We start from the raw sequence: 57,671 nt of genomic DNA on the forward strand, positions 1-57,671 counted from the left end.
TATCCCAGGTTTTTGCCGCTTTATGGAGCATGATTTATTAGCAGTAGAGGCTGACAACGCACCATATCGTTATTTGTTGCGTAAAAAATCGAGCTAGTTGTTACTAGCTAATTTCTTTTTGTATGTTAATCCCTGCCAAGAGGTAGGGATATTATTGTAGGCTTAATACTTCCTGATAGCTTAACCCAGTAAGTTGGCAGATAAGTTCAATACTTGTACCAAGTTGCAAACCTTTAAGTGCAACTTCATGTTGTTTTTTGTTTGCTCCAATATCAATGCCTCTATTTATGCCAATATCAATTCCCTCTTGTAACCCTTGATTTTTTAATCGTTGCGCGATGTTCATAATAGCCTCTTGGTTATTTTCTAATTGGTATATAAGTTGATTAACCACTGTCTCAAAATGAGGTGAATCCATAGTAATAAATAAATAGTTGAAAATAGTGATGATGTCATCACTATGATGATAATTTTGATTCATCGCTTCAGCTAGTAACTGCGTGACTTTTTCTATGTTATCTCTTAAGTCTCTGTGCTTCATTGCGAGTTCCATGACGGCAACTTTGCGATGATTTACGAGTTCGTTATCATCAATAACAGTAATATCAACGAGCGGAAATGGCTGACTATATAAGTTTGATGCAATTTCTGGCCATGGGAAACAGTGTGTCCATGGTTTAGCATATGGATAAGGCGTTATCTTCCCATGATAAAATAAAACAGGCACAACCAGCGGTAGATCACGATGACCTTGTTGTAAATGTTGGTTCATGGCAAGGAATGCATAATGCATCATTCTCCAACCCATTAGTTTATCGGGTGTTGATTGGTGCTCAACTAACATATAAATATACCCTTCACCTTGCTGTGTCTCGACAGTGTAGAGAACATCTGAAAGACGAGTGCGTAGCTGGTTATCAATGAAAGAAGAGTTTGTTATCGCTAATGTTTTGAAATCACATAATTGCTTAATATGGCCGGGTAAATGGATATCAAAAAAATCACGTGCATTATCAATTTTAGACATAAACCCTTTAAATGCAGCATCATGTGGTGTTGAACTGTGATTTTTTACCATGCCAAGTACCTGCTAAACGTCATGCCGAAATAATCTATTTACAAAACGTATTTTAGCGAAGATTGAGACTGATGGAGAAAAAGTTAGTCCTAATTCTCTAATTAAGGTTGTATTTAACATATTGTAATACAACAAAATATTGGAATGGTTGTAAATAAAAACGCCACTAAGTGTGGCGTTTAAATCAATTGGTATAAATTATTTTTTCACTTGAGGTAACTTGACTCGCAGTAAACGTACAGCGTTCGCAGTGACGAGTGCTGTTGCACCTGAATCAGCAAGTACGGCGACCCAAAGCCCGGTAATTCCCAATAAACTGGTCACCAGAAATATTGCTTTTAGCCCCAAGGCAATCGCTATATTTTCACGAATAATTTTCCGAGTCGCACGAGATAATGCAATAATCTCTGCAAGTCCAGTCAAACGGTTATGGGTTAATGCAGCATCGGCGGTCTCTAATGCCACATCAGTACCACTACCCATGGCAACACCGATACTAGACGCTTTCATTGCAGGGGCATCGTTAATACCATCACCGACCATCATTGTGCTGTGGTTACGATTAAGGGCCATAACTGCCGTCACTTTATCTTCTGGTAATAACCCTGCGCGGTATTCCATGCCTAATTGGTCTGCAATAGCGCTTGCAGCACGAGGGTTATCGCCTGTTAGCATTACAGCATTCACATTGAGCGCTTTCAGCATGCTCATCGTATCTACTGCATCGCTGCGCAATGTATCTTGCAGTGCGGTTAAACCAATTACGCGGTCATTTTCGAGTGTGACAACAACCGTTTTTCCTTCAGCTTCTAATGTTTCGACCTTATTTTGCCATTCACTATCGAGTGGAATATCAAGGCGGTTTGGCGAACTCACTAGTATACGCTTACCATCAAGTACACCCTCAACTCCTTTTCCAGCTAATGCTTTACGATCTTGTGCTTCAACAATGCCTAACGATAACGCCTCTGCTTTATTCACCACCGCTTTTGCCAGAGGATGATGTGAACCCACTTCAACGGAGGCGGTAATTTGGACTAATTCACTTTCGGTCATGCCTTCTACAGGAATAAGGTCAGTGACATGAGGTTTACCTTCCGTGAGTGTGCCTGTTTTATCTAAAGCAATTGTCGTGATAGTGCCCAGTTGTTCAAGTGCCGCACCGCCTTTAATTAATGCACCTCGGCGTGTTGCTGTTGCCAGTGCAGACGTTATCGCTGCAGGGGTTGAAATCACTAATGCACAAGGACAACCGATTAATAACAGTGTTAAACCTCGGTAAATCCAAGTCTCCCATGGTGCACTGAAGAATATTGGTGGAATAATAATCACTAGTGCTGAAATAAGCATAATGATTGGGGTATAAACCCGGCTAAAGCTGTCAATAAAACGTTCTATCGGCGCACGGCGTTCTTCAGCTTCCTCAATTAGCTGTAAAATGCGGTCAATCGCATTTTGACCTTGCTCTGATACCACCTGCATTTGAACGGCTCTATCAATAGATAAGCAGCCTGCAGCCACCTTTTCACCGACATTACGCTCTACAGGAACGGACTCACCTGTTAACGCACTTTCATCAAAGCTGGCAAAACCTGACACTAACACCGCATCGGTAGGTAAACGCCCACCCGGTGCAATCTCAATAATGTCTCCTGGTCGTAATTGCGCAACAGGAATCGTTGTTTTTTGCCCATCTTTGATTAAAACGGCGTCTTCTGGTACCAGTGCCATTAAGGCGCTAACCCCTCGTCGGGCCCTTCCGGCAGAATAGGATTCCAACATTTCGCCTAACATAAACAGTAAGATAACCATTGCGGCTTCTTCTGTTGCTTGAATAAAGATTGCGCCTATTGCGGCAACGGACATCAAAGTTTCGATAGCAAAAGGGGAACCCGTTCTCATTAAGCGCAATGATTTACGTGCGATCGGGTATAACCCAAATAGAGTGGTTAAAATAAAGGCGATATTACCCAACTGTGGATTGATAAACTCAATTCCCCAACTAATCGCCATTAAAATCGCTAATATAATAACGGGCTTAGCTTCATTGAGTAAGCTTTGTGGTGGCGCGATAGTTGCCGCACTGTTGCCACCGACTTCAAGTAATTCATAACCCGCAGCTTCAACGGTAGAACGCACCGCTGTGCTAATATCGGTGTTGGCATCAACCACCAGTTTTTCCGTAGCAAATAACACTTTGGCTTGTTTTACTTCACTTATTTGCCTAACTGCAGTTTCAATTTTGTTTGCACAGCTTGGGCAATCCATACCACGGATGATCCAGCTAAAGCGCTGGCCTGCCGCTTGGGTAGGCTCAACTTCATTGCTGATATTCGCAGTTAACCCGCAGCTATTGCCATGTTTGTGATCATGACCAGAATGGTCATTGGCGGCGTGATTATGAGTTGAATGACACTCACCACTGTGCCGGTGAGTGCCTTCATCGTCGTCAGGATGTTTCTTCACACTGCCATGTTCATGAGTATGTGAGTCATCACTAACTTTTTGGCTATTGCCCGCTACAGTAGATGAACAGCAACTGTTGCTAGAGCAGCAGCTACTTGTGTGATTATGTGTTTCTTTATGGGAATGTGAGTGCATAAGCGCCCCCTTATCAAACAATGTGTTCTATCATTGTGGATAAGTTTACACTCTGGAGTCTACTCCAGAGTCAAACAAAAATAGGGCGGCCAATTGATAAAATTCTCAAATAGCACTTTTTATCAATTGGCATGGTATGACTAAAAGGTGTGATTATAAGTAAATCGCTCGCACAATGAAAAACTGTCCAAGGAAGTATAGTGCTGCAACAACGGCTTTTGAGGCTTTAAAGGGAATACGGAATCGAGCAATTAGCCAAATACAGTTAGAAAGAAATAGCAGTGATGCGCCAATCATGATTGAGAAGTTGTATTCACGACCGAGACCAAAATATTGGTCACCAGCAACCCATGCCATAATCATGCACATTATTAATGATGCAAAAACAATAGCTTGTAGGCCTTCAAGCTTGCCCCAAATGAAAACTAAAGTAACGGCAGCGACAATCAGAGGTGCGGCAAGCCAAGGTAGATAGAGCCCGAAATTAAATTGCATTCCGAAGCTGATGGTATAAATCAAATAACTCAAGAACATCAACGCGACGGAAGCTAGTAAGTGCTCACTTGAAAGCATGCGAGAAAGATCTGCAACGAGAGAAACTAGCAGCCCCGCAAGAATAAGATAATTTTGCAGGTTAAGGTCGTCGGAGCTCCAACCCCAAAGTAATAAAAGTAGCAGTGTGATTGGGCGAAATAACCAACGTTGCCACCCGGGTCCTCGATAGGCGGCATCGACATATAACCAACCGGAAAAGAGTACAGCGAGGAATGGCCAACTAATCATATACACATCCTTATATGTTCAATGAATGACACGGCAGGGATCCGGTAACTTAGAAACGTGTCCTGTTTAGTTAAATAAGATAAACTATCATGACGGACTTTTTAAGCAAAATGCACACATTATGAATAAGCCAATATTACTGATTATCGTTTTAGCGATTATTGCGGTGCTCGCCACTAAGCGTTTTTTTGACCAACGCAAGCAAAATGAACTTAATGATAACGCTTTGCCTGTAAGCTACTTAGTAAAGGTTGATAGCAAAAAAGACTACCCTTATCCTAACATGCGTTCTCGAGAGCGGGATGTTGTTTCACCTGAAACTTTTCGCTATGAGATTCACTTTAAAACGCTATCAAGCGGCGAAATTATTAAAACTATTGTAACGGAAGAACAGTATCAAGGCGTTGAGCTTGGCCATGAAGGCAAGCTCATTATGCAAGGTACTCGGTTTATTCGTTTTGAGCCAGCGTAGAATAAGTTATTCACCTGATTGTTTTTTCTTTGCTTCTTCTAAATCGGCTTTATTTTTTTTCTGCATGGCTAGCATTTCGAATACGCCAAAAAAGAAAATGCGTAATTGAACTAAACCAGAGATTTTCTCTCCTTTTGGCAGCGTTGCTTTTAGGAAAATAGTTTGTAGTGCGTGCATGAAAATCATAAAAACCATTGCAATATCCATAAAATATTTCAATGGTTTAGGAAATGGGTGGACGAGATTAAAGACCATAAAGCCCCAAACGCAAATCATGAGCAGGCGTCCAATATTTATAAACATGTTTTTGTCCCTAAAGTGAAGTTCGAATAAAAAGGCGATATGCGACTTGCCCTGCTATTTTTTCGCGATGAAGTTGCCAATTAGCTGGGATGTCAGTAAGTGGTGACTCCGCTTCTGACTCAACGTATATCCAGCTTTCTTCAGCTAACCATTGGTTTTTTTCTAACAATTGAATGGTTTCATTGAGCAGCCCTTTGCGAAATGGTGGGTCAATGAAAACGACGTCAAAAGGTATACCTGCTTGGCTTAAAAAATTTAGGCTATTGTGATTCACTACGGTTGCGTTATCGGCTTGTAAGCGAGCTTTATTTTCAGCCAGTAATTGTGCGTTTTGTTTATCGAGCTCAATAAAGGTGACCGTTTCTGCAAAACGAGAAAGTGCTTCAAAGCCCAGAGAACCACTGCCTGCGAAGCAATCTAAGCAACGCGCATCCCGAATAATTGGCATCAACCAGTTAAATAATGTTTCTTTAATTCTGTCTGTGGTTGGGCGCAAGCCCTCACTATCACGAACTGGCAGCTTTCTTCCGCGCCATTTCCCACCGATAATACGAATTTGCCCTAAAGAGGGAGATTGTGGTTTTTTTGCCATAATGTTTATTGTTGCTTAACGGGTTTATGTACTTAAATTTGATTGTTACTATTGTATACCTGTCAGGCGATAAGTTGCAGTGTTGTTATCTCTGATTGGCTGTATTTCAATTATAGTGCTTCATTTTCACAGTTTTAACACGAAAATTCAGATTAAATTGGCAGGATTTTTCTTTCAGATATGTGTTGCTGAGCGATGAAATGGTAGACTGCATATAATTTTATTGCGATTTGATTATCGAGTGCCATATTTTTACCGCGAGGAGTGTAGTGGCAAATGGCTAAAGACAAGAAAAAAGGTTTTTTCTCATGGTTGGGGTTTGGGCGTAAAAATGAAGAAGAAACCCAGCAACAAGAAGCTCAACAGAATGATAATGATATAGTCAAGGACGTTGAAAAACAATCAACCCATGAAGCTGCGGTAGATGCCGCAACAGCCGAAGTAGAACGCCAACATCAAGCAGAGCAAGCCGCGATTAAAGCCGCTGAAGACGAAGCTGAACGTCAGTATGAAGCACTGCAAGCTGAGATTGAGGCAGCAACAGAGCAAGCAGAACGTGAGCGAGAAGCGAAACTAGCAGAACTCCAAGCCGCCCAAGAGCAAGCAGAACAAGCGCGTCAGGAAGCCCAAGAGAAAAAACTAGCGGAAGAAAAAGCTGAGCGTGAGCGTCAAGAAGCTGAAGCAATGCGTATTGCTGAAGAAGAAATGGAACGTCAGCGTCAGCTTGAGCTAGCTGCGATTCAAGCGGCAGAGGAGGCCGAAGAGCAACGCCGTCAGGCGGAGTTAGCTGTCATTCAAGCAGCCGAAGAACACGCGGAACGTGAGCGCCAAGCAGCAGAAGTCGCACGTTTAGCCGAAGAACAAGCGGAACGTGAACGCCAAGCAGCAGAAGCGGCACGTTTAGCCGAAGAACAAGCAGAACGCGAACGCCAAGCAGCAGAAGCGGCACGCTTAGCCGAAGAACAGGCTGAGCGCGAGCGCCAAGCAGCAGAAGCGGCACGCTTAGCCGAAGAACAGGCTGAACGCGAGCGCCAAGCAGCAGAAGCGGCACGTTTAGCGGAAGAACAAGCCGAACGCGAGCGCCAAGCAGCAGAAGCAGCACGTTTAGCGGAAGAACAAGCCGAACGCGAACGTCAAGCAGCCGAAGAAGCCCGTTTAGCCGAAGAACAAGCGGAACGTGAGCACCAAGCAGCAGAAGAAGCGAGAATTGCAGAGGAAGAAGCTGAAGCTGAGCGCTTACGTTTAGAAGAAGAAAAAAATAATTCACCAACAGAGCAAGAAAAACCTAAAAAAGAAGGTTTCTTTGCTAGGCTAAAGAAAGGGTTATTAAAAACTCGCCAGAATTTAGGTTCAGGTTTTTTTGGGCTGTTTTCAGGTAAAAAAATTGATGATGACTTATTTGAAGAGCTAGAAGAACAGCTATTGATTGCCGATGTCGGGGTTGATACCACTCGTAAAATCATTGATAACTTAACGGCACATGCAAGCCGTAAAGAACTCAAGGATGCAGAAGCGTTATATGGCAAATTGCGTGAGGAAATGTCTGATATTTTAGCGAAAGTGGATAAACCACTCGTGATTGAAGATAAAAAACCCTATGTTATTCTTATGGTTGGTGTTAATGGGGTCGGGAAAACGACTACAATTGGTAAATTAGCACGTCAATATCAGTCGGAAGGAAAAAGCGTCATGTTAGCCGCGGGGGACACTTTCCGTGCAGCAGCCGTTGAGCAACTTCAAGTATGGGGTGAGCGTAATAAGATCCCTGTGGTAGCCCAACATACTGGTGCAGACCCTGCATCTGTTATTTTTGATGCAATTCAATCAGCACAAGCGAAAGGGGTTGATGTTTTAATTGCAGATACCGCTGGACGTTTACAAAATAAATCGCACTTGATGGAAGAGTTGAAAAAAATTGTTCGGGTAATGAAAAAACTCGATGAAAATGCTCCCCATGAAATTATGTTAACGCTAGATGCAAGTACTGGACAAAATGCGGTAAGTCAGGCAAAACTTTTTGATGATGCGGTCGGTCTAACAGGTATCACATTGACTAAACTCGATGGCACAGCAAAAGGTGGCGTAATTTTCTCTATTGCCGACCAATTTGGTATTCCAATTCGTTATATTGGTATTGGTGAGGGTATTGAAGATTTACGTCCATTTAAAGCAGATGACTTTATCGAGGCTCTATTTGCCCGAGAGGAATAATTTTCGATGATTCGCTTTGAACACGTTAGTAAAGCTTATCGCGGTGGCCGCCAAGCACTCCAAGGGGTTGATTTTCATCTTCAACCTGGAGAAATGGCATTTCTAACAGGCCATTCAGGCGCAGGTAAAAGTACATTACTTAAACTGATTTGTGGTATTGAACGCCCAAGTGCGGGTCATATTTTATTCAATGGTCATGATATCAGCCGCTTGAAAAATCGAGAGATCCCGTTTCTGCGTCGGCAGATCGGGATGATTTTTCAGGATCACCACCTGCTTTTTGATCGAACGGTATATGATAATGTCGCAATGCCGCTAATCATTTCTGGTGCCAGTACCGAAGATATTCGTCGCCGAGTTTCTGCGGCATTAGATAAAGTCGGGTTATTGGACAAAGCTAAAAACTTTCCTATTCAGTTATCTGGTGGGGAGCAACAGCGTGTCGGTATTGCCCGAGCGGTAGTGAATAAGCCAACGATGTTATTAGCGGATGAACCAACAGGTAACCTTGATGGTGAATTGTCAGAAGGGATAATGCGTTTATTCGAAGAGTTCAACCGTGTAGGGGTGACTGTTTTAATGGCAACCCATGATATTGCATTGATTGAGCGCCGTAACTACCGTGTTCTTACATTAAGTGAAGGCCGTATGCTTGGAGGTCAACATGGCTAAGAATGTCCGAAAAAGTAAGCCGGAACGAGCCAAGCAATCGAAAAGTAAAGCATTAAAAGGCGGTTGGAAAGAGCAGTGGCGTTATTCGTGGTTGAATGCGCTCGCTGATATGCTTAGACAGCCTTTAGCCACCTTTTTGACTATCATGGTTATTGCCATTTCACTCACGTTACCGAGCCTTTGCTATATTGTGTGGAAAAATGTTTCGCAAGCCGCGGAGCAATGGTACCCAACACCACAACTCACTGTTTATTTGGATAAGTCTCTTGATGAACAAGGTGGGCAAAATGTGGTAACGCAGTTGCAAGCGCTTGATGGGGTTGACCATGTGAATTATCTTTCACGTGACCAAGCTATGAGTGAGTTTCGCAGTTGGTCTGGTTTTAGTACTGCGCTCGACATGCTAGAGGAGAACCCACTGCCAGCGGTAGCTATAATTACGCCTAAAATTGATTTTGAAGGTTCTGATGTATTAACAACACTGCGTGATAGGGTTAGCCAAGTCGATGGCATTGAAGAAGTTCGCATGGATGATAGCTGGTTTGCACGGTTAGCCGCACTAACAGGTTTGGTGGGGAAAGTTGCTTCTGTCATTGGGATTTTAATGATTGTGTCACTGTTCCTTGTGATAGGAAATAGCGTACGGCTCAATATTTTTGCTCGCCGTGATACAATTAATGTGATGAAGTTAATTGGTGCTACCGATGGGTTTATCATGAGGCCATTTTTAAATGGTGGCCTTGTCTTGGGCGCATTAGGTGCCATTATTTCCTTGATTATGACCTTTTTACTTGTTTGGCAGTTAGCAGACGGTGTTGCAAAAGTAGCCAGTGTGTTTGGTACACAATTTCAGATTGAAGGGTTGTTATGGGAAGAGTCTTTATTGATTCTATTGTTATCCGCTATGGTTGGTTGGATAGCAGCATGGTTGGCAACACTTCAACATTTACGACACTTTACACCTGAGTAACGAGTTGTTTTCTCGTCATTTTTATTAAAGAGTCATGATTTAATTATATCATGACTCTTTGATTCCATTGCAATTTGCGTTAAAAATGAACTTAGTCTGAATTGTTTTGTCCTACATTGACCTATTGTTAACAAATTTTGTATATAATTTATTTAACGCGGTTAAACTGGTAGACTAGAAGTGTTTGCCTCATGGTTAACCAATGCGGTTATCAATACAAACTAATCTGTTTTCTATTATTTTATTGAGGATCTGAATGACCAAAGACATGCAATCATTAGCTCTTGTTCCACAGGGGAGTATTGAAGCCTACGTTCGGGCGGCTAACTCTTACCCGATGCTTACCGCTGAGGAAGAAAAGGAACTTGCTGAACGGCTGCATTACCATGGTGATCTGGATGCTGCAAAGCAACTGATCTTATCGCATTTGCGCTTTGTTATTCATGTTGCTCGTAGTTATGCAGGGTATGGTTTACCGCAAGCTGATTTAATTCAGGAAGGTAATATCGGCCTGATGAAAGCGGTGCGTCGTTTCAATCCTGAAGTTGGCGTTCGCCTTGTTTCCTTTGCGGTTCACTGGATCAAAGCTGAAATTCATGAATACGTTTTACGTAACTGGCGTATTGTGAAAGTCGCGACGACAAAATCGCAGCGTAAGTTATTCTTTAATTTAAGAAAGAATAAAAAACGTCTTGGTTGGTTTAACCAGGACGAAGTCGATATGGTTGCCCAAGAGTTAGGGGTAAGTACTAAAGATGTGCGTGAAATGGAATCACGTATGGCTGCACAAGATATGGCATTTGATATGTCAGATGACGATGACAGCAGTGATTTTGGTGGTCCAGTAGCCCCAGTCTTATACTTACAAGACAAAGCATCAGACTTTGCCGGCTCAATTGAAGATGATAATTGGGAAAGCCATGCAACTGATCGCTTAGCAGATGCACTAGACTCTTTGGACGAGCGCAGTCAGGATATCATCCGAGCTCGTTGGTTAGACGATGACAACAAAACAACGTTGCAAGAACTTGCTGATAAATACGGCGTTTCTGCAGAACGCGTTCGTCAGCTTGAAAAGAACGCCATGAAGAAGTTACGTTTGGCGATGGAAGAAGACGAAGATAGCGAAATGTAATTTATTACTGGCCAATTCGTTGCTCACTAAAATTATCTGCATTTATTGCCTGTTAAGAGGTGGATAAATGCAGATAATCATTTCTATTTTTACATTTTTGATTGTTCAATTAATCACTGTATAACTCTAGTGGTAAGCCATCTGGATCTGTGAAAAATGTGAAACGCTTTTGCGTGTAGGGGTCAACCCGTATTGCTTCACAAGCCACACCTTGTTCAGTTAAATAAGCGACCCATTTATCTAAATCATCGACACCGAAGGCTAAATGACGTAGCCCTGTGGCTTCGGGGTAACTTAGTCTCGCTGGAGGATTAACAAAACTGAATAACTCAATTTGGTAATGCTCACCAAAAGCTAAGTCTGCTTTCCACGAATTATTTGCTGGACGGTAATGTTCTTCAAGTAAATTTAAGCCCAAAATACGGCAATAAAAATCCTTACTGACGTCAAAATTGGATGCGATAATAGCAACATGGTGAATTTTATTTAACTTCATGCTGTTTTTCCCATATATCAGGTTGTGCGGTGGCATTAAAGCCATTTGCTGACAAGAAGAGCTGCATTGCTTCTTTTTCTTGCCGGGCAACCCCACTAATGTCAAATTTCCATAGTGAAATATCAGGGATTGCTTGGCAAATTTCTTCTAATAAATATGAGCCTACACCTCGTCGGCGAGTGACCTCTCGTACGCAAAAATCCTGCAAAGTGGCGGTGTTATGATCCACAGTAATTTTTGCTGCGCCAAGAAGGCGGTCATTAAAGCGAGCTGCATAAAATTGCTCACCTGCTTTACACATTTTGGCTAGCTCAAAAGGGCTCTGGTCAGGCCAGATTTTATGTAAGTCCAGATATTGTTGCTCAGTAGGATTGACCAGCGGGATAATAGTGAGTCTCATGATATTTTGTTTGTTTCCCTGTAAGAGTTGCAGTCACTCATCCTGCCAGAGTGATCTACAACCGATTTTTTGATTTTAGAGAGAAAAATTTGGTGATACTGAATTTTCCGAATTTCACTCGGATTAATTTAAATTTAACCCGAATATAACACTAGTATTTACAAAAAACCTACTTTAACACATCAGTTTTTTATTCTGCTTCTAATGTAAAAACCTGCCATATCCATTTGCTATTTAGCATAATTATCTTGTTTAATGTTATGAAATATATAGCCTTATTCGCTGTATTTTGAAATATCAGGCATTGTACCTGTCAACCATAATAATCTACTACAAATCAAACACAAACACTCAGAACCATGAAGACGGGGACGATAAAATGAAGAATATGAATAAAGCATTATTAGCGGGCTGTATTGCGATGGCATTCAGTTCAGCTGGATGGGCAAAGGAAATTAAAATAGCGGTTGTTGGCGCGATGTCGGGGCCTGTGGCTCAATATGGTGATATGGAATTTACAGGTGCGCGCCAAGCGATTGCAGATATTAATGCTAAAGGTGACATTAATGGAAACACATTAGTGGCAGTCGAATATGATGATGCTTGCGACCCAAAACAAGCGGTTGCGGTAGCAAACAAAGTCATTAACGATGGTATCCGCCATGTTATTGGGCATTTATGTTCCTCTTCAACACAGCCTGCATCCGATATTTATGAAGATGAAGGCGTCATTATGATCACCCCGGCAGCAACCAATGCGGATTTAACCACGCGTGGTTACCAGATGGTGTTGCGTACAACAGGTTTGGATTCAGACCAAGGACCAACAGCCGCTAAATTTATTATGGAAGATATCAAACCAACCCGTATTGCTGTTGTTCACGACAAACAACAATATGGGGAAGGTTTAGCACGCTCTGTACGTGAAAGCCTCAATAAAGCCGGCGTTAAAGAAGTGATGTTTGAAGGGGTAACAGCGGGTGACAAAGACTTCTCTGCTTTAGTCGCAAAATTGAAAAAAGAGAATGTGGATTTTGTTTACTTTGGGGGATATTACCCAGAAATGGGGCAAATCTTACGCCAAGCTAAACAAGCTGGCTTGAATATTCGCTTTATGGGGCCTGAAGGCGTCGGTAACTCTTCATTATCGAATATTGCAGGTGATGCTTCGGAAGGCATGCTGGTAACTTTACCAAAACGCTATGACCAGGTCGCGACTAACCAACCGATTGTTGATGCCATCAAAGCGAAGAAAGAAGACCCAACAGGGCCATTTGTTTGGACAACTTATGCTGCTATCCAAGGTTTAACGACGGCAATGGAGCGTACTGGCAGCATCGAGCCTGAAGATTTAGTGAAAGACTTGAAAGCAAACCCGGTCGAAACGGTCATGGGAACATTAAGCTGGCAGCCAAACGGTGACCTGAAAGGGTTTGAGTTCGGTGTATTTGAGTGGCACAAAGATGGGACATCCACCTCTGTAAAATAGTACTCAGCAGTGTTCCAGCATAGCGAATAAGAACCGGAAGTGAGTAACTTACTTCCGGCTTCTGCTCTCTATATAGGACAAGTAGTTCGAAAGGATAGTCTTATGTCAGATCAAATTCTCTATTTTATTCAGCAACTTCTGAATGGTTTAACCCTTGGCAGTACCTATGCATTGATAGCTATCGGCTATACGATGGTATATGGCATCATTGGGATGATTAACTTTGCCCACGGCGAAGTGTACATGATAGGTAGCTATGTCTCTTTTATTGTGATCGCAGGCTTAATGATGCTTGGGATCGATATCGGCTGGATCTTGGTTGCTGCGGCCTTCATTGCGGCAATCGTGGTCTCTAGCGCCTATGGTTGGAGTATTGAACGCGTTGCTTATCGGCCAGTTCGCCATTCTAAACGCTTGATTGCGTTGATCTCTGCGATCGGGATGTCTATTTTCCTACAAAACTACGTCAGCCTGTCACAAGGTTCCCGTGATTTAGCCTTACCCAGTTTGATCACAGGGCAATGGGTTCTAGGTGAAAGCGATGGTTTTGAAGCCACGGTGACTAAGATGCAATTGACCATCTGGGTGGTTACCGTGCTTGCGATGTTAGCTTTGACGCTATTTATTCGCTATTCAAAGATGGGAAGAGCCTGCCGAGCCTGTGCGGAAGATCTTAAAATGGCCAGCTTATTAGGTATTAATACCGATCGAGTTATTTCATTGACCTTCGTTATCGGTGCGGCAATGGCTGCTGTAGCTGGTGTACTGCTGGGGCAATTTTATGGTGTGATTAACCCATATATTGGTTTTATGGCAGGAATGAAAGCATTTACCGCGGCAGTGCTAGGGGGAATTGGGAGTATTCCGGGTGCTATGTTAGGCGGGTTAATCTTAGGCGTTGCAGAAGCAATGACCTCTGCATATTTAAGTACAGAATATAAAGATGTTGTATCATTTGGTTTATTGATAGGTGTGTTATTAATCATGCCAACCGGCATTCTGGGACGCCCGGAGGTCGAAAAAGTATGAGAAAAGAAAATTGGATTAATGCCGTTGTTGCTTCCTCGACTTTCTTCGTGCTGGCGCTGTTTATGATGGGCTTGCAACTTGCGCTCGATGGCACAAAACTGATCGTGACAGTTGGGGATTCTGTGCGTTGGAACTGGATCATTGCTGGCATTGTGGTGATCTTTGTTTATCAATTGGTTCGCCCAACGTTGAGTAAAGTTTGGCAAGGGGTTCCTAAGAAGGCGTGGGCTATTCCTGATTTTGATGGTTCGACAACCAAGCAAAAAATTCTTGCGGTTATAATTATTATTGCTGCAATTATTTGGCCGTTTATTGTTTCTCGCGGAAGTGTGGATATTGCCACCCTAACATTAATTTATGTGATGCTAGGCTTAGGGCTAAATGTGGTTGTCGGGTTATCAGGATTACTGGTTCTTGGATACGCCGGTTTTTATGCCATCGGAGCTTATACTTTTGGTTTATTAAATCATTATTATGGTTTTGGGTTCTGGGAAAGTTTACCGATTGCAGGTTTAACCGCTGCGTTAGCGGGCTTTTTACTAGGGTTCCCTGTGCTAAGGTTACGTGGTGACTATCTTGCCATAGTGACGCTTGGCTTTGGGGAGATTGTTCGTATTTTATTACTGAATAATACCGAAATCACGGGTGGGCCAAATGGGATCAGCCAATTACCGAAACCGACGTTTTTTGGCTTGGAATTTAGCCGTACCGCGAAAGAGGGTTGGGACACCTTCCATAACTTTTTCGGCTTAGATTACAGCCCAGGTGACCGAATTATCTTCCTGTATTTTGTCGCTTTACTATTAGTGGTTTTAACCTTATTTGTTATCAATCGGTTACTGCGTATGCCATTAGGTCGTGCGTGGGAAGCATTACGCGAAGATGAAATTGCCTGCCGCTCATTAGGGTTAAGTCCAACTCGAATAAAATTAACCGCATTTACTATCAGTGCAGCCTTTGCAGGGTTTGCAGGGACGTTATTTGCCGCACGACAAGGTTTTATTAGTCCAGAGTCTTTTACCTTTGTGGAATCGGCATTTGTGTTAGCCATCGTCGTTTTAGGAGGAATGGGTTCACAAACCTCCGTTATTTTAGCCGCAATTATTTTAGTTGTATCACGGGAAATGATGCGTGACCTTAACCAATACAGCATGCTGCTATTAGGGGCGCTAATGGTGCTGATGATGATCTGGCGACCACAAGGCCTATTACCGATGAAACGCCGTCAAATGCAGGTGAAAAAAGTCCCTGAAGGGGAGGGCGTATGAGTCATATAACCACGCCTTTGTTACAAGTGAATGGCTTAACAATGCGTTTTGGTGGGTTACTTGCCGTCAATAATGTTGAGTTAACTATTAATCAAGGGGAAATCGTCTCACTGATTGGCCCAAATGGGGCGGGTAAAACCACCATTTTTAACTGTTTAACCGGTTTTTATAAGCCGACCAGTGGCACGATTTTATATCGAGAAAAACATCTTGAGGGACTGACCGGGCAGGCGATTGCACGCCTTGGTGTCATCCGAACATTTCAGCATGTGCGGTTGTTTAAAGAAATGACGGTGATTGAAAATTTACTTGTGGCGCAGCATCAACATTTAAAAAGTGGCATTTTTTCTGGGTTATTGAAAACCCCTGCATTTCGTCGAGCAGAGTCTGAAGCGCTTGATAATGCGGTAAAATGGCTTGAGCGTGTTGATTTACTCCCCTTTGCAAATCGCCAAGCGGGTAATTTAGCCTATGGTCAGCAGCGTCGGTTAGAAATTGCTCGCTGTATGGTCACTCGTCCTGAAATTCTAATGCTGGATGAACCTGCGGCAGGTCTTAACCCTAAAGAAACCAATGATTTGGATGACTTAATTGCTGAGTTGCGTACTCATCATAATGTTTCAATTCTATTAATTGAACATGATATGAAATTAGTCATGGGAATTTCAGATCGTATTTATGTCGTGAATCAAGGAACGCCATTGGCGAATGGCACACCGAGTGAGATTCGCCAACATCCAGATGTGATAAAAGCCTATTTGGGGGAAGCTTACTGATGCTAGAGTTTAAAAAAGTTTCTACCCATTATGGAAAAATTCAAGCGTTACGTGAGATTAGCTTGAATATCCAAAAAGGTGAAATTGTGACCTTAATCGGAGCAAATGGCGCTGGGAAAACAACGTTGCTCAGTACCCTTTGTGGCGATCCACGAGCATCGGAAGGCCAAGTCATTTACCGAGGCGTGGATATCACTCAATTGCCCACTTCGAAAATTATGCGTGAAGACATTGCTCTAGTACCAGAAGGGCGGCGTGTATTTTCTCGTATGACTGTGGAAGAAAACCTCGCAATGGGGGGCTTTTTTGCTGATCGCCAACAGTACCAAGAACGTATTGAGCGGGTTTATAAGTTGTTTCCAAGGCTATATGAGCGCCGAAGCCAACGTTCAGGAACGATGTCAGGTGGTGAGCAACAAATGCTAGCGATAGGCCGTGCTTTAATGAGCCAGCCAGAGTTGTTGTTGCTTGATGAGCCATCCCTCGGGCTTGCTCCCATTATCATTATGCAAATTTTCGATACAATCCAACAGCTACGTGAAGAAGGAATGACGATTTTCCTTGTCGAACAAAACGCCAACCAAGCGTTGAAGCTCGCAGACCGTGGTTATGTGTTGGAAAATGGGCATATTGTGTTAGAAGACAGCGGTAAAGCACTTTTAGCCAATGAGGCGGTTAGAAGCGCGTATCTCGGCGGCTAAAATTTTCGTCATACTTCACGCTGTGGCGTTGTTGGCTTCATTCAGCTATTTGGGGCACATACTTGTGTATGCTCCCCGAGATATCCTCATTTTGCCGCCTAGCCACAACGTGAATTATTTATTAAATCATTAAATTGCTATTGGCTATGCTATCGAGTTATAGCTGTGGTGGGTTCGTTTCAATTTTTATTTTTAGCGTTAACTTGTCCTGTTTTTCAGCAATTAACTTATCCTGTTCATCAAATGTAAAATGAGTCGTCGTTTCTGCTATAACCTCTGAATTATTAACTTTTTTTCCAGTTTTTGTATTGATTAAATTAAAGTAACCTTCAGATATTACCTGATAATTATTATTATCTAAAATATTAATCATGATTGATGATTTGCCATGATCTTGAAATAGAAATTCGGATTGGGTTTTTCTTATCATTTCCGAGGCTTTAATAGTGCCTTCTGCCAAATGGGCTTGATTTGCAATATTACAAATATGGCATATATGTGAAGGCGGTAATTTTCCTAGGTATTTATTAATATCAATTATGGATTGTAGTCTAGTTGGATTATTATCTTTATTTTTAACAAAAATATTCATTCTTGGTATATCAAGGCAGATTTGATTTAAGGATGAATATTTTTTTGTTGGTTGACTAGAGGGAATTAAATTATTGTTTACTTTTGTTAATGTCTCACTGTGATTTTTAATTTTTGAATTAAAAAAAGAATTTATATCTTTTTTGATTTTTAATTCAACTCGTTGATTATCTGTTGTTAAATTATTTAGTGAGGTATCACACCCTTTTCTATGTATGAAATTTTCAGGTAAGAAATAATGAGTTTCAGCAAACTGAATAGCCTCTTCTTCGGTATTAATAACTTTAGGTATAGAATTAAATTTTGAAGCAGGAAGTGATAACTGAGTTTTATTTATTTTTGTGATATCAAGGTTTCTCTTGCTGTTAGGGATAAAATAATTTCTTACCCGATTAAAAAAATTAGTAATGTTGATGCTCATAAAATTCTCCGATTTTAAACAGGAGGAAAAATAACCTGTTTTTAGAAGAAATAATTGCAAGAAGCGTGAATGGCTAATAAATAGCGCATCTACTTCTATACATCGTTACAATGTTCTGTGAAGCGACTCTCAATTTTGTTATTTGCTTGTTTCTATATATAAAAACAAATGTATATACAACTTTCTCTCTAGAAACATACAGCTACTTGTTGTTGTATAACATCCCTCGTATTCCAACCTTCACACTTCCTACAAAATTTCAAATTTAAATGTATATACTTTGTGAAGTAAATGTATATATATTTACTTCATCGATAAATGCTCTCAATGAATAGATAATCTCGAGCAAGTTGATAGAAAATTAATTTATTGATTTATAATCAATTAATTAGTTTGAAGACGCAGGTGCATCGCCACTAACTGGGTATCTCGCAGATTATTATAAATAAAGTTGTTAATTTAAAGTTAATTAAAAATGGATGATAGGGGATACAACCATGTTAAATCGTACTGACTCAACTCGAGTGATCCGCGCACCACGTGGCAGTGAGAAAACCTGTAAAAGCTGGCTGACAGAAGCGGTATACCGCATGATCCAAAATAATTTAGACCCAGATGTTGCTGAGCACCCTCAAAGCTTAGTGGTCTATGGCGGTATCGGCCGTGCAGCACGTGATTGGGAATGTTATGACAAAATTTTAGATGTGCTGACCACATTGGAAGATGACCAAACATTACTCGTGCAATCAGGTAAGCCTGTTGGTGTGTTCCCTACCCATCCAGATGCTCCGCGTGTGTTGATCGCGAACTCAAATATTGTTCCTCACTGGGCGAATTGGGATCACTTTAATGAGTTAGATCGCAAAGGCTTAATGATGTATGGCCAAATGACGGCAGGTTCTTGGATCTATATTGGTTCTCAAGGGATCGTTCAAGGCACCTATGAAACCTTTGTTTCGCTTGCTAAACAGCACTTTAATGGCAACGCCGCAGGACGCTGGATCTTAACTGGTGGCCTTGGAGGGATGGGAGGAGCACAGCCATTAGCAGCAACTATGGCAGGTTTTAGCATGATAGCGGTCGAGTGCGATGAAAGCCGTATCGATTTTCGTCTAAGAACCCGTTATGTAGACAAAAAAGCGACTTCTCTTGATGAAGCATTGCAATATATCGACGATGCCAAAGCCAATGGCCAACCCGTTTCTGTTGGGCTATTAGGTAATGCGGCTGATGTTTACAGTGAATTGGTGAAACGCAATATCACCCCTGATTCAGTGACCGACCAAACGAGTGCCCATGACCCAGTACATGGCTACTTACCACAGGGCTGGACACTCGCCCAATGGCGTGAAAAACAACAAACTGCCCCTGCTGAAGTGACCAAAGCTGCGAAAAAAAGCATGGCAGTACAAGTAGATGCGATGCTAACGATGCAAAAACGTGGCTCAGCAGCTTTTGACTACGGCAACAATATTCGCCAAATGGCAAAAGATGAAGGAATTAGTAATGCCTTTGATTTCCCAGGTTTTGTTCCTGCTTATATCCGCCCATTATTTTGTGAAGGTGTTGGACCATTCCGTTGGGTCGCGTTATCCGGTGACCCAGAAGATATCTATAAAACAGACCAAAAAGTAAAAGAATTATTACCAGATGACAAACACTTACATAATTGGCTCGATATGGCACGTGAACGTATCGCATTCCAAGGGCTCCCTGCACGTATTTGTTGGGTCGGTTTAAAAGACAGAGAAAGATTAGGGCGTGCTTTCAACGAAATGGTGAAAAGTGGTGAGTTAAAAGGCCCTATTGTCATCGGTCGTGATCACTTAGATTCAGGCTCTGTTGCGAGTCCACACCGTGAAACGGAATCCATGAAAGATGGATCTGATGCCGTATCAGACTGGCCTTTATTAAACGCACTGTTAAATACCGCAGGTGGGGCAACATGGGTCAGTTTACATCATGGTGGTGGTGTTGGCATGGGCTTCTCGCAGCATTCAGGCGTCGTCATTGTATGTGATGGAACGGACGCTGCTGATAAACGTTTAGCGCGCGTTTTACATAATGACCCTGCAACGGGCGTTATGCGCCATGCAGATGCAGGTTATGACATCGCCATTAACTGTGCGAAAGAGCAAGGCTTGAACTTGCCGATGGTGAAGTAATGTCCTTTGCCAGCTGCTTAATCGGTCGGCAACTTTCTGGAATATAAGGAATTCAGTATGAATGCTGCGTTAACTCAGAAAAGACAAGGGCCACTGGCGGGGATCAAAGTGATCGACTTAAGCCGTGTGTTAGCAGGTCCTTATTGCACCGGTATGATGGCCGATCTTGGTGCTGAAGTGATCAAAATTGAAGTGCCCAACCACGGTGATGACAGCCGCCATTTAGGGCCATTTATTGATGGTGAAAGTGTTTATTACGGTTTGATTAACCGAGGTAAACGCAGTATTGAATTAGACCTTAAAGCGGATGAAGACCGAGCAATTTTATTTCAATTAGTCAAAGAAAGTGATGTGGTGGTTGAAAACTTTCGCCCTGGTGTGACTCAACGACTTGGTATCGATTTTGAGAGCTTAAAGCAGCACAACCCTAAATTAATTTACGCCAGTATTTCAGGATTTGGACAAAACAGCCCACTTGCTAGTTACCCGGCTTATGACATTGTGGCACAAGCGATGTCAGGCCTAATGAGTGTTACGGGGTTCCCAGAAACAGGGCCAACACGTAGCGGTGAGTCAATTGGCGATGTGTGTGCAGGGATGTTTGCGTCATGGGCGATAAGCAGTGCGCTATTTGCGAGAGAGCGTCATGGCGAAGCGGCACAGTATATTGATGTGGCGATGGTAGATGTCTTATTGAGCATGCAGTTAACTGGGCTTTCAAACTTATTTGCAAATGATAAGGCCCCGAGCTTAGTGGGGAACCGCCACCCAGTATCCACGCCATTTGATACCTATCAAGCAAAAGACGGTTTAGTCGTTATCGCGATTGCGAGTGAAAAGCTATTTCAACGCTTTTGCGAATGTATGGAAAAACCGCAGTTATGCCACGACCCGCGCTACGGTGATGACCCAAGCAGAACGCAGTATCAAGCTGAACTTAGAAAAGAAATCGAAAGTTGGACACGCCAAAAAACGGTTGAAGAGGTATGTGACATATTATTAAACGCGGGGGTTCCTGCTTCACCCATTCATAATTTGCACCAAGCCACACAAAGTGAACATGCCGAAGTGAGGAAAGTACTGACGTACCTGAATGATGGAGGAACACCATTGGTTTCTCAACCGGTTTTTTTTAATGGAAATAAACCTCATTCGACCCGCCGTGCCCCGAAATTAGGTGAGGCAAACTTAGTTTATAAACCAGCGAAAACAACAATTAAAAATGCGGAGACGATGCAATGAGCTTTGATATTAATGAAACGGAACAAGCGGTTGTAGATGCGGTAGAAAAAGTTTGCCATGACATTTTACAGCCAAATGCACAAAGATACGATGAAACCGAAACCTTTTGTGCTGAAAGTTTACAAGCGTTAGGGGAAATGGGCTGTTGGGGAATTAATTTACCTGAACAGTATGGCGGTTTTGGTATTGGCAGTGTGGCGATGAGCAAGGTCGTGGAAGCGGTTGCAGCAGCTTGTGCATCGACGTCATCGGCTCTAACGGCGCATTTTTTGGCGACAGATTCAATTTTAATTGGTGGGACAGAAGAGCAAAAAAATCATTGGTTACCAAAAGCCGCTGCTGGGGAATTATTAGGTGCATTCGGCTTAACTGAGCCGGCTGCGGGCTCTAACCCAGCGGATATGCGTACTGTGGCTGTACGTGAAAATGGCGGATGGCGTATTCGGGGTAATAAACACTATATTACTAACGCCAAAGAGGCTGACTTTATCGTGTTGTATGCGAAAACGGATGTAGAAGCGGGAGCCCGCGGGATCAGCGCATTTATGATCCCTAAAGGCACGGAAGGCGTGGCATTTTCTCAACCTGAAAAAACCATGGGATTAAGGGGTAGCACGATTTATGAATTAGCGCTGAATTGTTGGCTACCGGAATCGGCATTACTGGGAGAGGAAAATAAAGGGTTCCACACCGCCATGGAAGTTTTAGATAAAGGGCGTGTTGAAGTGGCCGCAACGTCACTCGGTATTGCTCGGGCTGCGATGGAAAGTGCTTTAGGTTGGGTAAAAGAACGCCAAATTGGTAAAAAGCCATTAGCCGCATACCAAGGAACTCAATGGCGTATTGCGGATATGCACACGCAATTGGAGGCTGCTCGCATGTTGACTTGGCAAGCTGCAGAATTGCGTGATTCAGGGGAGCGTTTTAGTTTGCAATCCGCTACGGCGAAATTGTTTGCTGCTGAGTGTGCGGGTTTTGTAACGGATGCGGCTTTACAGCTTCATGGCGGCTACGGCTATATTCGTGACCTCCCTCTTGAACGTTATGTGCGTGACGCACGGATTTTACGGATTTTTGAAGGGACATCAGAAATACAAAAAATTATTATTTCACGTGCTGTTTTAGACGCCCACTAATTCATTTTAAGTATTAAATGAGTAAGCGGGACAGGCGTTTACTCGTTTATGGAGCACCACAGGAAGCACTACCTGACAACAGGATCATGGAATTAAAAACACAACAACAATCAGGTTTAAGAATGTATTTCAATTAGTTATTCAGGGTGAATAACAGATAAAATATCACCCAGCGTAATGCTTAATAACTGTACCTTACAACTGTAGTTATTTCGGTTCCATTACGATTAATTGGTTCATTCTTTAAGCCAGCCTTGCTTAAAGAGGAGTTACCATGACAGTTTCAAACGACATCGCTACAGGGCAAAAAAACCGGCAGGAGAATGTCCCCTTAATCGAAGCGCGTTCCATCGATTACATTCCAGAGTCCGAGCGCCATGGCACTTTATCGAGCCAATTCACACTTTGGTTCGGTTCTAATTTGCAAATAACGGCAATTGTAACGGGGGCCTTGGCAGTCGTGCTTGGCGGAGATGTATTCTGGTCATTAATTGGCTTGTTTATTGGCCAATTATTAGGGGGTGCGGTGATGGCCTTGCATGCGGTGCAAGGGCCGAAATTGGGGTTACCACAAATGATTTCGAGCCGTGTACAGTTTGGCGTATACGGTGCCGTCATCCCTATTTTATTAGTTTGCATGATGTATGTCGGGTTTTCTGCTAGTGGTACCGTGCTGGCAGGGCAAGCAGTTGGTCAGTTGTTACATGTGACTGATTGGGTTGGAATTATTATTTTTGGTGTAGTGATTATCGGCATCACAATTTGTGGTTATCGCATCATTCATATTTTAGGGAAAGTAGCGAGCGTTATCGGCGTGATTACGTTCTTTTATCTATTTTTCCGTCTGTTTTATATGAATGATGTTTCGGTATTACTGGAAAATCGCCATTTTAGCTGGACGAACTTTTTATTAGCGATGTCATTGTCTGCTTCTTGGCAAATTGCATTTGGGCCTTATGTTGCTGACTATTCTCGTTATTTACCGACTAAAACCCCGACAATTAAAGCCTTCTTGGCTGTGGGTTCAGGCACAGTAATTGGTACGCAAGCCTCAATGATTTTAGGGGTTTTTGCCGCAGCGCTTGCCGGCAATAAATTTGCGGGTAACGAAGTCTCGTATATTGTGGGCTTAGGCAGTACAGGTTTAATTGCGGCGTTACTGTATATCAGTATTTTCTATGGGAAAGTGACAATAACTGCATTGAATGCCTATGGTAGCTTTATGTCTATGGCTGCGATTTGGTGTGGTTTCCGTGGGAAAAGCCAAATTTCTCGTGGCCAAAGGTTGTTCTTTATTATTCTAATGGTCAGTTTTTCAACACTACTTGGGTTAGCGGGCCAGCACTCATTTTTAAAACTCTTCTCTGCTTTCTTATTGTTTTTACTTGCATTCTTTACCCCTTGGAGTGCAATTAACTTAGTTGACTACTATTGGGTCACTAAAGGTCGCTACGACGTTCCCGAACTTGCAAACCCAAATGGCCGCTATGGGCGTTGGAATAAAGTCGGGATATTCACTTACATTGCCGGTGTATTAATACAATTACCATTTATATCAACAGGTTTTTATACCGGGCCTTTAGTCGAAAAACTCGGTGGTGTCGATATTTCATGGATTGTTGGCTTAGTAGCAACAAGTATTCTTTACTATGTTGCGATTAAAAAATGGCCTATGTCAGTCGCAGATCGGTTGATATTACCGACAACAAAATAACCATTTCATAAAAAACTAGCATTAAAAAGCGTAAAAATTGAGATAGCCAGTAGCAGTGTAACTATCACTGTTACGGTTTCTCTCAACCTAAAAAACGGTTTTAGAACATTACCATACCCACCAATCGTTGAAGAATTGGGATAGGAGTTGCTATGAAAATTTTAGTCGCAGTGAAGCGAGTGATAGACCATAACGTCAAAATAAGAGTAAAAGCCGATGGTTCAGGGGTTGAATTGGCGAATGTCAAAATGGCAATTAATCCATTTGATGAAATTGCCGTCGAAGAAGCTGTGCGTTTAAAAGAGGCGGGAAAAGCAACAGAAGTGATTGTGGTTTCCATCGGTGACATTGGTTATCAAGAAACATTACGTAGTGCGATGGCGATTGGCGCTGATCGTGGGATTTTAGTCCAAAGATCTGGGGGGTTAACACTAGAGCCACTGGATATAGCGCGTTTACTTCAACAAATCGTAGAAAGGGAACAGCCAGATCTTATTTTATTAGGCAAACAAGCTATTGATGATGATTGCAATCAAATAGGCCAAATGCTCAGCGCATTATTGGATTACCCGCAAGCGACATTTGCTTCTCAAGTTAAGCTTGAAGGGCAATCACTGCAAGTTACGAGGGAAATTGACGGTGGTTTAGAAACGTTAGAAATGCCATTGCCAGCGGTCATCACAACAGACTTACGGCTCAATGAACCTCGTTATGCAACTTTACCTAATATCATGAAAGCGAAGAAAAAAACGTTAGATATTATCGATATTACTGATATGGATTTTACCCCATTAGGGCAAATTAAAACGCTTAGTGTCTCAGAACCCAAAAAACGAGCGGGGCAATGTACATTGCTAAGCAGTGCGACAGAGCTAGTCAGTGCATTACAAGCGAAAGAAGTGATTTAATCGAGGAAAATACCTATGAGCCAAATATCTGTATTAGTGGTTGTCGAGCATGATAATCAAACAATAAAAACCTCTACTTATCATAGTATTAACGCTGCAAAACAACTTCTCACCACAGGTGGCCATTTGCACTTATTAGTTGCAGGAAGTGAGACAGAATTGGTCGCTCAGCTAGCTGCGAGTATAAAAGGCGTGAGTAAAGTCCTAGAAATACAATCAGATAACCTTAAAAACCAACTTGCAGAACCGATGGCTCATGCGGTGGTGAATATTGCAGAAGAATATACTCATTTACTGTTTCCAGCGACGACATTTGGTAAAAATATTGCCCCACGGGTTGCTGCAAAGTTAGGGATCGCACAAGTTTCAGATATTACTCAAGTTATTGATTCGCAAACTTTTGTTAGACCTATTTATGCAGGGAATGCGTTAGCAACGGTACAAAACAATGGTCAGAAAGTGGTCATTACGGTGCGTAGTTCGGCATTTTCAGGGGGATATGAAACGCAAAATAGTGCTGAAATAGAGAAAGTTTCCCTTGCCGATATACCGCTGCGTAGTCAATTAAAAAGCCAATCTTTAACTCAAGTTAGCCGTGCGGAATTGAGCTCTGCAAAAGTGGTTATTTCAGGCGGGAGAGGCTTGAGCTCAGGTGAAAATTTTGCGTTATTGGAAACGATAGCTGACAAGCTAGGGGCTGCGGTTGGGGCTTCACGTGCTGCGGTAGACGCTGGTTTTGTGCCAAATGACTACCAAGTAGGACAAACAGGGAAAATTGTCGCACCTGATTTGTACATAGCTGTAGGAATTTCGGGGGCAATTCAGCATGTTGCAGGAATGAAAGAAAGCAAAGTGATCGTTGCTATCAATAGTGATCCTGAGGCGCCGATTTTCCAAGTTGCGGATTATGGCATTGTTGGCGATCTGTTTGAGATCTTACCTCAATTTGACAAAGCATTAGCGTAAGAGGTGGACGAATGGCTATCGACAAGATTGATAAGATAAACGAGGCTCCCGAGCGGGAATCGATGGAGTTCGATGTCCTGATTGTCGGTGGTGGGCCCGCGGGGTTATCTGCAGCAATACGATTAAAACAACTAGCGGCAGAGAAAGGAACAGAAATTTCGGTTTGTTTAATTGATAAAGGTGCACAGATAGGAGCTCATATTTTATCTGGTGCGGTGATAGACCCACGTGCTCTCAATGAATTACTGCCAGATTGGCAGCAAAAAGTTTCGGCTTCTTTAACACCTGTAAGCCATGACTGTTTTTTATGGCTAAAAGAAAATAAAACGAGTCATTTACCCCTCTCTTTATTGCCAAACTGTTTGAAAAACAATGGCAATTTCATTGGTAGCTTAGGGCAGATAAGTGCTGCTCTAGCCGCGGAGGCAGAAGAATTAGGTGTTGATGTTTTTGCCGGTTTTGCTGCCACGGAGGCGTTATTTGATGATAAAAACCAAGTGATAGGCGTCACAACTGGAGATATGGGGCTTGATAAATTAGGCAACCCAACACAGATGTACCAACCGGGTATGAATTTACTGGCAAAGATGACCTTTTTTGCGGAAGGATGCCGTGGTCAGCTAGGTAAGCAATTGATAAATCACTTTAATTTAGCCACAGAGAGCGGTAAACAAACCTATGGTTTGGGGATCAAGGAAATTTGGCAAATTCCAAAAGAGCAACATCAAGCAGGGTTAGTTGTCCATTCCGTTGGCTGGCCGCTAGATAACCACACCTATGGTGGTGGCTTTGCTTATCATTATGGGGATAACTTAGTCGCAGTGGGTTTGGTGGTCGGGTTAAATTATGAAAATCCGTATTTATCACCGTTTGATGAGTTTCAACGCTTAAAAACCCATCCTGCTTTTAGTGATTTCTTATCGGGTGGAGAACGGATCAGCTATGGTGCTAGAACGATGGTGGCGGGTGGGTTAGCCGCGTTACCTGAACTAAGCTTTCCCGGAGGTGTGTTAATTGGTGATGATGCAGGTTTTCTTAATGCAGCCCGAATTAAAGGCACCCATTGTGCGGTGAAAAGTGGGTTATTAGCAGCAGAAGCTTGGTTCAGTGCTAACCAGAATGGAATGGTTGACTATTTACAGTTTAAAAAGCAATTTCGCCAGCTATTTGAAGAGAGCTGGTTATATCAAGAGCTTTATCAAACACGCAATTTTAAGCCCTATATGAAAAAAGGGCTAGTGGTTGGTTCAATACTATTTGGTGCAGAACAACTGTTATTTAAGGGGTGTACCCCGTGGACGTTGAAATTAAAACAATCGGATCATGAAGGAATAAAGGAAGCCAAGGGTTTTACACCGATAGATTACCCAAAACCCGATGGTAAATTAACGTTTGATAAGTCTTCTTCCGTATTTTTATCGAATACTAACCATGAAGAGGAACAACCTTGCCATTTAAAACTGGCTGATATTAATGTCCCTATCCAAGTTAATTTAATGAAATATGCTGCGCCCGAGACGCGTTATTGCCCCGCGGGAGTTTATGAAATTGTAGGGAATAAAAGTGAGGAAAAACTGCAAATTAATGCGCAAAACTGCCTGCATTGTAAGGCTTGTGACATTAAAGATCCGTTACAAAATATCACCTGGACTGCTCCCCAAGGAGGGGAAGGGCCTATTTATCAAGGAATGTAAAACGAATTTATTGTGATGTAGTTGTGCTTGATATTTTTTGTTTTATCAGTCGCTTTGGGGCAATTTTGCCCCATTTTTTTATTTTTGCATTAATTCTCAATTCGAGAATGTAATTTTAATTTGTAACGAGAGCCAGCTGTGATCATATTAACATAGCTAATTAGAGTGTTACCTGTCCAAGTGCGACGGCTAAGTTGTAAGCAAGGTGAGTTTTCTTTAATTGATAATGATTGAGCAATAGATTTTGTGGCTAATGCAGCTTCAATGGTATGTTCCATTTCACTGACAGGAAAATGGCGTTGCAAATAACCGCTAGGAGTTTCAGTGTCACCATATTTTTGCTTAACAAAGTCGGGCACAATGGCGTGGTTAACATAGCGTTCTTCTAACATTAAAGGAATATCGTTTTCAAAATGTAGTACTTTACAATAGCCCACATCACTTCCTTCACTAATCCCGAGCTGTAGTGCAATTTCTGCTGATGCGGGAATAATTTTTAGTTGCAGCTGGTGGCCGCTATATTTATTACCACTTGTTGAGATCTCATCAAAAATATCAAACGCTTTTGTTACGGGGAGCTCATGTTTTTGAGTGGCGACAAATGTACCTTTGCCCGCAATACGATGTAGGATCCCTTTTTGACTTAACTCTGAAATGGCTTTATTCACGGTCATACGACTTACATTGAATTGAGCACATAGCTCTAATTCTGTCGGTATTTGTGTTTCAGGCTTAAAAATGCCTAAATCAATACTGCGTAAAATGTAAGACTGAATTTGCTTATATGCAGGTTGTAATGTCATCGCTGTTATTCAAAATTATTGTTAAAGGAAGGAGTGGTAACATTGTTTTATTGCCACATTTCACTCACAAACTTTGTATTGAATGCAAGTTTATCAGTAATTACTGGCTTTGCTAGTAGGAGATACCTATTTCTAATGATTAACCTGAGTTAAATAGTTGTTTAAGGTGCTCGTCCTTATCTGAATTATTTAATTATAAGGTAAGTTTTACTAGGGCTATATACCTTTATTTATTATCATAATGTTAAATTTACTTAGCGAAATAGGCATTTATTCATGCGAGTTCAATATTTCCATGTCAGTCTTACTCAATGTGACTATCAAAATGTCAGCCCAATGGGAATGGTAAGATTGATTGCCTCCCAAAAAGTATTTTTCTTTAATCAAGGTGATTTTTCAAATAGTGAAATTTTTTTAGAACGCTTACAACAAGGCGATACCTTGGTTATTTGTGCAGAAGAGATGAATGATGGCAGTTATTGGGCTGAGTGGGTTTACCATGAAAAGCATGGTCGACTTGAGCCAGATAGAACCATTAGTTTTAATCGCTCACTAGGAAAACAGTATTTAATTTCGTTAGCCTTAATGGCCCTGATACCTGCAGTGTATTACTGTTTTATTAATGCAGATGATAGCTTCTTAATGATTATCTTAGTCTCACTTTTAGGTTGTGCTGCCTTTGGTGGAATAGTTTTGTTTGCTCTTGCACTGGCCGAGACTAAGCATATTTTAAGTCCAAAACGAAAATCAATTTTAAAAGCGTTGGATTTAGTTATTGATGGGCAATATCAAAAGAGTGAACAAGAGCAACAAATTGAAATTTTAGGAATTAAAAGCTTAAAAAATAAAGCCAATAAATTACGTAAATCAGCAGATAACTATCGTGATAAAGCGTCATTACTCGTCACCCGTGGGAAGGTTAATATTACATCAACCCTCAGCTTAACAGTTGCTACGGGGGATGCAGAACAAAAGCTCAATCATGTTGGTTTGCAGATTAATAAAAGCCATATGGATGTTCTAATTTCAGCAAATGAACCCTTATTCAACAACCACAATCTATTTATTGCTCAAGGTGATGAACTTGAAGTTTTTCATAAAAATATCCAAGCGCATTCAAAAGAGCAGGTCATTTTTGGTATTTATAACCATCAGGATGGGCTTGCCTATAGCTTGATTGGTAAGGGGGCTCCTCAAGAACGAGGTTTTTATTTCGGGCTGTGGGGGGGCATTTGCTTACTTTTAATGTTCTTTGTCTTTATGGCCGGAGGGTTATCAATTTCTGAAACCCTAGAGAAAGGTGGATATTGGGATTATTGGGACTGGGTTAATATTGTGGATACAGGTGTGCTATTTATCAGTTTCGCAGTAACGATTTTATTCGGTATCAGTTTTCTTATTGCTTTGTGCGTGGCGATATATTTTAAATTATCTCAGCGTGGAAATGGGTATTATCAAGCGCAATATATTTTGAAGCATCTACGTCGTAAGAATGGCCAAACGGATTATGTGACGGAGGTGCGCTCATGAACCCATTTCTGAGTAAACGTTTTCTCTTTTTGGCTTTGGTGTTTGTATTAAGCCTCGCTTTCACTTTTATTATTTTTATTCGTACTGGTACGGTTGATTGGCAGTGGAAAAACCACAATGAAAATAGCTTCCCGATTGGTAGTTATGATTTTGCAACAACATTTCCAGCAGAAAATGGGATGTTAGTTATAGCTCAAAAAAGTGGCCGCTCTAATTATTATTACTCGTCTTATAATACTTATATGCCTTCAAGCGAATATAATAACCAGATTTTATTTGCAGATAATAATGGCGTGCATTTTATTACTTATAGCGATCAAAGTTTTTATAATGCAGTCTGTGAAAGAATACAATGTTTAATGATGTTCAGTGATGGCTATCAAAAAATTAACTTAACTGATTTTTCAGTGAGTGAATTTACACCTTGGAGTAAAAAAACTGGCAAGCTATTTTCAACGTTGATTATGGGAAAAATCTACTTATCTAAAAGCTCTCCTTTCTATGTTGTTGCGGATAATGAAAATATTTTTATCAGCGCTGATAAAGGAATGACATGGGAACATTTTATGAATGTTCGTGATTTAGCTAAATCATTATTCCCTGAAGAAATTGAAGGTAATTCAAATTTTTCCTATGCAACATATCGAGATAAAATCGTAATGTGGTACAGCTATGGTAATCAAATGGGCTCATTAGAAGTTATCATGGATATCCCGACTAAGCAGGTTATTAGTAGCAAATGGTTGCCTGTTAGAATTAATGAAGCTGCACAAAATCTTAAAGGCGATATTTTTGTGGTTGCTCAAGAGCCCTCACGTCGCTTATTTTCTTTGATGCAATTTCATACTAATGGTAATTTTGAGGTGATGGCAGAAAGCGGTTATAACCACATGAACAGCTTAGAAGTCGGCAATCAAGGTTTAATTGTTTCGAATATAGTTAGAGGTTCGCAACAATATTTAATGATGGATTTTGCCACGAAAGAGATCCGTTATCGTCCTCAGTTTCCTTTGTATAACAAAATATACAATATGGCGGACCAATCCTTGATTGAAATAGAAAGTACTTATTCAAATGAAAGTGCGCTGACTAAAGGAGCACAAGTTTCTTATCAATCATTGCATTGATGCGTAAAGATGATTTAGTGTGTTCTCATTCAATAAGGATAGGGTTTTCCCTATCTTTTTTGTTATTGTTATTTAAAGGTTAAGCTAATACTAAAATAGGTATAGTTTGCAGTTTAAGGAGAGGAAGAGTACGTTTTAATGATAGACTAAAAATAGATAAAAATTAAACGATTTTAACTCATTATATGGAAGTAAGTTGTATAATTAGAAATATATAATAAAAATAAAAGAAATGTAGTTAATAATATATAGTATTAACTATAGATGATGATATTCAATATCATCATTAAAGATTACTAGCTAATTATTCTTTATAGATGTATTAATATTTAATCAACCATTTGATTAAATATTAGTAAACCTTGGTTACTTTATGAGTATTGCAGTCATTAAAAAACAAACTAAATGTCAGATAAAAAATAAGTAAGATTGACTAGACCCTACTTTTCATTTAATGCAAAATAGCAATGCAAAATTAATTCTAATTCTAATTTTATTTTAATTGAGATAGCTAAATGAATATATCCAAAATCAGCATTGCATCTATTCTTATTGCAAGTGCATTATTAAGTGGTTGTGCTAAAGAATCTTCTCGTTCTTTAGCCGTAGAAAAAGTTGCGACATATAATACTCAATATTCAGACCCAAAAAGCCCAATATCAATAGGGAAATTTGATAATCGTTCTAGTTATATGAATGGTATTTTCTCTGATGGGGTTGATCGTTTAGGTAATCAATCTAAAACCATTTTGATGACACATTTACAGCAAACGGGTCGTTTTAATGTATTAGACCGTGCAAATATGCAAGAACTTAAAGAAGAAGCTGGTATTAAAGGTCAGTCGCAACAGTTAAAAGGTGCAACTTATGTAATTACTGGTGATGTTACTGAATTTGGACGAAAAGAAGTTGGGGATCGCCAGTTATTCGGTATTTTAGGTCGTGGTAAATCACAAGTAGCGTATGCCAAAGTCAATTTAAACGTTGTTAATGTTCAAACATCTGAAGTGGTCTTTTCTTCACAAGGTGCTGGTGAATATGAATTATCAAATAGAGAAGTGATTGGTTTTGGTGGCACTGCCAGTTATGACTCAACATTGAATGGTAAAGTATTAGATTTAGCAATTAGGGAAGCGGTAAATAACTTAGTTTCTGGTATAGAAAGTGGTGCATGGCAGCCAGCTAAATAAGGAAATACGATGAAAATTAAATTATTGGCTATGGTAGCCGGCGTAATTTTATTAAATGGCTGCGCTAATGAACCCAAACCACTATATAACTGGGATGGTTATCAAACAACGGTCTACCAATATTACCAACAAACAGAAACTGGCCCTCAAGAACAAATTCAAGCTTTGAAAAAGAATTTGGAAATGAGCAAAGCAAAAGGTTTAGCAACTCCGCCAGGGTTGCATGCGCATTTAGGGTTATTGTATTCAACAACTGGAGCGGTTGATCTTGCAATGCAAGAATTTACTGCGGAAAAAGCATTGTATCCAGAATCTGCGGCTTACATGGATTTTCTCATGAAAAATAAAGGAAAAGTAAAATGAAACATTTACTTATAGTCTGCGGATTGGTGATGACATGGTTATTAACGGGATGTGCTCAGCCAACTAAAGTTGATTACACGGCATTTAATCAAAGTAAGCCTAAAAGTATTCTGGTGCTATTACCACAAAACAGTTCACCAGAAGTACAAGCAAGTCATGGTTTATTATCACAAGCGACTCTTCCTTTAGCTGAGGCTGGCTACTATGTTTTCCCTGTTGCTGTTGTTGAGGAAACATTTAAGCAAAATGGGATGACAAATGCAGGTGACATTCAAGCTGTTCCACCTGCAAAATTGCGCGAAATTTTTGGTAATGATGCCGTACTTTACTTGAATATCACTGAATACGGTACAAGTTATCAGGTTATTTCTAGTGATACTCGTGTCACTGCGGATGCGAAATTGGTTGACGCTAGAACAGGAACGTTATTATGGAGTGGCTCAGCGACTGCATCTAGTGCTGAAAATAATTCCTCGTCAAATGGTATTATTGGGGCGTTAGTATCTGCTGTTGTTAACCAAATCGTAGATACAATGACAGATAAAAGCTATGCAATTGCAGGTATAACAAGTGTCAGGTTATTATCTGCAGGTAAGCCTAATGGTATCTTATATGGGCCTAGATCGCCTAAATATGGTAAAGATGCTCAGTAATTATTAATTATTGAATAATGGGCAAAATAGAATAAAATATTTTGCCCATTTTATTTAAGTTAAATATTATTTAAGTGAAATTAACTTATTTAATTATCGTGTTACATTGTTTATACGTTTTTTAATTGGGATGATTAAACTAAAAATAATAATATTAAACTCTTATTTAATATATGGGTTAATACTGTGACTTGAATCAAGTTGTTCTAGTCTATCTCACTAATAGTGTGATATAGGTACAATATTATGACAATAGCAATTACTTTGGTAACCCAACTGTTATATATATAATAATAGTCGGTTGTACTAATTCCTCGTTGATAGGAGTCATAGTATGTTCTTGTTAAACGAATCACTTATATCAAGGTATTTCTTCTATATGAAGAAATGGTTCAATATTGATATTTCTTTAGCCTTCTTCTTTCCAAACAAATAACCTTTCTCTTTTCCTTTCTTAAAATTTTTTAACTTATTTAACTATAGGTTAGATCTCTAATATTTATTATTTAATGAAAAATTAAAGGTATTATCATGGCTAAAAGAATTGTAGAACCATTCCGTATTAAAATGGTAGAAAATATCCGTATTCCATCAAGAGAAGAACGTGAAGCGGCGTTAAAAGAAGCGGGATATAACCCATTCTTATTACCAAGTAGTGCAGTTTATATTGATTTATTAACTGACTCAGGCACCAATGCGATGAGTGACCACCAATGGGCAGCAATGATCACCGGTGATGAGGCATATGCAGGATCTCGTAACTATTATGATTTAAAAGATAAAGTGAAAGAGATGTTTGACTATGATTATGTCATTCCTGCTCACCAAGGTCGTGGTGCTGAAAATATGTTATTCCCTGTTTTATTAAAAGTAAAACAGGAACAAGGTGGAGCTAAAAAACCGGTCTTTATTTCTAATTTCCACTTTGATACAACAGCAGCTCATGTTGAATTAAACGGTTGTAAAGCAATTAATATTGTTACCGAAAAAGCCTATGACTCGGATACTTACGATGACTGGAAAGGCAATTTTGATATCCAAAAATTAAAAGATAATATTGCTGAGCATGGTGCAGAAAACGTAGTCGCAATTGTATCTACTGTAACTTGTAATAGTGCAGGCGGTCAGCCAGTATCAATGGCGAATTTGAAAGAAGTTTATGAAATAGCTAAACAGCATAATATCTTTGTTGTCATGGATTCTGCACGTTTCTGTGAAAATGCGTATTTTATTAAAGAGCGCGACCCTAAATATAAAAACTCGACTATTAAAGAAATTATTCTTGATATGTATAAATATGCTGATGCATTAACGATGTCAGCGAAAAAAGACCCATTATTAAATATTGGTGGGTTGGTTTGTATTAAAAATGACGAGAAAATCTTTACGCTGGCAAGACAACGCTGTGTACCAATGGAAGGCTTCGTGACCTATGGCGGTTTAGCGGGTCGTGATATGGCTGCAATGGTACAAGGTCTTGAAGAAGGGGCTGGAGAAGAATATCTACATTATCGTATTGGCCAAGTTAAATATTTAGGTGACCGCTTACGTGAAGGTGGAATTTCAATTCAATATCCTACAGGGGGACATGCCGTATTTGTCGATTGTAAAAAGCTGGTTCCTCATATTCCTGGTGATCAGTTCCCTGCCCAAGCGGTGATTAACGCACTTTATTTAGAATCAGGTGTCCGTGCGGTTGAAATTGGCTCATTTTTATTAGGGCGTGATCCTGAAACTGGTAAGCAAAAGCACGCAGATATGGAGTTTATGCGGTTAACCATTGCAAGACGTGTTTATACCAATGACCATATGGATTACATTGCAGATGCTCTGATTGGTTTAAAAGATAAATTTGCAACCCTCAAAGGGCTGGATTTTGAATATGAACCGCCAGTATTAAGACACTTTACTGCTAGATTAAAACCAATTAAATAATAGGTCGCTCGTATGGTTCCCGTGCAATGCGGGAACCTCATCCTTATTCTTAAGGTAAACACCATGAATAATTCGGCAGCCAAAAAAGAACCCTCCATAATGGTAGGGGGTTTTGTGCTAGGCGGTGCCATGATTGGGGCGGGGATGTTTAGCTTGCCTACTATTATGGCTGGAGCTTGGTTTATTAACTCTGTAGTTATCTTGTTAGTTGTTTGCTTTTTTATGTTTCATTCAGGGATTTATATTTTAGAATGTATATCGAAATATGGAGCAGGAACGAATTACTTTTTTATCTCTAAAGAATTATTACCCAGATGGGCATGCTATATTGCAAATATGGCATTAATATTTGTACTCTACATACTAATTTATGCCTATATATCAGCAGCAGGTTCAGTTATTAAAGAAGCTGCCGCCATTTACGGATACAATATTAATTTAAGATTAATATTTATTATTTTTACATTAATTCTAGGTGCGAGCATCTGGTGGAGTGGTGTAGGGGCAAGTCGTCTAACATCATTATTTTTATTCATTAAAATAATTCTGTTTATTTTAGCTTTCTCCGGTTTATTTTTTATCGTAAAAACAGATTTACTATTAACTTCCCCCGTTGAAGGAGGACAAACAGCGTTATTACCTTTTGTTTTTATTATTATTCCTTATGCAATTACTTCTTTTGGTTATCATGGGAATGTTTGTAGCTTGTATAAGCTGTATCATGAGAATGAAAGAAAGGTCGTTAAAAGTTGTGTTATCGGTTGTGTATTGGCATTGGTGCTCTATTTTCTCTGGATCATGGGGACAATGGGAAATCTACCACGGGCAGAGTTTTTAACAATTATTAATAAAGGCGGTAATTTAGACGCATTTATTGAATCATTATATGCAGTGCTGAATAGCAAAAATATTGCGACATTCTTACTGTGGTTTTCTATTAGTGCTGTATTCTGTTCATTCTTAGGTGTCGCAATTGGGTTATTTGATTACATTCTTGCTTCGCTAAATTTTAAAGATAACCCATCAGGTAGAATGAAATCTGCATTATTATGTTTCTTGCCTCCTCTTATTCTTTGCATGTTATTCCCAAATGGTTTTTTGATCGCAATAGCTTATGCAGGTATGGCGGCATGTATCTGGGCGATTATTTGCCCTGCAGTTATGGCATTAAAGGTAAGAGAGCGTTTTCCTGATTCGAGATTCAAAGTGTGGGGCGGAAAAGGGTTAATCTATGCCGTTATCGCCTTTGGAGTAGTCGGCATTATTTGCCAATTGTTAGCGCAGTTTAATTTGTTACCGATATACCGTTAATTTTTCAAAATACAAGCTGTAAAATAACTGAAAAGGTACAGTGAGGGTTCGCTGTACCTTTTTTCTATCCAACGATATGGCGGATTGTAGGCTAATATTGAAATATAACGGTTTTTTTAAAGTACATTTTAATATTTTGACCTTGATAAATAATGGGTTTAAAGGCCATTTTTTTAATTGCTTTAACCGCTTCTTCTCTAAAACCTAAATCAGGAATTTTGTTATTTAGTATTTCAACGGATTCAATTTGACCATCTAATCCAACTAATAACCGAATTTGCACTTTAACAACTTTTGTATAGCCTAAGGAACGAGCCTCTTTCGGATACCTAGGAGCCGCATCCTGTAAAATTGTATAGGAAATACCACTCGAACCGAGTGCGGTATAGCTGCCATCACCATTAGCAGCAAATTGGCTATTACCAGATAATCTATTATTCCCTTTACCACTTTGACCACTTTCTGAAGCTGATGGGCTTGTGGAAGATTGATTTTCAGCAGTTGAATGGAGTGGTATTTCTTTAGCTGCTTCTTGTGAGCCTTGCTGCGTTTCATGGCTTATCTTATTGGCAATAAGTTGATTTTCTGTGTTATTTTTAGTGTTATTGTTCAGTAGCTTACTTTGTTCTTTTGGCTTTTTCCCTTGTACGGACTGACTGATTTCCGGTTTTGTTTTTTCTTTTGTTTTTTGTGTGAGTAAAGGCGATTCAACCGTGTTATCAACGGGAATATTCACAGGAATCAATGAATTTTTAAGTTGAGTTTTTGAAGGTATTTCACTTTCATTAGGTTGAGACTTGCTCATCTGCTTCTGTTGGGAAGCAGCTTCAGCCCTTGAAGGGGATTCTGATATAACTTCATGTGATTGCACTTGTTTTTTATTACTCTGCTCTCCTGTGCCCCCTGAGGAGCCCATTTGTCCCCCTAGAGATAGAGTTATCGTTTCCACACCCTCGACTATAGGTACCGCCCTACCTGTTTGTAGGGCGATAAACATAATGGCAATAATATGGATAACGAGTGACAGTGCTAAAGCAAGTTTATAACGAAAAAACGGGTTTATAGTCACTGAAACATTTCCTGTTTTAATCAATAGGTAGCTTTAATGCCTGCAAAAAATGAGCGCTCATTTCCAGGAATTAATGAGCCATAACCTGCGGTAACATAGTCGTAGTAAGTTTTGTTCATTAAGTTAGTGACCCCGCCATATAATTCGATGTGTTCAATCGGCGCGTAACGAACACTGAGGTCAATGAGTTCACGTGATTTAACTACGCCATCTTCTTCTTTATTGGCATCAGAAAGGAAATTATTGTACGAACCATAATAGGTATACTGAATGTCTCCCGATAAATCATCGGTAAAATCGTATTTTACTTTTAGTTTAACGGAGTGCTCTGGCACTTTAGTTAAACCACTTTTCGTGTAATCAATGGTATTTTTGCCGTTTTCTTCCAAAAACTGGCGGCCATGATTGTTATAATCAGAACGTCCTCTGAGCCATGAATATGATTCTTGGAAGGTGAAATTACCGAGCGTTTGTTGGAAGTTAACATCGGCTCCCCAACGGCGAGTTTTCAACAAATTCATTGTCTTCGCATCATTGACACTAGTGAGATAAATACGATTTAGCTGGTTATTCGTATTAGATGTCCAGAATGTGATATTGACAGTACTAAATGCTAATTTATCTCTTAAACCGATCTCAAATAAGTCATATTTCTCATCTTCGGCCTTAGTCGGAGTATAAATTTTCTCACCATTAACGACAGATTGGTCGCTGATTTGCAAGCCATCGGGAAGGGTGTAGCCTCGTTCATATCGCCCATAAATTCGGCCAGTATCGCGATAAAGGTAAGCAAGAGAAAGTTCAGCTGCCGTATTCCAACGGTCTGAAGTGCCAGACCCATTTACTGTGCCACTTTTATCAAATGACCATTCCGACAATTCACGTCTCAACCCTTGGGTAAATACAAATTGATCTGATTTAAGACTGTTAAGAGCATAAATTGCCTTTGTTGTTTTATCATAATCAAAATTATGAGGAACCCCATAATATCGGCCTTTACTATCTTTTTTATAGCTCCCAATATAATGAATAGAAGCCTTTTGTTTGGCATAATCTACGCCAAAAAGTAGATTGCTATCATCGAGATAGCCGATATCTAATTTGATTTTTGTTCCGTGGCTTTTTTGATTAACTTTTTGTTCCCAGTTGGCATTATTAGTATAAAAACCATCAGTGTAGAAAACATCTGTAGCAAAATTGAGTTTTTCCGTAAATGCATTTTGGTAACTTAAATTATAGCTATCGACTTCGCGGTCACCGATCAAATAACCACTGATCGTTTTTTTAATTAGTTTACCATTCTCATCAATACCGACAGTGACGGTTTTGTCTGGTGGAACGTAGTCTTTACCATACTTTTTGATATTACGTGATGTGAGCGTTTTTACGTACTGAGAACTTTCAGTGAGATGACTTCCTCTCAACATGAGGCTTTGATCTGGAGTCAGATCCCATCTACCGCCTAGTGAATAATATTCTGAATTACGGTAGGTATCTTTATAGTAAAGATCACGGTTTAGTTTACTGGCAGTACCTAAAATTGAGAAGGTATCACTCACCCGAGCTCCCAAATTAGCATTTAAGCGATATCCTTCTGAGTTCCATTCAGATAAAACACTTGTTTTGGGATTAGCCATACTTCTCAGGTTTGACGTTATATTAATGACTCCACCTGCAGTCCCTGAGCCGTAAATAACGCTTCCGCCACCGGGAATGATTTCAATACGCTCAAGTTGTTCAACGGGAATAATATCGTAGTTAGTGGTATAAGGGTGATTTGCTAATGTGGTAATTGGAGCCCCATCGAGTAACACTTGTAGGTTACGTTGTGAGGTTTCAGCCCCTTGTCCCCGCAAGTCTATGTTGCCCTGCCCAGAGGTATCGACACTAATACCAGGAACAGATTTAAGCACATCAGAGATTGTGCGGTTTCCTTTGCCTTGAATATCTTCTTTTGAAATAACAATAATTTGCTTGGTATCTCGTAAACGTTCAATTTCAACATAGTCAGGTCGTGCATAGCTATCTTGTAGCTCAATTGCATCAGCAGCTTCTTGAAGCTGTGGTGATTCAAGCTCTTTATTGGTTGCATGAGTCGTAAAAGAAAGTGTTGATAAAATAATGAAACAAATAAAATTTGGCTTAAATTTAACCATATTGTTTCCAACGGAGGAAATGTTTTTCATTGGAGTAGGCTTGCCTTTTGTAATGATAATGCAAATGATAATCAATCTTATTATATTGTTATTGATTTCAAGATCAATTAATTTAAAACAATTTATAATATGGCTAATTATTTGATTTAAGTGGAAATAAATTGTTGACTTAGGCGGTATATCTTACTGAGTGGATAGTAACTTTTACGCTAGGTTAGGTGTGAAAATAGAGATAGGGGGACATTTACTCAGGTTGGATGCTCTCATTTAGCGATCTACTTCAAATTACTCAAATTAATTTCAAATTTTTAATTTTCCCTGATTCCCAAAATCAAATAGTAACCCTCTTGAAATGTAAGTATTTTTACCTATACCGAGTGCTGGTTAATCAAATCTAGGGATTAAAATATTTTTCTATAGCGCCGATAAAGTTAAATATTGTCAGATTATCCCACCAAAAGAGAAATTCTATGCAGAAACTTCGAAATTACTCAATTCGCACTGTGGTCTTCGTATTATTAAGTATTTTGTGTCTGATCTTGGGGGGAACGAATGTATACAGTGGTTGGTCATTATCACGTATTGCTGATGGAAATGATATTGATAGGCAATTGGTGCAACAAATGACCGTCCTTAGTCAAGGAAATGATCAGTATTTTCGTTTTGTCACACGACTAACTCGAGTCATGGAAAGTAAAAACCAAGGGAAAGATGTGGATTATGCCCCTGTAAAAGAAGCGATGTCCAATATGGGGAAATATTTAGAGCAAATGAAGTCGATTTCTCCTGGACCGATGGATCCTGAAGTATCAGATTTTGTGATCAATAATTGGCAATCGCTGCTAGATGATGGCGTCACGCCTCAACTCGCATTGAGTATGGACAACGATTCGGACAAATATTTAGCGCATGCCCATAATGTAACACCTGCATTAAGCCGAGCTTTTGGCGCTTCAATTCAGCAATTTAATCAGACGGCTGATGAATTGATCAGCCATACTCGGCAGAATGTTGATAGCGTGATAGATATTACACAAGTGGTCATGATCGTCACTGCAATATTAGGGATCTTCATGCTCATTTTTACGGATCGCTATATGGCAGAGATGATGCAAAAACCATTAGGGCTACTGAGGCAACATTTTACTCAAATTGCGAAAGGGGATTTAAGCCATCCTGTACAGCCATTCGGAAACAGCTGTGTAGGAAAATTATTTCCAATACTTGAAGGGATGAGAAAAGATTTAAGTGAATCGGTCAATACAATCCGACAAGGAAGTGAAAATATTTATCTGGGGGCAAGTGAGATTTCAAACGGTAATAGCGATCTTTCATCTCGAACAGAAGAGCAGGCCGCCGCTTTAGAAGAGACGGCTGCGAGTATGGAGGAAATTACCGCTGCAGTTCAACTGAATATGGAAAACACACACCAAGCTAATCAATTAGTAGGCGAAGCGTTCGTGGTCGCTAATAAAGGGAATAGCATTGTTGATTCTGTTGTCGTGACCATGACTGAAATCTTCCAAAGCTCACAAAAAATAGCAGATATTATCAACATGATTAACGATATTAGTTTTCAAACGAATATCTTAGCGCTCAATGCTTCTATCGAAGCGGCTCGTGCTGGTGTGCATGGACGCGGTTTTATGGTAGTCGCTGCAGAAGTGCGCAAGTTAGCGAGCCACAGTGCGGAAGCCGCGATGGAAATTGAACGGCTAATTGCCGATTCAGGAGCTTGCGTTCAAAAAGGAACAGGTTTGGTGAATGAAATGGGAAAAACGATGGAGAATATTTTACAGGGAATTAATGAGGTAACAGCAATTATGGAGCAAATCACCGTGGCTTCAGAAGAGCAGAGCAAAGGAATAGCCCAAGTTGGAGTCGCGATTACACAGATGGACGGCGTTACACAGCAAAATGCCTCTTTAGTTGAACAAGTGGCAACTGCAGCTAGTTCATTAGCGGGGCAAACGCAAGAATTACAACAAGCGGTTCAGCAGTTCAATTTATCCACACAAACGGTCTAGCACATTATTTTTGCAAATAAAAAGCCCTCACTGCATCACAGTGAGGGCTCACAAAAACACTGCATTAACCGACTAGGATTAGTTCATGCCGTATTTTTTCAGTTTCTTACGCAGAGTGCCGCGGTTGATACCCATCATCAGGGCTGCACGGGTCTGGTTTCCACGGGTATATTGCATAACCATGTCCAACAAAGGCTGTTCTACTTCAGCCAATACCAGCTCATATAAATCATTAACATCTTGATTATTTAATTGAGCAAAATAGTTCTTCAGTGCTTGCTTAACTGAGTCACGTAACGGTTTTTGAGTTACTTGATCTTGTGAATTTACAGTAGCAACGGTTAGTACGTCAGAATTTACGCGTTGTTCGAACATAGTTCTGTCAGCTCTTATCTTTATTTACGCAAAAATTTTCAAAAAATGCTTCCAACACCTCCAGCTGTTCGCTGGCATCCTCAATGGTGTTGAATGAGCGCCGAAACTGGTCATCAGGTGCATGTTCTTTTAAGTACCAAGAAACATGTTTGCGCGCTATACGGGCTCCTTTGCCTTGACCGTAAAAGTCGTGCAATTCCTGTACATGCGCTAGCATAATACGCTTTACCTCTGCCATTGGCATTGGTGGCAATATTTCACCTGTGTCCAGATAATGCTGGATTTCCCGGAAGATCCAGGGTCTTCCCTGAGCCGCTCTGCCTACCATCAAGGCATCCGCCCCTGTGTAGTCTAAAACAGCTCTGGCTTTTAGCGGGTCAGTAATGTCGCCATTGGCAATAACCGGAATGGTAACAGTCTGCTTAACTGCCCGAATATTGTCATATTCAGCTTCCCCATTAAACAGACAGGCTCTAGTTCTGCCATGAATAGTGAGAGCTTGAATGCCGCAATCTTCGGCCAATTTGGCAATCTCTATGCAGTTTCGCTCTTCAGGTGACCAGCCTGTGCGGATCTTAAGGGTGACAGGCACATCCACTGCTTTGACGACACCTTCAAGAATCGATTTAACGATGTCTGGATAGCGTAGTAGTGCAGAGCCTGCAAGCTTACGATTCACTTTTTTAGCTGGACAGCCCATGTTGATATCGATGATTTGAGCGCCACTCTCAACGTTGATTTGAGCCGCGGCAGCCATTTCATCGGGATCATTGCCAGCTATTTGCACGGAACGAACCCCAAGTTCATCGCGATGAACCATTCTGAGTCTAGATTTGTCGGTCTTCCAAACTTGAGGATTAGAAGAAAGCATCTCTGATACTGTCATCCCAGCACCCATGTCATAACAGAGTGACCTAAACGGTTTATCTGTAATACCTGCCATGGGGGCAGCAATAAGACAGTTTCTCAACTGATATTGTCCGATTCGCATAACTAAATGGGGGCCATACTGTGACTGCAAGGGCGCGTATATTACGCATTTTTTACGAGATATGAAAGGACAAACTTTGAGCAAACGGTTATTTATCACTAATTTTTTTATCTTGCATCTTTGCAATTATAAAATTAGTTATATTTAACAAATAGTTAAGTAGATATTATAACGATTTATTAAAATAACTGTTGTGCTGTTCAAATCTCGTGCAGAACAGATTATCGCCAGCTATTGAGCAATATTTGAGCTATAAGATAATCTATTCTGGCGTTGTTTTCAAAGAAATTATTCTCTAATTTTAATAAAAAAACTCATTAAAAATGCTTGACACCCGTAATCCTGCACCATTCTTCTTTTACAGCAACAGGGTCGATTTCAAAAGTTGAACGATAAGCGTCAGCCACTCCTTCTGCTTGAGTGGCGAGCACGCCAGAAAGACCTAATAACCCACCTGGGCTGGGTAGCACGCTAATCATCGGGGCGAGCTCACGCAATGGGCCTGCAAGGATGTTAGCAACCACGACATCAGCTTGTAAGTCATTAGGCTGGTCTTTTGGTAGGTATAGGGATAAACGCTCTGAAACACCGTTACGTTGCGCATTATCGCGGCTTGCAGTGATAGCTTGAGGGTCGATGTCGATCCCGATCGCATGAGCGGCACCTAATTTTAATGCGGCGATCGCTAAAATCCCAGATCCGCAACCAAAATCGATCACAGTTTTACCTTCTAGATCAAGGCCATCTAACCATTGGAGGCACAATGAGGTGGTTGGATGCGTGCCAGTACCAAAAGCGAGGCCAGGATCTAACATTACGTTGACTGCCGTTGGATCGGGCACATCGCGCCAACTTGGGCAGATCCACAAGCGTTCCCCAAAGCGCATCGGATGAAAGTTATCCATCCATTCTCTTTCCCAATCTTTGTCTTCTAATTGTTCGATTTTATGGATAAAACCTGGACTCAATATCGGACTATTTTCTAGTTGAGCGACGACAAATTTCATGTCGGTTTCTGCGTCATATAGACCGATAACATCGGTGTCACCCCAAAGGCGCGTTTCCCCCGGAAGCGGCTCAAAAACAGGAGTATCATGGCTGTCTTGAAAGGTGACAGACACAGCACCGCTTTCGATTAACTCATCGCCAAGGGCTTCGGCATCTTTTGCGGTTGAGTTTAGTCTTATTTGTATCCAAGGCATTGTTTTTTCTCTTCTAAAATGCTCGTCATTCTTCACGCCATAGCGTTGTTGTATGCGCTCACTAACCCTAGTCACATACTGGTGTATGCTCCTAGGGATTAGCTCGTTTGCCGCCTATCTATGACGCGAATTATCTAGAGCATTGCATTTGTTCATTTACATTAGGTAACGCCAAATTCACCTATCAGTAGATAGGAATCAGTGAGTGCTAGTTACCTGTTCGTTTGCTGGTGATTGTACTGGATTTTTGCCAAAAAGATTACCTAGAAGGAAGGCAATAAGACTAAAAATCAGTGATGGGACGATAGCGTGAAAGCCCATGATTTCAATTTTAAAACTTGCCAATATGGCATAACTGACGCCTCCGATGACCATACCACTGATAGCACCTGTTCCATTGGCTTTTTCCCAGTAGAGCCCGAGGACTAATGGCCACAAGAAAACAGCTTCTAAACCACCAAAAGCCAGTAAATTCAGCCAGATAATCATCTGAGGCGGGTTCCATGCTGCAACTAAAAGTAATGCACCTAAGACCAAAGTGGAAAGGCTAGAGATCCGTGCAAGACGCTTTTCATTTTTGATTTGTGTTGGCATGGTATTCAGATAGATATCTTTTACGATGGTTGCCGAGGACTGTAGTAGTTGTGCGTTGATCGTTGACATAATTGCGGCCATCGGTGCCGCTAAGAAAATTCCCGCTGCAAATGGTGGTAGAACTTGTACCATCAAAGTAGGGATCACTTGGTCTGGGATTGTGAGGTCAGGTAAAATTGCACGACCGAGAGCTCCCGCAAAGTGCATACCAAACATCAGTATCGCCATGACGATGGTTCCCAAAATAATACCTCGATGAACTGCTTTACTGTCTTTATATGAAATACAACGTACCGCAGTATGAGGTAAACCAATCACCCCAAAACAGACTAAAATCCAAAACGAAGCTAAAAATGGCCCGCTTAAAATGTCATCTGCACCTTCAGGCGAAACCAATTTTGGGTCTATGGTATGCATTTTTTCTATGGCTGCGGGTAAACCACCTGCATGGTAAATAATTGCAACCAGCAGGATCACCGTACCTAAAAGCATCACTAGGCCTTGCAGTGCGTCATTCAGGACGCTGGCTCTAAACCCACCAATTGCGGTATAGAGTGCGATAGATACCCCAAAAATTATTAACCCGTAAGTATATGGAATACCTGCTGCTGTTTCTAATAAGCGCGCACCACCAATAAATTGCACTGTCATCGCGCCAAAAAAGGCAATGAGTAGGCTAACACTGGCAAACCACACTAAAAACCGACTTTGGTAGCGTGCATACAGCATATCGTTGAGTGTAACGGCATTATAGCGACGCGCCAAAATAGCAAATTTTTTACCTAGCACGCCGAGGGAAAGCCAAATCGCGGGGAGTTGGATCATCGCCAATAGCACCCAACCTAGGCCATATTTATAGGCAGCTCCCGGTCCTCCAATAAAAGAACTCGCACTGATATAGGTTGCTGTGATGGTCATCGCAAGGACAAAGCCGCCCATTGAACGATTACCTAAAAAGTATTCATTTAAAAACTCGCCTTTTGTTCGTTTTTTATATGCATAAATGGATAGCAAAAAGACGAGAGCTAGGTAGCCGACGAGAGGCAGGAGAACTTCAATCTGCATCATTCTCCTCCAAAGAGATGTCTTTAAAAATCAGTTTAACCATCATAATGCAGAGCAAAATAAAAATGATGGGTAAGATGAGACAAGACCATTCAAACCACAGTGGTAGCCCTGTAATTCCAAGCGTGTTGTCCGGTAGGTAGGCACTAATAACCCAGCCGACCAGATAGGCGATAGTCAAATAAAATGACCAGCGCGCTTCTTTATTTGATTGAAGAAAACGTTTATCCACCCGTTATTCCCCTTCATTCCCATAAAAATAATCAGCAATTGTACGATAATCTGTGGACTGAGTGTGAAAAATACCAGAAGAAAAGTGCACTAAAGCGTATTTAACACAAAAAAATACCGTAACGCAGGGCGTTACGGTATCGATTGACGATAAGTTAAACAGGTTATCGCTGACTTATTCAGCAATACCCAGTTTTTTCTCTAAATAGTGGATATTAGTTCCACCTTTTTGGAAGTTTTCATCGTTCATAATCATTTGGTGCAATTCAATATTGGTTTTAATACCATCGACGATTAATTCGTTTAACGCATTTTTCATACGAGAAATAGCGATTTCACGAGTTTCACCATAGGTAATTAATTTACCAATCATTGAGTCATAATACGGAGGTACAGTGTAGCCTGCGTAAATATGAGATTCCCAACGTACGCCAAAACCACCAGGTGAGTGGAAACGGGTGATTTTACCCGGGCTTGGGATGAAAGTATTCGGGTCTTCTGCGTTGATACGGCACTCAACAGCATGGCCATGCACCACGATATCTTCTTGCTTCACAGATAATGGTAACCCAGAGGCAACACGCAGTTGCTCTTTAATTAAGTCTACACCAGTGATCATTTCAGTTACTGGGTGTTCAACTTGAATACGGGTATTCATTTCAATGAAGTAGAACTCACCGTTTTCGAATAAAAATTCGAAGGTACCTGCACCGCGATAACCGATTTCAATACATGCATTAGCACAGCGCTCACCGATATTACGGCGAATTTCAGGCGTAATACCCGGTGCTGGTGCTTCTTCAACCACTTTTTGGTGGCGACGTTGCATTGAACAGTCACGCTCAGCCAAGTAAACCGCATGGCCTTGGCCATCAGCCATGACTTGAATTTCAATATGACGTGGGTTTTCAAGGAATTTTTCCATGTAAACCATATCATTATTAAAAGCGGATTTCGCTTCAGCACGTGTCAGGTTGATCGAAGATTCTAAATCTTTCTCATTGCGTACCACACGCATACCACGACCACCACCACCACCAGATGCTTTGATGATGACAGGGAAGCCGATACGTTTTGCGATGGCTTTATTTTTTTCAGTGTCGTTCCCTAATGGGCCATCAGAACCCGGAACACAAGGTACACCGGCTTTTTTCATCGCGTTAATTGCAGAAACTTTATCACCCATTAGGCGGATGGTTTCAGCTTTTGGACCGATAAAAACAAAACCAGAGTTTTCAACTTGTTCTGCAAAATCTGCGTTTTCAGCCAAGAAACCATATCCTGGGTGAATCGCTTGAGCACCTGAAATTTCCGCTGCGGAAATAATCGCAGGGATATTTAAGTAACTTTTCGCTGATGCTGCTGGGCCGATACAAATTGTTTCATCAGCCAGTAACACGTGTTTTAGATCGCTATCTGCCGTAGAGTGAACCGCTACTGTTTTGATGCCGAGTTCTTTACAGGCACGCAAAATACGTAATGCGATTTCTCCGCGGTTAGCAATAACAATTTTTTCCAGCATGGAAACGCCTCGTTATTCGATGACAACTAATGGCTCGTCAAATTCTACTGCATCACCGTTTTGCAACAGAATGGCTTTAACAACGCCTGCTTTATCTGCTTCGATTTGGTTCATCATTTTCATCGCTTCAACGATGCAAAGTGGGTCACCAACGCTGACCGTTTGACCAATCTCAACGAATGGTTTCGCTTCAGGGCTTGGTGCGCGGTAGAAAGTACCGACCATTGGTGAGCGAACCTGGTGACCTGCAACTGCAGCAGGTGCAGCTGGCGCTACCATAGCTTCAGATGGTGCAACCGCATTAGCCAGAGCAGGTTGTTGTGCAACCGGTGCTGAGTAATATTGTTGAGGTGCAGCCATAACCTGGGAAGCAGGTGAAACGCGGCTGATACGTACTGACTCTTCACCTTCAGAAATTTCCAGTTCAGAAATGCCAGACTCTTCGACCAGCTCGATCAGCTTTTTAATTTTACGAATATCCATGGATATGATTCCGTACTCTTATATTTGGATTGAATTAATTAGGCGCAGACGGTTAACCGCTGCCTGTAAAGCAAAACTATAACCATCAGCACCTAGACCACAAATTACACCGATTGCTTTATCGGAGAAATAAGAATGTTGGCGAAATGATTCCCTAGCGTGCACATTAGACAAGTGGATCTCGATAAACGGGATACTCACCGCGAGTAATGCATCACGTAGTGCAACACTGGTATGTGTGAATGCAGCCGGATTGATGAGAATAAAATCAACATCATGACGTGCAGCATGAATTTTATCGATTAGTTCAAATTCTGCGTTTGACTGAAAATGACTCAGTTTTACCCCTAACTGACTAGCCTCTGACTCCAGCTTGGATACGATATCGGCAAGAGTTTGGTTGCCGTATTTATCGGGTTCCCGTGTACCTAGCAGGTTTAGGTTTGGCCCATTCAAGAGTAAAATGTGAATATCTTCTGCCATTATGCTGCTAACTCCGACGATATTATCAATAGCCCGACAACATAACGCGATGCTAAGCGTTTGTCATCTTTTATCATAAAAATAAATGGATTTTCTACTGACAAGGTTCGTCATTATAATTATTTCGTGACATATAGCAGCAAAATACTGGTCTTATCAGAGAAAATACCCGAATTTATTTTAGAAAATGTGCGGTAATCCCTATTTAGGCGAAAGTACCGCAATAAATTGGTGACTAACCTCGCAGGTTAACTAGCGTACGCCCAGTCACTTCATTTTTTAAGAGTTTTTTTGCATATTCGACAGAATCTTCTAATTTAATCTCACTGCTGACTTGCTCATAGAAAGACGGAGGTAGAAGTTCCGCGAGTCGTTGCCATACTTTAGGGCGATTTGCGGCAGGGTAGTAAACCGAATCTACACCTTGTAGGCGGACATTACGTAAAATAAATGGCATGACACTGGTTGGTAAGTCGAAGCCACCCGCTAAGCCGCAGGCGGCAACAGTCCCATTATAGTGTGTTTGCGCAAGAATATTAGCGAGTAATTCACCACCTACTGTATCAATCGCACCCGCCCACAACTGTTTGTCTAATGGTTTAGCAGGATGAGTGAAATCACTACGAGGTAATACCCTCTTGGCACCTAAACTTTGCAGGTAGCTGCTGTTTTCTTCACGACCTGAAATCGCGACAACCTCATAACCTAATAAAGAGAGTAATTGCACGGCAGTACTACCAACACCACCGCTTGCACCACTTACGATGACTTCGCCTTTATCAGGAGTCACACCAGCTTCTTCTAGGGCATTTACGCAGAGCATTGCTGTAAAGCCGGCGGTGCCAATAACCATCGCTTGTTTTAAGGACAAATTTTCTGGAAGAGGGGTTAAATACTTTGCGGGGACTCTTGCTTGAGAGGCTAACCCGCCCCAATGCGTTTCACCCACCCCCCATCCAGTCAGTAGTACATGTTGGCCAACTTGGAAACGAGGGTCTTCACTGTGGTGGATCACACCTGAAAAATCGATGCCGGGTACCATCGGGTATTGGCGAACAACGCCCGCTTTTCCACAAATAGCTAATGCATCTTTATAATTAAGTGTAGACCAATAAATATCGACTATAATATCTCCGGCTGGAAGCATTTCTGTAGTTAATGGTTGAATGCCAGAGACGATTTTTTCGTCAGTTTGTTGTAGGACGAGAGCTTTCATCTTTCACTCCTATATAATGATTAAATATGTATTTTGAAAATGACTAAAATTTGAGTGTATTTCATTGACGTAGTAACAGTATTTAAGCTATTAATATTGTAATTAATTTGTAAAAATTTATTTTTTTCTGGCATAAATAGGCTTTTATCATGCAAAATATCGCATCTTGACGGATTCATTTTGCATATTGACATAAATTTGCCGCGTTTCTGGTAGATAATAGAGCGAACACTCAGCGAATTCACCCAATTTGTATTGGAAATAGCCAGTGTGTAGCAATAATAAAAAGAACTAAATAATATTTGAACTTGTTGCCATAATAACTTGTCACACTGGGAAGAAAAAGATGGAGTATATAACAACCAAAGAATAGGTGTTTTTTTGTGTGATTTTATCCTGTAGGTAAATAATACAATTAATATCTGTTTTTGGGGTTTTTATCTGCTTCGTTTAGATAAGAAGCATGTACAGTACGGTACGTGAAAAATAGATGAATTAACCATATTTTAGAAGCAGCTCATTAACGCCTTGAGACCGCTTCAAGTGGTTGGTAGAGTAGACGGGTTTAAATTCGTCCCCAGCTTGCAGGATAACTCTTTCGTTATGTTTAAAAAATTTCGTGGCATGTTTTCTAATGACTTGTCTATTGACTTGGGTACGGCCAATACCCTTATTTATGTCAAAGGACAAGGCGTAAAATTAAATGAACCCTCTGTAGTTGCTATTCGTCAAGACCGCTCTGGATCGCCAAAAAGCGTTGCTGCTGTCGGTGGTGAAGCGAAGCAGATGCTGGGACGTACACCAGGTAATATTTCGGCAATCAGGCCAATGAAAGACGGTGTTATCGCCGACTTTTTCCTGACTGAAAAAATGTTACAACACTTCATCAAACAAGTTCATAGCAACAGTTTTTTACGCCCAAGTCCGCGAGTCCTTGTTTGTGTCCCTGTTGGTGCAACACAAGTTGAACGTAAAGCCATTCGTGAGTCAGCGTTAAGTGCGGGCGCACGGGAAGTCTTCTTAATTGAAGAACCTATGGCCGCAGCTATTGGTGCCGGGTTACCTGTATCAGAAGCAACAGGCTCAATGGTTGTTGATATTGGTGGTGGTACTACAGAAGTCGCTGTTATTTCGTTAAATGGCGTTGTTTACTCTTCATCTGTACGCATTGGTGGTGACCGTTTCGATGAGTCCATCATTAACTATGTACGTCGTAACTATGGCTCACTGATAGGTGAAGCGACAGCAGAACGCATCAAGCATGGAATTGGTTCTGCATTCCCAACAGATGAAGTTTACGAGATTGAAGTTCGCGGCCGTAACCTTGCGGAAGGTGTACCACGCGGATTTAAGATGAACTCCAATGAAATTTTAGAAGCATTGCAAGAACCGCTTACAGGAATTGTCAGCGCAGTCATGCTAGCACTTGAACAGTGTCCTCCTGAATTGGCCTCAGATATCTCAGAGCGCGGTATGGTCTTAACCGGTGGTGGCGCGCTTCTTCGTAATTTAGATCGCTTATTGATGGAAGAAACTGGTATCCCAGTTATCGTTGCTGAAGATCCTCTAACTTGTGTCGCTCGTGGTGGCGGTAAAGCGTTAGAAATGATTGATATGCACGGTGGCGACCTGTTTAGCGAAGACTAAATGGCCTTTTAGAAACAGTTGGGGCTGTCCCCAACTGTTTTGACTATTTTTTGTTCCTCTGACATTAGTGAAACTTAGCCACACATGAAGCCAATTTTTAGGCGAGGTCCATCCCTACAGCTACGCATTTTTATTGCGGTAATCATTGCACTTGTACTGGTGGTGATTGACCATCGCTTTGAGCCTTTCAATAAAGTCCGTAACTACTTAGACACGGCGGTTAGCCCATTCTATTTTTTAGCCAATGGCCCACGTCAATTTCTAGATAATATCTCCGAAAGCTTCTCTTCAAGAGAACAATTGCAATTCGAAAATAAAGCCTTACGCCAAGAGCTATTACTGAAAAAAGCGGACAACTTGCTTTTAGAACAACTTAAGCAGGAAAATGCGCGGTTAAGGGAGTTACTTGGTTCGCCACTTCGTCAAGATGAACACATGATGGTCACGCAAGTTATTTCAGGCGCGAATACGCCATATCGTGACCAAGTGGTTATAGACAAGGGCAGTAATGAAGGCGTTTATGAAGGGCAGCCCGTTATTAGTGATAAAGGCGTAGTTGGTCAAGTGGTTGGGGTTAGTAACTTTAATAGTCGTGTTCTGTTAATTTGCGACACTACCCATGCACTGCCAGTACAAGTATTACGTAATGATGTCCGTGTTATTGCTGCAGGCTCTGGATGTGCTGATGATATCCAATTAGAACCGTTGCCTGAAAATACCGATATTCGTGTTGGTGATGTCCTTGTCACGTCAGGGTTAGGAGGGCGTTTCCCCGAAGGTTATCCTGTAGGGGTGGTCTCTGCCGTAAAACACGACACACAACGTGCTTATACTATTATCAGCGCGAAGCCGAGTGCCGAATTGCAGCGTTTACGCTACCTTCTGCTACTATGGGGAAATGATAGCGACCCTAAAACGCCACTACAGCCTTCGGAAGTTTATCGTGCAGCAAATGAACGATTAATGAAAGTATTGCCGCAAGTGTTACCTAATCCGAATGAAATTCAGGGGCCTCCATTGCCACCATCAATGGCTCCGACGTCACAACCATAAGTAGAGGAAACACAGTATGGTTATGGGCAAGAGAGTAAATTAGCATGGATGAGTATCGCGGAAATGGCCGTGCCATCATTTGGTTATCGTTTTTTATTGCGTTGATTTTACAAGTCATGCCTTGGCCGGAACAACTCAGTTTTTACCGGCCATCATGGCTTCTGTTGATTCTCACTTATTGGGTGATGGCATTACCACACCGAGTGAGTGTTGGCACGAGTTTTATTTTAGGGATTATCGTAGATTCCATTCAGGGCTCTGCACTGGGAGTGCATGCTCTTTCTTTTAGCATTATTTGCTATCTCGTCTCTTATAAACACCAATTGTTGCGTAATATGGCGTTGTGGCAGCAAGCTCTGGTGATTATGTTACTCACTATCATTCAAGATCTTGCTGTTTTTTGGGCTGAATTTCTATCATCACAAGTATTATTCCACCCGCAAGTATTTTGGAATAGCTTAGTGAATGGTATTCTATGGCCATGGCTCTTTTTGCTTTTACGTAAAATTCGTCGGCAATTTTCAGTATGTTAGGGTGTTAGTTGTCGGTCTGACTGGGAATACAGTTTATGTGTTTAATTTATCTTGCGTCCGGCTCACCCCGTCGACGTGAACTTGTTCAGCAACTTAATTATACCTTTGAGGTTTTACGTCCAGAGGTAGAAGAACAGTGGCAGGAGGGGGAGTTGCCTCAAGACTATGTTCAACGTCTTGCACGAGATAAATCTTTAGCTGGTGTTGCGATTGCACCCGATAATCAACCGGTTTTGGGCGCAGATACAATCGTTGTTCTCGCAGGGGAAATTTTAGAAAAACCGCGAGATAATCAGCACGCAGAAGAGATGCTAAGTGCATTATCAGGAAAAACCCATCAAGTCATGACGGCTATTGCCTTATCCAACCGTCAACAGACAATGCAGTCACTAATTGTGACAGATGTGACATTCCGCGAGTTATCTTTAATCGAAATACGGGACTATATACAATCTGGTGAGCCAATGGATAAGGCAGGCGCTTATGGAATACAAGGAATTGGTGGGCGTTTTATACGTAAAATTAATGGCAGCTACCATGGGGTTGTTGGTTTACCACTGGTTGAAACAGACGAGCTAATTCAGCGATTTTTAGCGTTAAGTGATGGTAAGGGGAAGTCATGACTGCGGAACTATTAGTAAACATTACGCCATCTGAAACGCGCGTTGCTTATATTGATGGTGGGATATTACAAGAAATTCATGTTGAACGAGAAGCAAAAAGAGGGCTAGTAGGGAATATTTACAAAGGCCGTGTGAGCCGTGTCTTACCGGGGATGCAGGCGGCCTTTGTTGATATTGGTCTAGATAAAGCAGCTTTTTTGCATGCTTCTGACATTATGCCTCATACGGAATGTATTGCGGGTGATGAACAAAAAAACTTTCATGTCAGGGATATTGCGGAGCTCGTTAAGCAAGGACAAGATTTAATCGTCCAAGTTGTTAAAGACCCCCTTGGTACCAAAGGTGCTCGCCTAACTACGGATATTACACTCCCTTCTCGCTATTTGGTCTTTATGCCAGGAGCTTCCCATGTGGGAGTTTCACAACGTATTGAAAGTGAAGATGAAAGAGAACGCCTAAAAGAGTGTGTTTCACAGTATTGTGATGAAAATGGGGGCTTTATCATTCGTACGGCAGCAGAAGGGGTCGGGGAAGAGGAAGTTAAACAGGATGCTGCATTCTTAAAACGCCTGTGGGCAAAAGTGATTGAACGAAAAAAACGCAATGTGACTCGCACTAAAATTTATGGTGAATTAGCACTTGCTTACCGCATTATTCGTGATTTTGCCGGCGCTCACCTTGATCGCATTCGTGTTGACTCTCGTTTGACCTATACTCAATTACAAGAATTTATCGAAGAGTATGTGCCAGAAATGACAGCTAAGCTCGAACTCTATCAAGGGAATCAGCCGATATTTGACTTGTTTGACGTTGAAAACGAAATTCAGCGAGCAATGGACCGAAAAGTGGAGCTAAAATCAGGTGGTTATTTGATTATAGACCAAACTGAAGCCATGACGACCATTGATATTAATACGGGCGCATTTGTTGGGCACCGTAATCTTGAAGAAACTATCTTTAATACCAATATCGAAGCAACCCAAGCGATAGCAAGGCAACTGCGTTTACGCAACTTAGGCGGCATTATTATTATTGATTTTATTGATATGGCTGACCCGGAACATCGCCGCCGTGTATTAGCGTCATTAGAGCAGGCATTGAGTAAAGATAAAGTTAAAACAACCATTAATGGTTTTTCGCAACTGGGCTTAGTCGAAATGACGCGTAAGCGTACAAGAGAAAGCTTAGAACACGTATTATGTGATGATTGCCCGACTTGCCAAGGGCGCGGAACCGTTAAGTCGGTAGAAACGGTATGTTATGAAATTTTACGTGAAATAGTTCGTGTTCACCGTACTATCGATGCAGATAGGTTCTTAGTTTATGCATCCCAAGCGGTGGTTGATGTCCTTAAAGGGGATGAGTCACACGCCCTTGCAGAAGTTGAAATTTTTGTTGGAAAGCAAGTTAAAGTTCAGACTGAACCTCTTTACAGTCAGGAACGTTTTGATGTCGTAATGATGTAAAAGGAGATTTGAGTGAGACGACTGCCACGTGTAGCACTGGTGACGACTGCGGTTATATTATTGCTGTGCGCATTAGTGCTGTCAGGGCTGCGTTTTCTTCTGCCAAATATCGACAACTATCGGCAAGACCTGATCGATTACGTTGAAAAAAAGACCGATGTATCGGTACAAATTGGTAAAATTGAAGGGGCTTGGCAATCTTTTGGCCCTGTACTGACGTTGTCCGATGTCGTTTTACAGAATAAAACTACCGATATTACAGCGAATACTATTACGGTTGAATTAGATATTTGGAGTTCGTTATTTTCTCTACGCTGGCGTTTTCGTGACTTAACCTTTTACCAGTTAAATGTAGATCACAAAGTCCCTTTCAGCCTTGGCGATTCCTCGGAAGGGCAGTCTTTAGATGGTATTGAAGAGCTATTTTTAAGGCAATTTGACCATTTTGTACTAAAAGAAAGCCAATTAACCTTCCTCACACCTTCAGAACAAAAAACGACGCTGATTTTGCCTGAACTTTCTTGGCTCAACGATAACGACAGGCATCGCGCTCAAGGTTTTGTTAGTCTCGAAACCATCAATAAGCAGCATGGTTATCTGCAAGTAAAGCTTGATGTGTCAGATAAAAATGGCGTGTTAAGCGACGGTATTTTTTATCTGCAAGCGGATAATATTGATATGCAGCCATGGCTTAGCCGCTGGCTACGGGATAACACGTCATTACGGGACGCAAATTTTAGCCTGTCTTCTTGGGTAACACTGAAAAATAACCGGATTGATAGCGGCCTTATTCAATTACGGCAAGGGGAAGCCAATTGGGGAACCGGCGAATTAGCGCAAAACTTGCAAGTCAATGATTTGCTTTTGCGAATGAAAAGGCAGGGAAATGGGTGGTTATTTAACATTCCTGAGCTTGATACCTTGAAAACCAATGAGTTTATCTGGCCACGAGGGAGCGCCTCTGTATTGTATTTGCCTGCCAGCAAAAAATATCAAGATAATGACCATTGGCGCATCCGTGCAAAAGATATTGAACTTGAACGTTTAAGTGAAATTTTACCCACTTTTTCCTTTTTAACGCCTGAAATGGTACAGGATTGGCAACATCGCCAACCAACTGGTGTGGTGAGTGAATTTGCGCTTGATATCACGCAAAACATGCCTGAAAACGTACAAATCAACATGGACTGGCAAAATGTTAGCTGGAAAAAATGGAAGGAGCTGCCTTCAGTTAATCACTTTTCAGGTGTTTTAATCGGTGGGATGCAAAGTGGTAGTGCCACCGTTAGCTTACAAGATAGTGAAGTTGACTATCGTGATGAATTTAAAGCGCCTTTCTCGATAAAAACGGCAACAGGTCAGTTCCATTGGGTCAATAATGCCAGTGAATTTAAGTTGTGGAGCCCATCATTAGAGCTACAAGCTCAGTCTCTTTGGGCAAATGGTGAGTTTCGTTACGCAAAAGCGAAAAAAGGAAATTATGCCGATCTCGCCATTCTTGCCGGAATCCGTTTAGATGATGCAGGGGATGCATGGCGTTATTTCCCACAAAAATTAATGGGCCAAGATGTGGCCGATTACCTGACGAAAGCGATTATTGCCGGTAGCGTAGATAATGCGACTTTAGTCTATAAAGGCGACCCTGCTCATTTTCCCTATGATAACAATGATGGGCAATTCCAAGTTTATGTCCCTTTGCGTGATGCAACATTCGAATATGACAGTGAATGGCCTGCGTTATTGAACTTAGATATGAACTTAGACTTTAGGCGTGCAGGGTTATATATGCATGCGCCAAGCGTGAAATTAGCGGATGCCACGGCAACCAACCTTGATGCGAACATCCCTGATTACACTAAAGAAATGCTGTATATCAATGCAGACATCAGTGGAACTGGAAAACAAATCCAGCAATATTTTGTGCATACCCCGATGAACCACTCAATTGGCGATACGCTTGAAGAGTTACAAATTGGGGGGACTGTTAATGGCCAATTAGGGTTATCTATTCCATTGGTGGCGGGTAAAGATGTTTTTGCCAAAGGGAAAGTTAATCTCAATAAAAATGATTTATACATTCAGCCAATTGATAGCACTATTTCCGCTTTAACGGGCAGTTTTGAGTTTAACAATGGAGATTTACGCGGTGAAAACTTGCAAGGCCATTGGTTTGAACAGCCCATTACTGTTGATTTCACCACTACAGATCA

At 41.1% G+C, this 57,671-nt stretch carries 52 protein-coding genes (2 of these 52 cut by a window edge); 32 read left to right on the forward strand and 20 right to left on the reverse strand.

All coding sequences use genetic code 11. The features are described 5' to 3' along the window. Positions 1–97: the 3' portion of a sulfurtransferase TusA gene (tusA, locus tag PSF31_RS07910; RefSeq protein ID WP_004258596.1), read on the forward strand. It extends 152 nt beyond the left edge of the window; the window shows 97 of its 249 coding nt (coding positions 153–249); the start codon falls outside the window, past its left edge; its stop codon occupies positions 95–97. Between the two features lie 54 nt (positions 98–151). Here the strand turns inward: tusA and PSF31_RS07915 are convergent, their stop codons facing one another. The 3 genes from PSF31_RS07915 to PSF31_RS07925 form a co-directional block, all read right to left on the reverse strand. Next, positions 152–1,078, reverse strand: a complete 927-nt coding sequence (locus PSF31_RS07915) for an Rpn family recombination-promoting nuclease/putative transposase (RefSeq protein ID WP_164560885.1) — start codon at positions 1,076–1,078, stop codon at positions 152–154. 198 nt (positions 1,079–1,276) lie between these two features. Next, positions 1,277–3,679, reverse strand: a complete 2,403-nt coding sequence (locus PSF31_RS07920; protein WP_219144464.1) for a zinc/cadmium/mercury/lead-transporting ATPase — start codon at positions 3,677–3,679, stop codon at positions 1,277–1,279. 153 nt (positions 3,680–3,832) lie between these two features. After that, positions 3,833–4,462 carry a lysoplasmalogenase gene (locus tag PSF31_RS07925; protein WP_004258589.1) on the reverse strand — a complete coding sequence of 210 codons (630 nt, stop codon included), beginning with the start codon at positions 4,460–4,462 and terminating at the stop codon, positions 3,833–3,835. A 121-nt stretch (positions 4,463–4,583) separates the two neighbouring features. Here PSF31_RS07925 and PSF31_RS07930 point away from each other — a divergent pair, with 121 nt between their 5' ends. After that, positions 4,584–4,934, forward strand: coding sequence for a DUF2500 family protein (locus tag PSF31_RS07930; RefSeq protein ID WP_004258585.1), 351 nt, complete (start codon positions 4,584–4,586; stop codon positions 4,932–4,934). A 6-nt stretch (positions 4,935–4,940) separates the two neighbouring features. Here PSF31_RS07930 and PSF31_RS07935 read toward each other — a convergent pair whose 3' ends face one another. Together PSF31_RS07935 and rsmD are read right to left on the reverse strand one after the other, a co-directional pair. Next, positions 4,941–5,237: a DUF1145 family protein gene (locus tag PSF31_RS07935; protein ID WP_004258582.1), complete on the reverse strand. Its 297-nt coding sequence runs from the start codon at positions 5,235–5,237 to the stop codon at positions 4,941–4,943. Positions 5,238–5,247: 10 nt separating this feature from the next. Further along, entirely contained in the window at positions 5,248–5,829 is a 582-nt protein-coding gene (gene rsmD / locus PSF31_RS07940) for a 16S rRNA (guanine(966)-N(2))-methyltransferase (protein WP_004258577.1), read from the reverse strand. Positions 5,830–6,105: 276 nt separating this feature from the next. Here rsmD and ftsY point away from each other — a divergent pair, with 276 nt between their 5' ends. From ftsY to rpoH, 4 genes are all read left to right on the forward strand, one after another. Beyond that, the gene (gene ftsY, locus PSF31_RS07945) at positions 6,106–8,040 is read left to right on the forward strand and encodes a signal recognition particle-docking protein FtsY (protein WP_164560887.1); all 1,935 of its coding nucleotides are present in this window, start codon (positions 6,106–6,108) and stop codon (positions 8,038–8,040) included. A gap of 6 nt (positions 8,041–8,046) precedes the next feature. Next, the gene (gene ftsE / locus PSF31_RS07950) at positions 8,047–8,712 is read left to right on the forward strand and encodes a cell division ATP-binding protein FtsE (protein ID WP_004258545.1); all 666 of its coding nucleotides are present in this window, start codon (positions 8,047–8,049) and stop codon (positions 8,710–8,712) included. Beyond that, positions 8,705–9,682 carry a permease-like cell division protein FtsX gene (gene ftsX, locus PSF31_RS07955; RefSeq protein WP_004258540.1) on the forward strand — a complete coding sequence of 326 codons (978 nt, stop codon included), beginning with the start codon at positions 8,705–8,707 and terminating at the stop codon, positions 9,680–9,682. The genes ftsE and ftsX overlap by 8 nt, the downstream gene beginning before the upstream one ends. Before the next feature lie 256 nt (positions 9,683–9,938). After that, a complete protein-coding gene (gene rpoH / locus PSF31_RS07960) occupies positions 9,939–10,817 on the forward strand; it encodes an RNA polymerase sigma factor RpoH (protein WP_004258535.1) in 879 nt (292 codons plus the stop codon). Positions 10,818–10,926: 109 nt separating this feature from the next. On the opposite strand, the gene gloA2 is transcribed toward rpoH, so the two are convergent. Both gloA2 and panM read right to left on the reverse strand, forming a co-directional pair. Beyond that, positions 10,927–11,313: an SMU1112c/YaeR family gloxylase I-like metalloprotein gene (gene gloA2 / locus PSF31_RS07965; protein ID WP_004258531.1), complete on the reverse strand. Its 387-nt coding sequence runs from the start codon at positions 11,311–11,313 to the stop codon at positions 10,927–10,929. After that, complete coding sequence (gene panM / locus PSF31_RS07970) at positions 11,300–11,713, reverse strand: aspartate 1-decarboxylase autocleavage activator PanM (protein WP_096864385.1); 414 nt, start codon at positions 11,711–11,713, stop codon at positions 11,300–11,302. Before panM ends, gloA2 begins: the two co-directional genes overlap by 14 nt. Positions 11,714–12,092: 379 nt before the next feature. Between panM and PSF31_RS07975 the strand changes: the two genes are divergently transcribed. The 5 genes from PSF31_RS07975 (at position 12,093) to livF (ending at position 16,976) form a co-directional block, all read left to right on the forward strand. Continuing rightward, positions 12,093–13,202 (forward strand): branched-chain amino acid ABC transporter substrate-binding protein, encoded by a 1,110-nt coding sequence (locus tag PSF31_RS07975; protein ID WP_096864386.1) that lies wholly within the window; start codon positions 12,093–12,095, stop codon positions 13,200–13,202. Between the two features lie 102 nt (positions 13,203–13,304). After that, the gene (gene livH / locus PSF31_RS07980) at positions 13,305–14,231 is read left to right on the forward strand and encodes a high-affinity branched-chain amino acid ABC transporter permease LivH (RefSeq protein ID WP_004258523.1); all 927 of its coding nucleotides are present in this window, start codon (positions 13,305–13,307) and stop codon (positions 14,229–14,231) included. Further along, positions 14,228–15,499 carry a high-affinity branched-chain amino acid ABC transporter permease LivM gene (locus tag PSF31_RS07985; RefSeq protein WP_094961471.1) on the forward strand — a complete coding sequence of 424 codons (1,272 nt, stop codon included), beginning with the start codon at positions 14,228–14,230 and terminating at the stop codon, positions 15,497–15,499. The genes livH and PSF31_RS07985 overlap by 4 nt, the downstream gene beginning before the upstream one ends. Continuing rightward, the gene (gene livG / locus PSF31_RS07990; protein ID WP_004258513.1) at positions 15,496–16,275 is read left to right on the forward strand and encodes a high-affinity branched-chain amino acid ABC transporter ATP-binding protein LivG; all 780 of its coding nucleotides are present in this window, start codon (positions 15,496–15,498) and stop codon (positions 16,273–16,275) included. The genes PSF31_RS07985 and livG overlap by 4 nt, the downstream gene beginning before the upstream one ends. After that, complete coding sequence (livF, locus tag PSF31_RS07995) at positions 16,275–16,976, forward strand: high-affinity branched-chain amino acid ABC transporter ATP-binding protein LivF (protein WP_096864387.1); 702 nt, start codon at positions 16,275–16,277, stop codon at positions 16,974–16,976. The genes livG and livF overlap by 1 nt, the downstream gene beginning before the upstream one ends. Positions 16,977–17,133: 157 nt before the next feature. On the opposite strand, the gene PSF31_RS08000 is transcribed toward livF, so the two are convergent. Next, positions 17,134–17,988: a hypothetical protein gene (locus PSF31_RS08000; RefSeq protein ID WP_096864388.1), complete on the reverse strand. Its 855-nt coding sequence runs from the start codon at positions 17,986–17,988 to the stop codon at positions 17,134–17,136. A gap of 497 nt (positions 17,989–18,485) precedes the next feature. On the opposite strand from PSF31_RS08000, the gene hutU reads away from it, so the two are divergent. The 7 genes from hutU (at position 18,486) to PSF31_RS08035 (ending at position 27,813) form a co-directional block, all read left to right on the forward strand. After that, on the forward strand, positions 18,486–20,153 hold the full coding sequence (hutU, locus tag PSF31_RS08005; protein ID WP_036958037.1) for a urocanate hydratase: 1,668 nt from the start codon (positions 18,486–18,488) through the stop codon (positions 20,151–20,153). A 57-nt stretch (positions 20,154–20,210) separates the two neighbouring features. After that, complete coding sequence (locus PSF31_RS08010) at positions 20,211–21,395, forward strand: CaiB/BaiF CoA transferase family protein (RefSeq protein ID WP_164560888.1); 1,185 nt, start codon at positions 20,211–20,213, stop codon at positions 21,393–21,395. Next, positions 21,392–22,531 (forward strand): acyl-CoA dehydrogenase family protein, encoded by a 1,140-nt coding sequence (locus PSF31_RS08015; protein ID WP_004258492.1) that lies wholly within the window; start codon positions 21,392–21,394, stop codon positions 22,529–22,531. The genes PSF31_RS08010 and PSF31_RS08015 overlap by 4 nt, the downstream gene beginning before the upstream one ends. A gap of 274 nt (positions 22,532–22,805) precedes the next feature. Next, positions 22,806–24,245 carry a purine-cytosine permease family protein gene (locus PSF31_RS08020; RefSeq protein ID WP_096864389.1) on the forward strand — a complete coding sequence of 480 codons (1,440 nt, stop codon included), beginning with the start codon at positions 22,806–22,808 and terminating at the stop codon, positions 24,243–24,245. Positions 24,246–24,397: 152 nt separating this feature from the next. After that, positions 24,398–25,153, forward strand: coding sequence for an electron transfer flavoprotein subunit beta/FixA family protein (locus tag PSF31_RS08025; protein ID WP_096864390.1), 756 nt, complete (start codon positions 24,398–24,400; stop codon positions 25,151–25,153). Between the two features lie 15 nt (positions 25,154–25,168). After that, positions 25,169–26,119 (forward strand): electron transfer flavoprotein subunit alpha/FixB family protein, encoded by a 951-nt coding sequence (locus tag PSF31_RS08030; protein ID WP_096864391.1) that lies wholly within the window; start codon positions 25,169–25,171, stop codon positions 26,117–26,119. An 11-nt stretch (positions 26,120–26,130) separates the two neighbouring features. Beyond that, positions 26,131–27,813, forward strand: coding sequence for an electron transfer flavoprotein-ubiquinone oxidoreductase (locus PSF31_RS08035; RefSeq protein WP_096864392.1), 1,683 nt, complete (start codon positions 26,131–26,133; stop codon positions 27,811–27,813). 89 nt (positions 27,814–27,902) lie between these two features. Here PSF31_RS08035 and PSF31_RS08040 read toward each other — a convergent pair whose 3' ends face one another. Beyond that, positions 27,903–28,616 carry a UTRA domain-containing protein gene (locus PSF31_RS08040; RefSeq protein ID WP_004258469.1) on the reverse strand — a complete coding sequence of 238 codons (714 nt, stop codon included), beginning with the start codon at positions 28,614–28,616 and terminating at the stop codon, positions 27,903–27,905. A 276-nt stretch (positions 28,617–28,892) separates the two neighbouring features. Here PSF31_RS08040 and PSF31_RS08045 point away from each other — a divergent pair, with 276 nt between their 5' ends. From PSF31_RS08045 to PSF31_RS08075, 7 genes are all read left to right on the forward strand, one after another. Further along, positions 28,893–30,146, forward strand: coding sequence for a hypothetical protein (locus tag PSF31_RS08045; RefSeq protein ID WP_164456029.1), 1,254 nt, complete (start codon positions 28,893–28,895; stop codon positions 30,144–30,146). Then, a complete protein-coding gene (locus tag PSF31_RS08050; protein WP_096864393.1) occupies positions 30,143–31,273 on the forward strand; it encodes a hypothetical protein in 1,131 nt (376 codons plus the stop codon). Before PSF31_RS08045 ends, PSF31_RS08050 begins: the two co-directional genes overlap by 4 nt. A gap of 515 nt (positions 31,274–31,788) precedes the next feature. After that, positions 31,789–32,463 carry a CsgG/HfaB family protein gene (locus tag PSF31_RS08055; RefSeq protein ID WP_096864394.1) on the forward strand — a complete coding sequence of 225 codons (675 nt, stop codon included), beginning with the start codon at positions 31,789–31,791 and terminating at the stop codon, positions 32,461–32,463. Positions 32,464–32,472: 9 nt separating this feature from the next. Further along, a complete protein-coding gene (locus tag PSF31_RS08060) occupies positions 32,473–32,826 on the forward strand; it encodes a DUF4810 domain-containing protein (protein WP_094961483.1) in 354 nt (117 codons plus the stop codon). Continuing rightward, complete coding sequence (locus PSF31_RS08065) at positions 32,823–33,479, forward strand: DUF799 domain-containing protein (protein WP_094961484.1); 657 nt, start codon at positions 32,823–32,825, stop codon at positions 33,477–33,479. The genes PSF31_RS08060 and PSF31_RS08065 overlap by 4 nt, the downstream gene beginning before the upstream one ends. A 531-nt stretch (positions 33,480–34,010) precedes the next feature. Continuing rightward, positions 34,011–35,414: a tryptophanase gene (locus PSF31_RS08070; RefSeq protein ID WP_004908186.1), complete on the forward strand. Its 1,404-nt coding sequence runs from the start codon at positions 34,011–34,013 to the stop codon at positions 35,412–35,414. 63 nt (positions 35,415–35,477) lie between these two features. Further along, complete coding sequence (locus PSF31_RS08075) at positions 35,478–36,725, forward strand: aromatic amino acid transporter (RefSeq protein WP_036958033.1); 1,248 nt, start codon at positions 35,478–35,480, stop codon at positions 36,723–36,725. A gap of 91 nt (positions 36,726–36,816) precedes the next feature. On the opposite strand, the gene PSF31_RS08080 is transcribed toward PSF31_RS08075, so the two are convergent. Further along, positions 36,817–37,794, reverse strand: coding sequence for an energy transducer TonB (locus tag PSF31_RS08080; RefSeq protein ID WP_096864395.1), 978 nt, complete (start codon positions 37,792–37,794; stop codon positions 36,817–36,819). Positions 37,795–37,814: 20 nt separating this feature from the next. Next, positions 37,815–39,950, reverse strand: coding sequence for a TonB-dependent receptor (locus tag PSF31_RS08085; RefSeq protein WP_232062937.1), 2,136 nt, complete (start codon positions 39,948–39,950; stop codon positions 37,815–37,817). Between the two features lie 470 nt (positions 39,951–40,420). Between PSF31_RS08085 and PSF31_RS08090 the strand changes: the two genes are divergently transcribed. Next, a complete protein-coding gene (locus tag PSF31_RS08090; protein WP_096864397.1) occupies positions 40,421–41,977 on the forward strand; it encodes a methyl-accepting chemotaxis protein in 1,557 nt (518 codons plus the stop codon). A 78-nt stretch (positions 41,978–42,055) separates the two neighbouring features. Here the strand turns inward: PSF31_RS08090 and fis are convergent, their stop codons facing one another. From fis to acuI, 9 genes are all read right to left on the reverse strand, one after another. Further along, a complete protein-coding gene (gene fis, locus PSF31_RS08095; protein WP_004258438.1) occupies positions 42,056–42,352 on the reverse strand; it encodes a DNA-binding transcriptional regulator Fis in 297 nt (98 codons plus the stop codon). A 7-nt stretch (positions 42,353–42,359) separates the two neighbouring features. Further along, entirely contained in the window at positions 42,360–43,343 is a 984-nt protein-coding gene (gene dusB / locus PSF31_RS08100) for a tRNA dihydrouridine synthase DusB (RefSeq protein WP_004258432.1), read from the reverse strand. 317 nt (positions 43,344–43,660) lie between these two features. Then, positions 43,661–44,545, reverse strand: coding sequence for a 50S ribosomal protein L11 methyltransferase (gene prmA, locus PSF31_RS08105; RefSeq protein WP_096864398.1), 885 nt, complete (start codon positions 44,543–44,545; stop codon positions 43,661–43,663). A gap of 198 nt (positions 44,546–44,743) precedes the next feature. Further along, positions 44,744–46,204: a sodium/pantothenate symporter gene (gene panF, locus PSF31_RS08110; RefSeq protein ID WP_096864399.1), complete on the reverse strand. Its 1,461-nt coding sequence runs from the start codon at positions 46,202–46,204 to the stop codon at positions 44,744–44,746. Beyond that, positions 46,194–46,436, reverse strand: coding sequence for a DUF997 family protein (locus tag PSF31_RS08115; protein WP_004258419.1), 243 nt, complete (start codon positions 46,434–46,436; stop codon positions 46,194–46,196). The genes panF and PSF31_RS08115 overlap by 11 nt, the downstream gene beginning before the upstream one ends. 174 nt (positions 46,437–46,610) lie before the next feature. After that, on the reverse strand, positions 46,611–47,957 hold the full coding sequence (gene accC / locus PSF31_RS08120) for an acetyl-CoA carboxylase biotin carboxylase subunit (RefSeq protein WP_004258411.1): 1,347 nt from the start codon (positions 47,955–47,957) through the stop codon (positions 46,611–46,613). A 12-nt stretch (positions 47,958–47,969) separates the two neighbouring features. After that, positions 47,970–48,440, reverse strand: a complete 471-nt coding sequence (gene accB / locus PSF31_RS08125) for an acetyl-CoA carboxylase biotin carboxyl carrier protein (RefSeq protein WP_004258405.1) — start codon at positions 48,438–48,440, stop codon at positions 47,970–47,972. A gap of 18 nt (positions 48,441–48,458) precedes the next feature. After that, entirely contained in the window at positions 48,459–48,923 is a 465-nt protein-coding gene (aroQ, locus tag PSF31_RS08130; RefSeq protein ID WP_004258402.1) for a type II 3-dehydroquinate dehydratase, read from the reverse strand. A 235-nt stretch (positions 48,924–49,158) separates the two neighbouring features. After that, complete coding sequence (gene acuI, locus PSF31_RS08135; RefSeq protein ID WP_096864400.1) at positions 49,159–50,139, reverse strand: acrylyl-CoA reductase (NADPH); 981 nt, start codon at positions 50,137–50,139, stop codon at positions 49,159–49,161. Between the two features lie 603 nt (positions 50,140–50,742). Here acuI and PSF31_RS08140 point away from each other — a divergent pair. The 6 genes from PSF31_RS08140 to yhdP all read left to right on the forward strand — a co-directional run. Then, complete coding sequence (locus PSF31_RS08140; protein ID WP_004908213.1) at positions 50,743–51,786, forward strand: rod shape-determining protein; 1,044 nt, start codon at positions 50,743–50,745, stop codon at positions 51,784–51,786. Positions 51,787–51,870: 84 nt separating this feature from the next. Continuing rightward, on the forward strand, positions 51,871–52,839 hold the full coding sequence (mreC, locus tag PSF31_RS08145) for a rod shape-determining protein MreC (RefSeq protein ID WP_004258388.1): 969 nt from the start codon (positions 51,871–51,873) through the stop codon (positions 52,837–52,839). A 44-nt stretch (positions 52,840–52,883) separates the two neighbouring features. Next, a complete protein-coding gene (mreD, locus tag PSF31_RS08150) occupies positions 52,884–53,372 on the forward strand; it encodes a rod shape-determining protein MreD (protein WP_004258382.1) in 489 nt (162 codons plus the stop codon). Between the two features lie 35 nt (positions 53,373–53,407). Further along, the gene (locus PSF31_RS08155) at positions 53,408–53,995 is read left to right on the forward strand and encodes a Maf family protein (RefSeq protein WP_096864402.1); all 588 of its coding nucleotides are present in this window, start codon (positions 53,408–53,410) and stop codon (positions 53,993–53,995) included. After that, positions 53,992–55,461, forward strand: coding sequence for a ribonuclease G (rng, locus tag PSF31_RS08160; protein ID WP_004258373.1), 1,470 nt, complete (start codon positions 53,992–53,994; stop codon positions 55,459–55,461). The genes PSF31_RS08155 and rng overlap by 4 nt, the downstream gene beginning before the upstream one ends. A 12-nt stretch (positions 55,462–55,473) precedes the next feature. Then, on the forward strand, positions 55,474–57,671 hold the 5' portion of the coding sequence (gene yhdP / locus PSF31_RS08165; protein WP_164560890.1) for an AsmA2 domain-containing protein YhdP. Its footprint extends 1,594 nt past the window's final position; the window shows 2,198 of its 3,792 coding nt (coding positions 1–2,198); the start codon lies at positions 55,474–55,476; its stop codon lies beyond the right edge, outside the window.

Origin of the sequence: Providencia sp. PROV156, from assembly GCF_028480905.1 — a bacterium.
Taxonomy (GTDB): domain Bacteria; phylum Pseudomonadota; class Gammaproteobacteria; order Enterobacterales; family Enterobacteriaceae; genus Providencia; species Providencia hangzhouensis.

Bases quoted from the DNA above. Each gene is read 5' to 3' on its own strand.
- PSF31_RS07915 (WP_164560885.1), bottom strand. From the start codon at position 1,078: ATGGTAAAAAATCACAGTTCAACACCACATGATGCTGCATTTAAAGGG.
- PSF31_RS07920 (WP_219144464.1), bottom strand. From the start codon at position 3,679: ATGCACTCACATTCCCATAAAGAAACACATAATCACACAAGTAGCTGC.
- PSF31_RS07925 (WP_004258589.1), bottom strand. From the start codon at position 4,462: ATGATTAGTTGGCCATTCCTCGCTGTACTCTTTTCCGGTTGGTTATAT.
- PSF31_RS07930 (WP_004258585.1), top strand. From the start codon at position 4,584: ATGAATAAGCCAATATTACTGATTATCGTTTTAGCGATTATTGCGGTG.
- PSF31_RS07935 (WP_004258582.1), bottom strand. From the start codon at position 5,237: ATGTTTATAAATATTGGACGCCTGCTCATGATTTGCGTTTGGGGCTTT.
- rsmD (WP_004258577.1), bottom strand. From the start codon at position 5,829: ATGGCAAAAAAACCACAATCTCCCTCTTTAGGGCAAATTCGTATTATC.
- ftsY (WP_164560887.1), top strand. From the start codon at position 6,106: ATGGCTAAAGACAAGAAAAAAGGTTTTTTCTCATGGTTGGGGTTTGGG.
- ftsE (WP_004258545.1), top strand. From the start codon at position 8,047: ATGATTCGCTTTGAACACGTTAGTAAAGCTTATCGCGGTGGCCGCCAA.
- ftsX (WP_004258540.1), top strand. From the start codon at position 8,705: ATGGCTAAGAATGTCCGAAAAAGTAAGCCGGAACGAGCCAAGCAATCG.
- rpoH (WP_004258535.1), top strand. From the start codon at position 9,939: ATGACCAAAGACATGCAATCATTAGCTCTTGTTCCACAGGGGAGTATT.
- gloA2 (WP_004258531.1), bottom strand. From the start codon at position 11,313: ATGAAGTTAAATAAAATTCACCATGTTGCTATTATCGCATCCAATTTT.
- panM (WP_096864385.1), bottom strand. From the start codon at position 11,713: ATGAGACTCACTATTATCCCGCTGGTCAATCCTACTGAGCAACAATAT.
- PSF31_RS07975 (WP_096864386.1), top strand. From the start codon at position 12,093: ATGAAGAATATGAATAAAGCATTATTAGCGGGCTGTATTGCGATGGCA.
- livH (WP_004258523.1), top strand. From the start codon at position 13,305: ATGTCAGATCAAATTCTCTATTTTATTCAGCAACTTCTGAATGGTTTA.
- PSF31_RS07985 (WP_094961471.1), top strand. From the start codon at position 14,228: ATGAGAAAAGAAAATTGGATTAATGCCGTTGTTGCTTCCTCGACTTTC.
- livG (WP_004258513.1), top strand. From the start codon at position 15,496: ATGAGTCATATAACCACGCCTTTGTTACAAGTGAATGGCTTAACAATG.
- livF (WP_096864387.1), top strand. From the start codon at position 16,275: ATGCTAGAGTTTAAAAAAGTTTCTACCCATTATGGAAAAATTCAAGCG.
- PSF31_RS08000 (WP_096864388.1), bottom strand. From the start codon at position 17,988: ATGAGCATCAACATTACTAATTTTTTTAATCGGGTAAGAAATTATTTT.
- hutU (WP_036958037.1), top strand. From the start codon at position 18,486: ATGTTAAATCGTACTGACTCAACTCGAGTGATCCGCGCACCACGTGGC.
- PSF31_RS08010 (WP_164560888.1), top strand. From the start codon at position 20,211: ATGAATGCTGCGTTAACTCAGAAAAGACAAGGGCCACTGGCGGGGATC.
- PSF31_RS08015 (WP_004258492.1), top strand. From the start codon at position 21,392: ATGAGCTTTGATATTAATGAAACGGAACAAGCGGTTGTAGATGCGGTA.
- PSF31_RS08020 (WP_096864389.1), top strand. From the start codon at position 22,806: ATGACAGTTTCAAACGACATCGCTACAGGGCAAAAAAACCGGCAGGAG.
- PSF31_RS08025 (WP_096864390.1), top strand. From the start codon at position 24,398: ATGAAAATTTTAGTCGCAGTGAAGCGAGTGATAGACCATAACGTCAAA.
- PSF31_RS08030 (WP_096864391.1), top strand. From the start codon at position 25,169: ATGAGCCAAATATCTGTATTAGTGGTTGTCGAGCATGATAATCAAACA.
- PSF31_RS08035 (WP_096864392.1), top strand. From the start codon at position 26,131: ATGGCTATCGACAAGATTGATAAGATAAACGAGGCTCCCGAGCGGGAA.
- PSF31_RS08040 (WP_004258469.1), bottom strand. From the start codon at position 28,616: ATGACATTACAACCTGCATATAAGCAAATTCAGTCTTACATTTTACGC.
- PSF31_RS08045 (WP_164456029.1), top strand. From the start codon at position 28,893: ATGCGAGTTCAATATTTCCATGTCAGTCTTACTCAATGTGACTATCAA.
- PSF31_RS08050 (WP_096864393.1), top strand. From the start codon at position 30,143: ATGAACCCATTTCTGAGTAAACGTTTTCTCTTTTTGGCTTTGGTGTTT.
- PSF31_RS08055 (WP_096864394.1), top strand. From the start codon at position 31,789: ATGAATATATCCAAAATCAGCATTGCATCTATTCTTATTGCAAGTGCA.
- PSF31_RS08060 (WP_094961483.1), top strand. From the start codon at position 32,473: ATGAAAATTAAATTATTGGCTATGGTAGCCGGCGTAATTTTATTAAAT.
- PSF31_RS08065 (WP_094961484.1), top strand. From the start codon at position 32,823: ATGAAACATTTACTTATAGTCTGCGGATTGGTGATGACATGGTTATTA.
- PSF31_RS08070 (WP_004908186.1), top strand. From the start codon at position 34,011: ATGGCTAAAAGAATTGTAGAACCATTCCGTATTAAAATGGTAGAAAAT.
- PSF31_RS08075 (WP_036958033.1), top strand. From the start codon at position 35,478: ATGAATAATTCGGCAGCCAAAAAAGAACCCTCCATAATGGTAGGGGGT.
- PSF31_RS08085 (WP_232062937.1), bottom strand. From the start codon at position 39,950: ATGGTTAAATTTAAGCCAAATTTTATTTGTTTCATTATTTTATCAACA.
- PSF31_RS08090 (WP_096864397.1), top strand. From the start codon at position 40,421: ATGCAGAAACTTCGAAATTACTCAATTCGCACTGTGGTCTTCGTATTA.
- fis (WP_004258438.1), bottom strand. From the start codon at position 42,352: ATGTTCGAACAACGCGTAAATTCTGACGTACTAACCGTTGCTACTGTA.
- dusB (WP_004258432.1), bottom strand. From the start codon at position 43,343: ATGCGAATCGGACAATATCAGTTGAGAAACTGTCTTATTGCTGCCCCC.
- prmA (WP_096864398.1), bottom strand. From the start codon at position 44,545: ATGCCTTGGATACAAATAAGACTAAACTCAACCGCAAAAGATGCCGAA.
- panF (WP_096864399.1), bottom strand. From the start codon at position 46,204: ATGCAGATTGAAGTTCTCCTGCCTCTCGTCGGCTACCTAGCTCTCGTC.
- accC (WP_004258411.1), bottom strand. From the start codon at position 47,957: ATGCTGGAAAAAATTGTTATTGCTAACCGCGGAGAAATCGCATTACGT.
- accB (WP_004258405.1), bottom strand. From the start codon at position 48,440: ATGGATATTCGTAAAATTAAAAAGCTGATCGAGCTGGTCGAAGAGTCT.
- aroQ (WP_004258402.1), bottom strand. From the start codon at position 48,923: ATGGCAGAAGATATTCACATTTTACTCTTGAATGGGCCAAACCTAAAC.
- acuI (WP_096864400.1), bottom strand. From the start codon at position 50,139: ATGAAAGCTCTCGTCCTACAACAAACTGACGAAAAAATCGTCTCTGGC.
- PSF31_RS08140 (WP_004908213.1), top strand. From the start codon at position 50,743: ATGTTTAAAAAATTTCGTGGCATGTTTTCTAATGACTTGTCTATTGAC.
- mreC (WP_004258388.1), top strand. From the start codon at position 51,871: ATGAAGCCAATTTTTAGGCGAGGTCCATCCCTACAGCTACGCATTTTT.
- mreD (WP_004258382.1), top strand. From the start codon at position 52,884: ATGGATGAGTATCGCGGAAATGGCCGTGCCATCATTTGGTTATCGTTT.
- PSF31_RS08155 (WP_096864402.1), top strand. From the start codon at position 53,408: ATGTGTTTAATTTATCTTGCGTCCGGCTCACCCCGTCGACGTGAACTT.
- rng (WP_004258373.1), top strand. From the start codon at position 53,992: ATGACTGCGGAACTATTAGTAAACATTACGCCATCTGAAACGCGCGTT.